General features: G+C 59.8%; 55 protein-coding genes. 31 read left to right on the top strand and 24 right to left on the bottom strand.

The genetic code is table 11. The features are described 5' to 3' along the window. Positions 1–39 precede the first annotated feature (39 nt). From AUK77_RS11270 to AUK77_RS11225, 10 genes are all read left to right on the top strand, one after another. Positions 40–201: a hypothetical protein gene (locus AUK77_RS11270; protein WP_296129644.1), complete on the top strand. Its 162-nt coding sequence runs from the start codon at positions 40–42 to the stop codon at positions 199–201. A gap of 379 nt (positions 202–580) precedes the next feature. Beyond that, a complete protein-coding gene (argS, locus tag AUK77_RS11265; protein WP_296129641.1) occupies positions 581–2,320 on the top strand; it encodes an arginine--tRNA ligase in 1,740 nt (579 codons plus the stop codon). Further along, the gene (locus tag AUK77_RS11260; protein ID WP_296129638.1) at positions 2,321–3,004 is read left to right on the top strand and encodes an SPOR domain-containing protein; all 684 of its coding nucleotides are present in this window, start codon (positions 2,321–2,323) and stop codon (positions 3,002–3,004) included. A 141-nt stretch (positions 3,005–3,145) separates the two neighbouring features. Further along, positions 3,146–3,676 (top strand): ATP-dependent protease subunit HslV, encoded by a 531-nt coding sequence (hslV, locus tag AUK77_RS11255; protein WP_233685389.1) that lies wholly within the window; start codon positions 3,146–3,148, stop codon positions 3,674–3,676. 27 nt (positions 3,677–3,703) lie between these two features. After that, positions 3,704–5,044: an HslU--HslV peptidase ATPase subunit gene (hslU, locus tag AUK77_RS11250; RefSeq protein WP_296129636.1), complete on the top strand. Its 1,341-nt coding sequence runs from the start codon at positions 3,704–3,706 to the stop codon at positions 5,042–5,044. Positions 5,045–5,127: 83 nt separating this feature from the next. After that, positions 5,128–5,502, top strand: a complete 375-nt coding sequence (locus tag AUK77_RS11245; RefSeq protein WP_296129634.1) for a DUF971 domain-containing protein — start codon at positions 5,128–5,130, stop codon at positions 5,500–5,502. A 515-nt stretch (positions 5,503–6,017) separates the two neighbouring features. Continuing rightward, positions 6,018–7,697, top strand: coding sequence for a class II poly(R)-hydroxyalkanoic acid synthase (phaC, locus tag AUK77_RS11240; RefSeq protein WP_296129631.1), 1,680 nt, complete (start codon positions 6,018–6,020; stop codon positions 7,695–7,697). Between the two features lie 155 nt (positions 7,698–7,852). Then, complete coding sequence (phaZ, locus tag AUK77_RS11235) at positions 7,853–8,713, top strand: poly(3-hydroxyalkanoate) depolymerase (protein WP_296129629.1); 861 nt, start codon at positions 7,853–7,855, stop codon at positions 8,711–8,713. A gap of 204 nt (positions 8,714–8,917) precedes the next feature. Next, a complete protein-coding gene (gene phaC, locus AUK77_RS11230; RefSeq protein ID WP_296129625.1) occupies positions 8,918–10,600 on the top strand; it encodes a class II poly(R)-hydroxyalkanoic acid synthase in 1,683 nt (560 codons plus the stop codon). Between the two features lie 74 nt (positions 10,601–10,674). After that, on the top strand, positions 10,675–11,289 hold the full coding sequence (locus AUK77_RS11225) for a TetR/AcrR family transcriptional regulator (RefSeq protein ID WP_296129623.1): 615 nt from the start codon (positions 10,675–10,677) through the stop codon (positions 11,287–11,289). A gap of 57 nt (positions 11,290–11,346) precedes the next feature. Here AUK77_RS11225 and AUK77_RS11220 read toward each other — a convergent pair whose 3' ends face one another. The 3 genes from AUK77_RS11220 to AUK77_RS11210 all read right to left on the bottom strand — a co-directional run bounded on the left by AUK77_RS11220 (position 11,347) and on the right by AUK77_RS11210 (position 13,078). Then, positions 11,347–12,066, bottom strand: coding sequence for a phasin family protein (locus AUK77_RS11220; protein WP_296129620.1), 720 nt, complete (start codon positions 12,064–12,066; stop codon positions 11,347–11,349). Between the two features lie 11 nt (positions 12,067–12,077). Beyond that, positions 12,078–12,518 carry a phasin family protein gene (locus AUK77_RS11215; RefSeq protein ID WP_296129617.1) on the bottom strand — a complete coding sequence of 147 codons (441 nt, stop codon included), beginning with the start codon at positions 12,516–12,518 and terminating at the stop codon, positions 12,078–12,080. A gap of 281 nt (positions 12,519–12,799) precedes the next feature. After that, a complete protein-coding gene (locus tag AUK77_RS11210; RefSeq protein WP_296129615.1) occupies positions 12,800–13,078 on the bottom strand; it encodes a polyhydroxyalkanoic acid system family protein in 279 nt (92 codons plus the stop codon). A gap of 175 nt (positions 13,079–13,253) precedes the next feature. Between AUK77_RS11210 and ubiE the strand changes: the two genes are divergently transcribed. The 9 genes from ubiE to AUK77_RS11165 all read left to right on the top strand — a co-directional run bounded on the left by ubiE (position 13,254) and on the right by AUK77_RS11165 (position 19,179). After that, positions 13,254–14,024 (top strand): bifunctional demethylmenaquinone methyltransferase/2-methoxy-6-polyprenyl-1,4-benzoquinol methylase UbiE, encoded by a 771-nt coding sequence (gene ubiE, locus AUK77_RS11205; RefSeq protein WP_296129612.1) that lies wholly within the window; start codon positions 13,254–13,256, stop codon positions 14,022–14,024. Continuing rightward, positions 14,024–14,641, top strand: a complete 618-nt coding sequence (locus AUK77_RS11200) for an SCP2 sterol-binding domain-containing protein (protein WP_296129609.1) — start codon at positions 14,024–14,026, stop codon at positions 14,639–14,641. The genes ubiE and AUK77_RS11200 overlap by 1 nt, the downstream gene beginning before the upstream one ends. Beyond that, the gene (gene ubiB, locus AUK77_RS11195) at positions 14,638–16,227 is read left to right on the top strand and encodes a ubiquinone biosynthesis regulatory protein kinase UbiB (RefSeq protein WP_296129606.1); all 1,590 of its coding nucleotides are present in this window, start codon (positions 14,638–14,640) and stop codon (positions 16,225–16,227) included. Before AUK77_RS11200 ends, ubiB begins: the two co-directional genes overlap by 4 nt. A gap of 67 nt (positions 16,228–16,294) precedes the next feature. Further along, complete coding sequence (gene hisI / locus AUK77_RS11190) at positions 16,295–16,696, top strand: phosphoribosyl-AMP cyclohydrolase (protein WP_296129603.1); 402 nt, start codon at positions 16,295–16,297, stop codon at positions 16,694–16,696. A gap of 7 nt (positions 16,697–16,703) precedes the next feature. Further along, positions 16,704–17,036, top strand: coding sequence for a phosphoribosyl-ATP diphosphatase (locus tag AUK77_RS11185; RefSeq protein ID WP_090255176.1), 333 nt, complete (start codon positions 16,704–16,706; stop codon positions 17,034–17,036). Positions 17,037–17,063: 27 nt separating this feature from the next. Continuing rightward, entirely contained in the window at positions 17,064–17,303 is a 240-nt protein-coding gene (gene tatA / locus AUK77_RS11180; RefSeq protein WP_296129601.1) for a twin-arginine translocase TatA/TatE family subunit, read from the top strand. A 3-nt stretch (positions 17,304–17,306) separates the two neighbouring features. Beyond that, positions 17,307–17,675: a Sec-independent protein translocase protein TatB gene (gene tatB, locus AUK77_RS11175; protein ID WP_296129598.1), complete on the top strand. Its 369-nt coding sequence runs from the start codon at positions 17,307–17,309 to the stop codon at positions 17,673–17,675. Next, the gene (gene tatC, locus AUK77_RS11170; protein WP_296129596.1) at positions 17,672–18,475 is read left to right on the top strand and encodes a twin-arginine translocase subunit TatC; all 804 of its coding nucleotides are present in this window, start codon (positions 17,672–17,674) and stop codon (positions 18,473–18,475) included. The genes tatB and tatC overlap by 4 nt, the downstream gene beginning before the upstream one ends. Further along, the gene (locus tag AUK77_RS11165; protein ID WP_296129593.1) at positions 18,472–19,179 is read left to right on the top strand and encodes a 16S rRNA (uracil(1498)-N(3))-methyltransferase; all 708 of its coding nucleotides are present in this window, start codon (positions 18,472–18,474) and stop codon (positions 19,177–19,179) included. The genes tatC and AUK77_RS11165 overlap by 4 nt, the downstream gene beginning before the upstream one ends. A 77-nt stretch (positions 19,180–19,256) precedes the next feature. Here AUK77_RS11165 and AUK77_RS11160 read toward each other — a convergent pair whose 3' ends face one another. Further along, entirely contained in the window at positions 19,257–19,751 is a 495-nt protein-coding gene (locus AUK77_RS11160) for a helix-turn-helix domain-containing protein (RefSeq protein WP_296129590.1), read from the bottom strand. A gap of 100 nt (positions 19,752–19,851) precedes the next feature. On the opposite strand from AUK77_RS11160, the gene AUK77_RS11155 reads away from it, so the two are divergent. Together AUK77_RS11155 and AUK77_RS11150 are read left to right on the top strand one after the other, a co-directional pair. After that, positions 19,852–20,580, top strand: coding sequence for an SDR family oxidoreductase (locus tag AUK77_RS11155; RefSeq protein WP_296129587.1), 729 nt, complete (start codon positions 19,852–19,854; stop codon positions 20,578–20,580). Between the two features lie 87 nt (positions 20,581–20,667). Next, complete coding sequence (locus AUK77_RS11150) at positions 20,668–21,255, top strand: 2-hydroxychromene-2-carboxylate isomerase (RefSeq protein WP_296129584.1); 588 nt, start codon at positions 20,668–20,670, stop codon at positions 21,253–21,255. On the opposite strand, the gene dtd is transcribed toward AUK77_RS11150, so the two are convergent. Together dtd and pip are read right to left on the bottom strand one after the other, a co-directional pair. Next, positions 21,252–21,689, bottom strand: a complete 438-nt coding sequence (gene dtd / locus AUK77_RS11145; RefSeq protein ID WP_296129581.1) for a D-aminoacyl-tRNA deacylase — start codon at positions 21,687–21,689, stop codon at positions 21,252–21,254. The two genes, AUK77_RS11150 and dtd, sit on opposite strands and share 4 nt — an antisense overlap. Further along, positions 21,686–22,657 carry a prolyl aminopeptidase gene (gene pip, locus AUK77_RS11140; RefSeq protein ID WP_296129578.1) on the bottom strand — a complete coding sequence of 324 codons (972 nt, stop codon included), beginning with the start codon at positions 22,655–22,657 and terminating at the stop codon, positions 21,686–21,688. The genes dtd and pip overlap by 4 nt, the downstream gene beginning before the upstream one ends. Positions 22,658–22,755: 98 nt before the next feature. Between pip and AUK77_RS11135 the strand changes: the two genes are divergently transcribed. Continuing rightward, complete coding sequence (locus AUK77_RS11135) at positions 22,756–23,190, top strand: hypothetical protein (protein ID WP_296129575.1); 435 nt, start codon at positions 22,756–22,758, stop codon at positions 23,188–23,190. Between the two features lie 48 nt (positions 23,191–23,238). On the opposite strand, the gene AUK77_RS11130 is transcribed toward AUK77_RS11135, so the two are convergent. The 7 genes from AUK77_RS11130 to AUK77_RS11100 all read right to left on the bottom strand — a co-directional run bounded on the left by AUK77_RS11130 (position 23,239) and on the right by AUK77_RS11100 (position 33,968). Then, the gene (locus AUK77_RS11130) at positions 23,239–23,787 is read right to left on the bottom strand and encodes a lipocalin family protein (RefSeq protein ID WP_296129572.1); all 549 of its coding nucleotides are present in this window, start codon (positions 23,785–23,787) and stop codon (positions 23,239–23,241) included. Beyond that, positions 23,787–24,038, bottom strand: a complete 252-nt coding sequence (bamE, locus tag AUK77_RS11125; RefSeq protein ID WP_296129570.1) for an outer membrane protein assembly factor BamE — start codon at positions 24,036–24,038, stop codon at positions 23,787–23,789. Before bamE ends, AUK77_RS11130 begins: the two co-directional genes overlap by 1 nt. A 63-nt stretch (positions 24,039–24,101) precedes the next feature. Then, entirely contained in the window at positions 24,102–26,024 is a 1,923-nt protein-coding gene (locus AUK77_RS11120; RefSeq protein ID WP_296129568.1) for an autotransporter domain-containing SGNH/GDSL hydrolase family protein, read from the bottom strand. 98 nt (positions 26,025–26,122) lie between these two features. Next, complete coding sequence (locus AUK77_RS11115) at positions 26,123–27,130, bottom strand: class 1 fructose-bisphosphatase (protein WP_296129566.1); 1,008 nt, start codon at positions 27,128–27,130, stop codon at positions 26,123–26,125. A 35-nt stretch (positions 27,131–27,165) separates the two neighbouring features. Further along, the gene (locus AUK77_RS11110; RefSeq protein WP_296129564.1) at positions 27,166–28,842 is read right to left on the bottom strand and encodes a histidine kinase N-terminal 7TM domain-containing protein; all 1,677 of its coding nucleotides are present in this window, start codon (positions 28,840–28,842) and stop codon (positions 27,166–27,168) included. A gap of 195 nt (positions 28,843–29,037) precedes the next feature. Then, positions 29,038–30,405: a DUF3999 domain-containing protein gene (locus tag AUK77_RS11105; protein ID WP_296129560.1), complete on the bottom strand. Its 1,368-nt coding sequence runs from the start codon at positions 30,403–30,405 to the stop codon at positions 29,038–29,040. Beyond that, positions 30,402–33,968 (bottom strand): DUF2339 domain-containing protein, encoded by a 3,567-nt coding sequence (locus AUK77_RS11100; RefSeq protein WP_296129558.1) that lies wholly within the window; start codon positions 33,966–33,968, stop codon positions 30,402–30,404. Before AUK77_RS11100 ends, AUK77_RS11105 begins: the two co-directional genes overlap by 4 nt. Before the next feature lie 305 nt (positions 33,969–34,273). Here AUK77_RS11100 and AUK77_RS11095 point away from each other — a divergent pair, with 305 nt between their 5' ends. From AUK77_RS11095 to AUK77_RS11085, 3 genes are all read left to right on the top strand, one after another. Then, positions 34,274–34,669, top strand: a complete 396-nt coding sequence (locus tag AUK77_RS11095) for a YkgJ family cysteine cluster protein (protein WP_296129555.1) — start codon at positions 34,274–34,276, stop codon at positions 34,667–34,669. Positions 34,670–34,732: 63 nt separating this feature from the next. Next, entirely contained in the window at positions 34,733–36,139 is a 1,407-nt protein-coding gene (locus tag AUK77_RS11090) for an FAD-binding oxidoreductase (protein ID WP_296129553.1), read from the top strand. 237 nt (positions 36,140–36,376) lie between these two features. Beyond that, the gene (locus tag AUK77_RS11085; protein ID WP_296129551.1) at positions 36,377–36,808 is read left to right on the top strand and encodes a BLUF domain-containing protein; all 432 of its coding nucleotides are present in this window, start codon (positions 36,377–36,379) and stop codon (positions 36,806–36,808) included. Between the two features lie 110 nt (positions 36,809–36,918). Here the strand turns inward: AUK77_RS11085 and AUK77_RS11080 are convergent, their stop codons facing one another. After that, a complete protein-coding gene (locus AUK77_RS11080; protein WP_296129549.1) occupies positions 36,919–37,833 on the bottom strand; it encodes a LysR family transcriptional regulator in 915 nt (304 codons plus the stop codon). A 90-nt stretch (positions 37,834–37,923) separates the two neighbouring features. Between AUK77_RS11080 and AUK77_RS11075 the strand changes: the two genes are divergently transcribed. Beyond that, positions 37,924–38,319, top strand: coding sequence for a nuclear transport factor 2 family protein (locus AUK77_RS11075; RefSeq protein WP_296129546.1), 396 nt, complete (start codon positions 37,924–37,926; stop codon positions 38,317–38,319). Positions 38,320–38,491: 172 nt separating this feature from the next. Here AUK77_RS11075 and typA read toward each other — a convergent pair whose 3' ends face one another. Next, positions 38,492–40,312: a translational GTPase TypA gene (gene typA, locus AUK77_RS11070; RefSeq protein ID WP_296129543.1), complete on the bottom strand. Its 1,821-nt coding sequence runs from the start codon at positions 40,310–40,312 to the stop codon at positions 38,492–38,494. A gap of 161 nt (positions 40,313–40,473) precedes the next feature. Beyond that, a complete protein-coding gene (thiI, locus tag AUK77_RS11065; RefSeq protein ID WP_296129540.1) occupies positions 40,474–41,928 on the bottom strand; it encodes a tRNA uracil 4-sulfurtransferase ThiI in 1,455 nt (484 codons plus the stop codon). Between the two features lie 327 nt (positions 41,929–42,255). Here thiI and glnA point away from each other — a divergent pair, with 327 nt between their 5' ends. The 5 genes from glnA to ntrC all read left to right on the top strand — a co-directional run bounded on the left by glnA (position 42,256) and on the right by ntrC (position 47,785). Next, the gene (gene glnA, locus AUK77_RS11060; RefSeq protein WP_296129537.1) at positions 42,256–43,662 is read left to right on the top strand and encodes a glutamate--ammonia ligase; all 1,407 of its coding nucleotides are present in this window, start codon (positions 42,256–42,258) and stop codon (positions 43,660–43,662) included. Between the two features lie 174 nt (positions 43,663–43,836). Beyond that, positions 43,837–44,406 carry a DUF4124 domain-containing protein gene (locus tag AUK77_RS11055; protein ID WP_296129534.1) on the top strand — a complete coding sequence of 190 codons (570 nt, stop codon included), beginning with the start codon at positions 43,837–43,839 and terminating at the stop codon, positions 44,404–44,406. A gap of 3 nt (positions 44,407–44,409) precedes the next feature. Further along, positions 44,410–45,030: a DUF4124 domain-containing protein gene (locus tag AUK77_RS11050; RefSeq protein ID WP_296129531.1), complete on the top strand. Its 621-nt coding sequence runs from the start codon at positions 44,410–44,412 to the stop codon at positions 45,028–45,030. A 242-nt stretch (positions 45,031–45,272) separates the two neighbouring features. Beyond that, positions 45,273–46,355 (top strand): nitrogen regulation protein NR(II), encoded by a 1,083-nt coding sequence (gene glnL, locus AUK77_RS11045; protein ID WP_296129646.1) that lies wholly within the window; start codon positions 45,273–45,275, stop codon positions 46,353–46,355. Beyond that, positions 46,352–47,785 (top strand): nitrogen regulation protein NR(I), encoded by a 1,434-nt coding sequence (gene ntrC / locus AUK77_RS11040; protein ID WP_296129529.1) that lies wholly within the window; start codon positions 46,352–46,354, stop codon positions 47,783–47,785. The genes glnL and ntrC overlap by 4 nt, the downstream gene beginning before the upstream one ends. Before the next feature lie 3 nt (positions 47,786–47,788). Here ntrC and AUK77_RS11035 read toward each other — a convergent pair whose 3' ends face one another. From AUK77_RS11035 to AUK77_RS11000, 8 genes are all read right to left on the bottom strand, one after another. Continuing rightward, entirely contained in the window at positions 47,789–51,604 is a 3,816-nt protein-coding gene (locus tag AUK77_RS11035; protein WP_296129527.1) for a DUF6701 domain-containing protein, read from the bottom strand. After that, complete coding sequence (locus tag AUK77_RS11030) at positions 51,601–52,017, bottom strand: hypothetical protein (protein WP_296129524.1); 417 nt, start codon at positions 52,015–52,017, stop codon at positions 51,601–51,603. Before AUK77_RS11030 ends, AUK77_RS11035 begins: the two co-directional genes overlap by 4 nt. Then, positions 52,007–52,867 carry a type II secretion system protein gene (locus AUK77_RS11025; RefSeq protein WP_296129520.1) on the bottom strand — a complete coding sequence of 287 codons (861 nt, stop codon included), beginning with the start codon at positions 52,865–52,867 and terminating at the stop codon, positions 52,007–52,009. The genes AUK77_RS11030 and AUK77_RS11025 overlap by 11 nt, the downstream gene beginning before the upstream one ends. Continuing rightward, positions 52,867–53,313, bottom strand: coding sequence for a prepilin-type N-terminal cleavage/methylation domain-containing protein (locus AUK77_RS11020; protein ID WP_296129518.1), 447 nt, complete (start codon positions 53,311–53,313; stop codon positions 52,867–52,869). Before AUK77_RS11020 ends, AUK77_RS11025 begins: the two co-directional genes overlap by 1 nt. Before the next feature lie 10 nt (positions 53,314–53,323). Continuing rightward, positions 53,324–53,761 (bottom strand): prepilin-type N-terminal cleavage/methylation domain-containing protein, encoded by a 438-nt coding sequence (locus tag AUK77_RS11015; RefSeq protein WP_296129515.1) that lies wholly within the window; start codon positions 53,759–53,761, stop codon positions 53,324–53,326. A 5-nt stretch (positions 53,762–53,766) separates the two neighbouring features. Beyond that, positions 53,767–54,204, bottom strand: coding sequence for a type II secretion system protein (locus AUK77_RS11010; RefSeq protein WP_296129513.1), 438 nt, complete (start codon positions 54,202–54,204; stop codon positions 53,767–53,769). 24 nt (positions 54,205–54,228) lie between these two features. Next, positions 54,229–54,759 carry a prepilin-type N-terminal cleavage/methylation domain-containing protein gene (locus AUK77_RS11005; protein WP_296129510.1) on the bottom strand — a complete coding sequence of 177 codons (531 nt, stop codon included), beginning with the start codon at positions 54,757–54,759 and terminating at the stop codon, positions 54,229–54,231. A gap of 120 nt (positions 54,760–54,879) precedes the next feature. Beyond that, positions 54,880–56,112 carry a type II secretion system F family protein gene (locus AUK77_RS11000; protein WP_296129507.1) on the bottom strand — a complete coding sequence of 411 codons (1,233 nt, stop codon included), beginning with the start codon at positions 56,110–56,112 and terminating at the stop codon, positions 54,880–54,882. Positions 56,113–56,323: the final 211 nt, after the last annotated feature.

The raw sequence follows: 56,323 nt of genomic DNA, 5'->3' as shown, positions 1-56,323 counted from the left end.
GCCCGATTGAAGTCATGACAGAGGTGGTAGGAATGCATCATGCTGCGCCTGCTTCAATTCAATAACCGTGTTGCACTCAGCCCCTGCAACCGCCCACCATCAAAGCAACGCCAAACTATCGATCGCACCTGCAAATCTCTTCAAAAAATGCCGCACCCTGATACAGGTAAGCCACTACAGGCACTGCGTCTTTTGCGCTAAGCGCTCAATCAAAATGACACTCTCATTACAGCGCACGCCTGCTTTGAAAGCACCCGCGCAGATTAAATCTTATCTTCCTCACATACAGTTATGAAACTTATGCTTAAGCCGGGATCAATTGTCGCTAGGCGCCTTACGACCCGTCGCGTTGCCATCAAGCCGCCAACAAAGAATCCACTCGACAATATCCAGCTCAAGCCTTTTACGCCGTGCGCGGAGCTAAAAGACATGGGTTGGACAGATGCGCAGAGGACTGACCCTAATCGTAAGCTGTTAAAACCACGCGCTGCTTGAAGCGGCGGGCGAAGGGCGTCGATAATGCGCAGTTTTCAACCAGCGCCATTGTGCGCCGCCGCCCCATCGGCCGACCGAGCAGACCATGAAAGACAGCATTCGCCACCTGATCCAGCAAGCCCTGACCCGCCTCACTGCCGACGGCGTGCTGCCGGAAGGCCTGAGCCCGGCCATTCAAGTGGAGAACACCAAGGACAAGACTCACGGCGATTTCGCCAGCAACATCGCCATGATGCTGGCCAAGCCGGCTGGCATGAAGCCGCGTGACCTGGCCGAAAAGCTGATTGCCGCACTGCCGACCGACGCCAGCATCAGCAAGGTCGAGATTGCCGGGCCGGGCTTCCTCAATTTCTATCAGAACACCCAAGCCTTGGCCGCGCGCCTCGACGCCCTGCTGGCCGATGCCACGCTCGGCGTGCGCAAAAATGGCCCGGCGCAGCGCGTGGTGGTCGATTTGTCGGCCCCCAACCTGGCCAAAGAGATGCACGTCGGCCACCTGCGCTCGACCATCATCGGTGACGGTGTCGCGCGCGTGCTGGAGTTCCTCGGCGACGAAGTAATCCGCCAGAACCACGTTGGCGACTGGGGCACCCAATTCGGCATGCTGCTGGCCTTTATGCAAGAAAACCCCGCCGCTGCCGAAAGCGAGTTGGCCGACCTAGAGGGTTTCTACCGCGCAGCGAAAAAACGCTTCGACGACTCCCCCGAGTTCGCCGAGCGCGCCCGCGAGTTGGTGGTGCAACTGCAAGCGGGTGATGCCGAATGCCTGCGCCTGTGGCATCGCTTTAACGATATTTCCCTGAGCCACTGCCAGGCACTGTATGACCGCCTGGGCGTGAAGCTGAGCATGGCCGACGTCAAAGGCGAAAGCGCCTACAACGACGACCTGGCCAACGTGGTCGCCGACCTCAAGGCCAAAGGCCTGCTGACGGAGAGCGACGGCGCGCAGTGCGTGTTCATGGACGCGTTCACAAACGCCGAAGGCAATCCGCTGCCGCTGATCGTGCAAAAGGCTGGCGGTGGCTACCTCTACGCCACCACCGACCTGGCCGCCACGCGCTACCGCGCCAATGTGCTGAAGGCCGACCGCGTGCTGTATTTCGTCGACCAGCGCCAGGCGCTGCACTTCCAGATGGTCTTTGCCGCTGCGCGCCTGGCCGGTTTCGTCCCCGCCGCAATGCAAATGGAACACATGGGCTTTGGCACCATGAACGGCGCTGACGGCCGCCCGTTCAAAACCCGCGACGGCGGCACAGTGAAGCTGGTCGACCTGCTCGATGAAGCCGAAGAGCGCGCTTATGCCTTGGTTAAAGGCAAGAACCCCGAACTGGACGATGCCGAACTACGCCAGATCGCCCGCGCGGTGGGCATTGGCGCGGTGAAATACGCCGACCTGTCCAAGCACCGCACCAGCGACTACCGCTTTAACTTCGAGCTGATGCTGAGCTTTGAGGGCAACACCGCGCCCTACCTGCTGTACGCCTACACCCGCGTGGCCAGCATCTTCCGCAAACTGGGCAAGGGTTTTGCCGAGGTTGAGGGCCAACTCGACCTGCAAGCCCCTCAGGAAATCGAACTGGCGGGCAAGCTCGCGCAATTCGGTGAAGTGCTGGCCGGCGTTGCCGACAAAGGCGAACCGCACCTGCTGTGCGCCTACCTGTACGACCTAGCCGGGCTGTTCTCCAGCTTCTACGAAAACTGCCCAATCCTCGCCAGCGAAGACGAAACCCTGCGCAACAGCCGCCTGCGCCTCGCCGCCCTGACCGGCCGCACGCTCAAGCAAGGCCTGGAGCTGCTGGGCCTGGAAACCCTGGAGCGCATGTAAGTGGCCGCCAAGAAGAAGCCAGCCCCCAAACGCGGTGCCAGCCGCTACCAAGCCCCGGCGAAAAAGCCGGTGCCGGGTTGGTTCTGGCTAATCTGCGGCTTGGTGGTTGGCGGCTTCATGGTATTTCTCTTTAGTCTGGAACCCGGCAGCGACGAAATTAAACGCGTAAAGGCCGAACAAGCCGCTGCGCAGGCCGCTAAAGCCAAGGCCAGCGCACCGGTCAGCCGCGAGCCGGAAAAACCCAAATACGACTTCTACACCCTGCTGCCGGAATCGGAAGTCATTCTGCCGCCGCAACCGATCGAGCCCACCCCGCCGCCGGTGGCCGAACAAAAACCGGTCACCCCGGAAGAAGCGGCGAAGATTGACGCGGCCCGCGCCGAAGCCGCGCTCAACGGCCAGGTGCCACCACCGCCACCCGTGGTCGCAAAGGCTCCAACCACCTCGCAGTTCTTCCTGCAGGCAGGCTCATTCCGCCGTAAAGACGATGCCGACAGCCTGCGTGCGCAGTTCATCCTGCTTGGGCAGAGCGTGCGCGTGGAGTCTGGCAAAGTACGTGAAGAAACCTGGCACCGTGTGCTGGTCGGCCCCTACGCCACGCGCGAACAACTCGGCCAAGCGCAGAAGTCCCTCGCCGCCAGCGGTTTCAGTAATCTGTTGTTACAGCAGCGGCAGGTGCCCTAAGCCCCGTCATTTCGAGCACTGAGGCGTGGCTGCAGGAATTTTTGTCTGACAGCAAGCGCCTCGGGGCTTGAACCCAGCCCGCCGCGCCCCCACTTCACTCAGCATTGGGCACTTTCGCCCCGCTGCGTGGAGACTCTCCCCTTGACCACCATCGTTTCAGTGCGCCGCAACGGCAAAGTCGTCATGGGCGGCGACGGCCAGGTGTCCCTCGGCAATACCGTGATGAAAGGCAACGCGAAAAAAGTCCGTCGCCTGTACCACGGCCAGGTGCTGGCCGGCTTTGCCGGTGCCACTGCCGACGCCTTTACCCTGTTCGAACGCTTCGAAGGCCAACTGGAAAAACACCAGGGTCATCTGATCCGCGCCGCCGTCGAGCTGGCCAAAGACTGGCGTACCGATCGTTCGCTGAGCCGCCTGGAAGCCATGCTGGCAGTCGCCAACAAGGACGCCTCGCTGATCATTACCGGCAACGGTGACGTGGTTGAGCCCGAACACGGCCTGATCGCCATGGGCTCCGGCGGCGGCTTCGCCCAGGCCGCAGCCATGGCTCTGTTGCAGAAAACCGATTTGAGCGCCCGTGAAATCACCGAAACCGCGCTGAACATTGCCGGCTCCATCTGCGTGTTCACCAACCAGAATCTGACTATCGAGGAAGAAGACTGCGCTGAATAAGCGCGCTCTCCTCTGGAGTACCCCCGCATGTCCATGACGCCCCGCGAGATCGTTTCCGAACTCAACCGCCACATCATCGGCCAGGACGACGCCAAGCGCGCCGTGGCCATTGCCCTGCGCAACCGCTGGCGGCGCATGCAACTGCCCGCCGAGCTGCGCCAGGAAGTGACGCCGAAGAACATCCTGATGATCGGCCCGACCGGTGTCGGCAAAACCGAAATCGCCCGTCGCTTGGCCAAGCTGGCCAACGCACCGTTTATCAAGGTGGAAGCAACCAAGTTCACCGAAGTCGGCTATGTCGGCCGCGATGTCGAGTCGATCATCCGCGATCTGGCCGATGCCGCGATCAAGATGCTGCGCGAGCAGGAGATGATCAAGGTTCGCCACCGTGCCGAGGACGCTGCCGAAGAGCGCATCCTCGATGCCCTGCTGCCGCCAGCCCGCACCGGTTTCAATGAAGAGGCCGCCCCGGCCAGCGATTCCAACACCCGCCAGCTGTTCCGCAAACGCCTGCGTGAGGGGCAGCTGGACGACAAGGACATCGAGATCGACGTGGCCGATGCGCCGGCCGGCATCGAAATCATGACCCCGCCGGGCATGGAAGAGATGACCAATCAGCTGCAAAGCCTGTTTTCCAACATGGGTAAGGGCAAGAAGAAGAGCCGCAAGCTCAAGGTCAAGGAAGCCCTGAAGATGGTGCGCGATGAAGAAGCCGCGCGCCTGGTCAACGAGGAAGAACTCAAGGCCCAGGCCCTGGAAGCCGTGGAGCAGAATGGCATCGTGTTTATCGACGAGATCGACAAGGTGGCCAAGCGCGGCAATGTCGGCGGTGCCGATGTGTCCCGTGAAGGCGTGCAGCGCGACCTGCTGCCGCTGATCGAAGGCTGTACGGTGAACACCAAGCTGGGCATGGTGAAAACCGACCACATCCTGTTTATCGCTTCCGGTGCCTTCCACCTCAGCAAGCCGAGCGACCTGGTGCCCGAGCTGCAAGGCCGCCTGCCGATTCGCGTGGAGCTGAAAGCCCTGACCCCGCAGGACTTTGAGCGCATCCTCAGCGAACCGCACGCCTCGCTCACCGAGCAATACGCCGCGCTGCTGCACACCGAAGGCTTGGGCATCCAGTTCGCCCAGGACGGCATCAAGCGCATCGCCGAGATCGCCTGGCAGGTCAACGAGAAGACCGAGAACATTGGCGCACGCCGCCTGCACACCCTGCTCGAACGCCTGCTGGAAGAAGTCTCCTTCAGCGCCGGCGACCTGGCCGGCCAGCAGAATGGCGCGCCCATCGTGATCGACGCCGCCTACGTCAACAGTCACCTCGGCGAGCTGGCGCAGGATGAAGATCTGTCGCGTTATATCCTCTAAAAGCAGTCTGTAGGAGCGAGCCTGTGCGCGATTTGGCATGATCGCGAGCAAGCTCGCTCCTACATTCCCTGCGGAACCCGTCCATGCGCATCCCAACCGCGATCAAACTGCACAAAGCCTCGAAAACCCTGGAGCTGCATTACGGGGCGGACGAGCGCTACACCCTGCCCGCCGAGTTCCTGCGTGTGCATTCGCCCTCGGCCGAGGTGCAGGGCCATGGCAAGCCCATTCTGCAAACCGGCAAGCTCGGCGTCGGCCTGAGCAAAATCGAACCCGCCGGCAATTACGCCCTCAAGCTGACCTTCGATGACGGCCACGACAGCGGTCTGTTCAGCTGGGACTATCTGGAACAGCTGGCCATCCGGCAAAACGAGCTGTGGAACGATTACCTGGCCGCCCTGGCCGCCGCCGGCAAATCCCGCGACCCCAGCGAGAGCGTGGTGCGCCTGCTGCTCTGACACTCCACGTGCGGCCTGTCAGGTACAGCCCCATGCAGCCTCGGTTTTTTCCCCAGGACAAACCTGCCGGGCGACAATCTGCCGCAGTGCAGCAACCCCTCTAGGCCGTTGTTCCTGGCCGGTTAGAGCGCATTTTCTAATCCTTCTCTGCATACTTGTCGCGCATTCGGCCAAGATCGCGGCCAGCTTGCAAAAATTCACAAACTCGGGTAACCAAGTAGTTGGAAATTTTCCTGTTTCTGGCCAGGCCAGTTGCAGGGAAGATTGCGGAGCGATCCGCCCTTGGTAATCCGGGCAATACCTGGTTCATGGAACCTGCTCAAAGTCTCGCGAGCTAGAGTCATGCAAGGCAAAAACAGGCGAGGAAGCGGAGTGTACGTTTGTACATGAGCATTCCGAGTCTGGTTTTAACGCAGCAAGACCGACGCGCAGCAGACTTGGAGCAGGTTTTAGCCCTGTGTCGCCGTGCACAGCCGTATGCCGGTATTTCGTCTCAGGACAATGGAGCGTTGTAGATGACAGATAAGAATAATGATGACCTGAAAAACCAGGCCTCCGAGAACACCTTGGGGCTTAACCCGGTAATCGGCATCCGTGGTAAAGACCTGCTCAGCTCCGCGCGCATCGTGCTCAAGCAAGCCCTCAAACAGCCGCTGCACAGCGCCAAACACCTTGCCCACTTCAGCCTGGAGCTGAAGAACGTGATGCTCGGCCAATCCGACCTCACCCCCGCCGAAGGCGACCGGCGCTTTGCCGATCCGGCCTGGAGCCAGAATCCGCTGTACCGCCGCTACCTGCAGACCTACCTGGCCTGGCGCAAAGAGCTGCATGACTGGGTTGAGCACAGCAACCTGTCCGAGCAGGACGCCAGCCGTGGTCACTTCGTGATCAACCTGATGACCGAAGCCATGGCCCCGACCAACAGCATGGCCAACCCGGCGGCCGTAAAACGCTTCTTCGAAACCGGTGGCAAGAGCCTGCTCGACGGCATGTCGCACCTGGCCAAGGATATCGTCCACAACGGCGGCATGCCCAGCCAGGTCAACATGAATGCCTTCGAGGTCGGCAAGAACCTCGCCACCAGCGACGGTGCGGTGATCTTCCGCAACGACCTGCTGGAACTGATCCAGTACAAGCCGATCACCGAGCAGGTGCACGAACGCCCGCTGCTGGTAGTGCCGCCACAGATCAACAAGTTCTACGTCTTCGACCTGTCGCCGGAAAAGAGCGTGGCGCGTTTCCTGCTGCGCAACGGCGTGCAGACCTTCGTGGTGAGCTGGCGCAACCCGACCAAGGCGCACCGCGAGTGGGGCCTGTCGACCTACATCGAAGCGCTGAAAGAAGCCATCGATGTGGTCATCGCCGTCACCGGCAGCAAAGACATCAACATGCTCGGCGCCTGCTCCGGCGGCCTGACCACCACCTCGCTGCTGGGCCACTACGCCGCGCTGGGTGAGAAGAAGGTGCATGCCCTGACCCTGCTGGTCAGCGTGCTGGATAACCGCCTGGAAACCGACGTGGCGCTGTTCGCCGACGAGAAGAGCCTGGAGCTGGCCAAACGCCGTTCCTACCAGGCCGGTGTGCTGGAAGGCAGCGACATGGCGAAAGTCTTCGCCTGGATGCGCCCCAACGACCTGATCTGGAACTACTGGGTCAACAACTACCTGCTCGGCAACGAGCCGCCGGTGTTCGACATTCTCTACTGGAACAACGACACCACCCGCCTGCCGGCTGCGCTGCATGGCGAGTTTATCGACATGTTCCAGTCCAACCCGCTGATCCGCGCCAATGCCTTGGAAGTCTGCGGCACGCCGATCGACCTCAAGCAGGTTACCAGCGACCTCTACTGCGTGGCCGGCACCACTGACCACATCACACCGTGGGAGTCGTGCTACAAGTCGGCCAAGCTGTTTGGCGGCAACGTCGAGTTCGTACTGTCCAACAGCGGGCATATCCAAAGCATTCTCAACCCGCCGGGCAACCCGAAAGCACGCTACATGACCAACACCGAGCTGCACGCGGACCCGAAAACCTGGCAAGCCAGCTCCACCAAGCACGCCGACTCCTGGTGGCTGCATTGGCAAACCTGGCTGGCCGAACGTTCCGGCGCCAACAAAAAGGCTCCGACCCAGCTCGGCAACAAGAAATACCCGGCCGGCGAAGCAGCGCCTGGCACCTACGTTCACGAACGTTGAGCCCTGCGCACTGCGCATCACTGCCCGCGACACTGGAGGTGTCGCTCGCCCGCCAGGTCATGTGACCCGGCGCGGCGAACCAGGCTCCGCCCTGGCGTTTCTGGAAAAGACCCGGAGGGTTTGATCCAGCGTTTTAACTGATAGGGCTTCTGCGCATGTCGATACCTTTCACATTCCGCACCATCGAACTGGACGGCCAGACCATCCGCACCGCCGTTCGCCCCGGCAACGGCAAGATGACCCCGCTGCTGATCTTCAACGGCATCGGGGCCAACCTGGAACTGGTCATGCCGTTCGTGCGTGCACTCGATCCGGGCCTGGAAGTCATCGCCTTCGACGTCCCTGGTGTCGGCGGCTCGTCCACACCCAGCACACCGTATCGCTTCCCGGGTCTGGCCAAGCTGGCGGCACGTATGCTCGATTACCTCGACTACGGTCAGGTCAACGCCATTGGCGTGTCCTGGGGTGGTGCATTGGCGCAGCAATTCGCCCATGACTACCCCGAACGCTGCAAAAAGCTGATCCTCGCCGCCACCTCGGCCGGTGCCGTTATGGTGCCGGGCAAGCCCAAGGTGCTCTGGTGCATGGCCAGCCCACGGCGCTATGTGCAGCCTTCATACGGTGTGCAGATTGCACCGGAAATTTACGGCGGAGCCTTTCGCCGCGACCCGAAACTAGCGCTGGCGCACGCCAGTAAAGTTCGCTCGGGCGGCAAGATGGGCTACTACTGGCAACTGTTCGCCGGCCTCGGCTGGACCAGCATTCACTGGCTGCACAAGATTCGCCAACCCACTCTGGTGATGGCCGGTGATGATGACCCGCTTATCCCGCTGGTCAACATGCGCTTGCTCGCTTGGCGCATCCCCAACTCTGAGTTGCATGTCATCGATGATGGTCACCTGTTCTTGGTAACGCGTGCCGAAGCGGTTGCACCGATCATCATGCGATTCCTCGAAGAGGAACGGCAGCGCGCCATCATGCACCCACAACCGGCGACCGTTCGTAGCCACAGCTGACAGCCCCATGCAGGGGCAACCCCCCACTCAATACGCACTGATGCAGCACGCCACGCACAGTGCTTGACCCATAATCGGGCACGTTGTATTACCTGAGAGTTAGTGCGCAGCGGTCTGGAATGCACTTGCGCCAACGTTGGTACACGCTTTGCTGCTGAGCTACCAACCTTGATGTCTCACGGTTTGACGACGGAGTGTTGCCCCATGCGAGACCAACCCGCCAAGCGCGCCCTGCCCGCGCGCAGCAGCGTGATGAACGCCCAGAACGCAGTTGTTGGTTTGCGTGGCCGCGACCTGCTCTCCACCTTGCGCAGCCTGGCACTGCAAGGGATCAAGCAACCCGTCCACAGCGCGCGTCATGCCCTGGCCCTGGGCAGTCAATTAAGCCGCGTTCTGCTGGGTGACACGCCCTTCAAGGTCAACCCACAAGATGCGCGCTTCGCTGACCCAACCTGGCGCGACAATCCGTTTTACAGCCGTAGCTTGCAGGCTTATCTGGCTTGCCAAAAACAACTCAACAGCTGGATCGACGAAAGCAGCCTGGATGCCGATGACCGCGCACGCGCGCGCTTTGTCACCACCTTGCTCGGCGATGCTCTGGCCCCCAGCAACACCGTGCTCAATCCGCAGGTCATCAAAGAACTGTTCAATACCGGCGGCAGCAGCCTGATCAAGGGTGTGACGCACCTCTTTGACGACTTGGTGAACAACGACGGGATGCCCAGCCAGGTCAGCAAACATGCCTTCGAAGTCGGCCGTAACCTGGCCGCCACCAGTGGCGCAGTGGTGTTTCGCAATGAGTTGCTGGAGCTGATCCAGTACAAACCGCTGAGCGAAAAGCAGTACGCCAAGCCACTGCTGATCGTGCCACCACAAATCAACAAGTTTTATATCTTCGACCTTTCCAGCGAAAAGAGCTTTGTTCAATACGCCCTCAAGAACGGCTTGCAGACCTTTGTCATCAGCTGGCGCAACCCCGACCCGCGCCACCGCGAGTGGGGCCTGTCGAGTTATGTGCAGGCCGTTGAAGCGGGCATCGACGCCTGCCGTGAAATCACCGGCAGCAAAGACGTTAACCTGCTCGGTGCCTGCGCCGGCGGGCTGACCATTGCCGCCCTGCAAGGCCACCTGCAGGCCAAACGGCAATTGCGCAAAGTGGCCAGCTCCACCTACATGGTCAGCCTGCTCGACAGTCAGATCGACAGCCCGGCCATGTTGTTTGCCGATGAGCTGACGCTGGAAGCCGCCAAGCGCCGCTCCTATCAGCAAGGTGTATTGGATGGGCGTGACATGGCGCGAGTATTTGCCTGGATGCGCCCCAATGACCTGATCTGGAATTACTGGATCAACAACTACTTGCTCGGCAAGCAACCGCCGGCCTTCGATATTCTTTACTGGAACAACGACAACACGCGCCTGCCTGCAGCTTTTCACAGCGACCTGATCGACTTCTTCAAGCACAACCCGCTGACCCGCCCGCGGGGCTTGGAAGTCTGCGGCTCGCCCGTGGATCTACAAAAGGTGACAGTCGATAGCTTCAGCGTTGCCGGCATCAATGACCACATCACACCTTGGGATGCTGTGTATCGCTCGACCTTGCTGCTGGGCGGTAACCGCCGCTTTATTCTGTCCAACAGCGGCCATATCCAGAGCATCCTTAACCCGTCGGGTAACCCTAAATCCAATTACCTGGAAAACCCGACACTCGGCCGCGATGCAAAAACTTGGTATGAGGACGCCGAACAGGTGCAAGGCAGCTGGTGGCCGGTTTGGCTGGAGTGGATTCAGCAGCGCTCGGGCGAACAGCGCCCAACGCTGATGGCCCTCGGCAATCAGCATTACCCCGCCATGGAAGCCGCCCCAGGCACCTATGTGCACGTACGCTAATTGAATTCAGAACGGCAGACCGCCTTACGGTCCGCCATGGATAACCGCTTAAGCGGACAAAATAAGAAGACCGGATGAAAACCCGCGACAGAATCCTTGAATGTGCCCTGCTCCTGTTCAATCAGAAGGGCGAGCCCAATGTATCCACATTGGAAATTGCCAACGAACTCGGCATTAGCCCTGGCAACCTCTACTACCACTTCCACGGCAAAGAGCCCTTGATCCTCGGGTTGTTCGAGCGCTTTCAGGGTGAACTCGCCCCGCTGCTATCACCACCCGATGATGCGCAACTGGGTGTGGAAGATTACTGGTTGTTCCTGCACCTGATTGTCGAGCGCTTGGCGCACTATCGTTTTCTGTTCCAGGACTTGTCCAACCTGACCAGCCGCCTGCCCAAGCTGGAACGCGGCATGCGTCACTGGCTTAACAACCTCAAACGCGCCTTGGCCGAACTGCTGGCGCAACTACAAATTGACGGTCAATTGCGCAGTGACACCCAATCGCTGGGCCAGCTGGTTGAGCAGATAACTCTCACGTTGCTGTTTTCTCTCGACTACCAACGCATCCTGGGGCGTGAAGGCGAAAGTCGCCTGGTGGTGTACCAAGTGATGATGCTGGTGGCTCCGCACCTGACAGACGAACCACGGCACGCTGCCGAGCATCTGGCCCGACGCTATCTGGAAGACTGATCGCAGAAACGCAAACGCCCAGCACTAGGCTGGGCGTTTGCGTTTCTGCTAAGCGTCTTAAGACTGGGTAGCAGGTGCAGCCGGAGCAACAGCGGCCGGAGCGGCAGCAGGTGCTGCTACTGGAGCAGCAGCGGCAGGCGCTGCTGCTTTGGCAGCTGGCTTAGCCGGTGCAGGCTTGGCAGCGGCTTTAACAGCAGGTTTTGCCGCTGGCTTGGCAGCAGGCTTAGCGGCTGGTTTGGCAACCGCTTTAACGGCTGGTTTGGCAGCGGGCTTAGCAGCCGCTTTAGCCGCTGGCTTAACAGCAGCAGGCTTAGCAGCTACCTTTTTGACAGCTGGCTTAACCGATTTAACCGATACACCGGTCAACTGCTCGATCTGCTTGGTCAGGCTTTCAACCTTGGCGTTGAGCGCTTTCACTTCGTTGCGGCTCGGTACACCGAGACGCGAAATGGCATTGTTCAGACGCTTGTCGAAGGCTTCTTCCAACTCGCCCCACTTGCCGATCGCCTTGTCTTTAACTTCATCCACTTTCGACTTGGCGGAGTCTACTTTCGACTCAACGGTGGACTTCACAGCGCCCACTTGTTTGTCGACTTCGGTCTTGGCCAGCTTCTCAGCTTTTTCGCCATCTTTAACCAGCGTGTCGAACAGCTTAGTGCCGTCCTTGCTGACTTTAGAGTAGGCACCCAAACCGGCCAGCCAGATCTGACGCGAGTATTTTTCTACTTCGCCAACCCAGGTAGTGGTTTGTTTTTCAGTTTTCTTTTTGACAGCCATTCCAGCTCTCCTTATTTGGTACGCGCGACGTGCTCGAGCAACGCGCTCAGCTCATCCAGCTTAGCAGACAGTACTTCAACGTCTTGCTTGGACGGGATGCCCAGACGGTTCAGCGCGCTGGCAACACGGTTATCGAAAGCCTTCTCGATTTTGTCGAGTTGCACTTCAACCTTGCCTTTCACGCTGTTGACGTTGCTGGTCACAGTGGTTTTAACGCTATCGATTTGGCTGTTAGCCGCTTCAACTTGTTCGTTGACCAGCTTTTTACCTTGCTTCTCGACGCCTTCACCGCTCTTAACCAGCGACTTGAAGTACTCGGAACCTTCCTGACCGGCTTTGGCGTATGCGCCCAGGCCAGCCAAGTAAATTTTGCGGGCGTAGATTTTGGCGTCGCTCAGCACGCTGCTGGTTTCTTCAACGACGACTTTCTTCTTAACGGCAACTTTCGACATGGTGCACCTCACTCTAAATGTTTCGAGGAAACGCCCACGGAATGCAGGCTTAGGTACACGGTATCGATGAAAATTAGAAACCGCATACTAAGCGTAAGAAAAAACTGCCTGGAGCAGTTTTTAACGTTGCGTAGCAACGGCCCGCAGGGAGGCCGCCAGGGATGGCAGGCCATCAAAAACTACCTGGAGCAGTTTTTAACATTGCGCAGCAACGGCCCGCAGGGTGGCCGCCAAGGATGGCAGGCCATAAAAAAACACCAGGAGCCGTTTTAAAAGTCGGCTCACGCCTGCAGGTTTTTATCCAGCACCTCTTCTATCTCGCGCTTGATGCTGCTGCTCATGGCCGACAGTAATAAGCCCAGGCTGAGCTGCACACGCACACTGTCGTCACGTACATCAATACGCCCGTCGGCACCGCTGCGCTTGAACTCAAGGGTGTCGCCATTCCAGCGGTAGCGCACGTCATACTCACGCGCCAAACGCTCGGCCAATTGCTCGGCTTTCTCCCGAGCTACTTCGCGACCGAGGTTATGTGGACGTTCGATGTTGATTTTGGCCATGGCCTTTCTCCTCGCCAGTTAACTGCGACCTTAAGTCGCGAGACTATAGCAAGCCCTGCGCATGCACAGTCTTAACGCGTGGACTTAGCACTTACGGTTTGCAGCCGCGAGCAGTTTTTAGGTTTAGAATGGCCGCCACTTTAGGCGCAGCCTCCGTGCTTCAGGAAAGGCCAAGATGAACGACCCGCGCAACAGCAACGACAGCGAACCCACCACGCACTTTGGCTTCCAGAGTGTGCCGGAAAGCCAGAAGGCGGAAAAAGTCGCCGAAGTGTTCCACTCGGTAGCGGCCAAATACGACCTGATGAATGATGTGTTGTCCGGCGGCATGCATCGCCTGTGGAAGCGCTTCACCATCGAGTTGTCGGGCGTGCGCGCGGGCAACCGGGTGCTGGACATTGCGGGGGGCACGGGCGATCTGACGCGCAAGTTTTCCAGCCTGGTTGGGCCGACCGGCGAAGTCATCCTCGCCGACATCAACGAGTCGATGCTCAAGGTCGGCCGCGACCGCCTGCTCGATAAGGGCGTCGCGGGCAACGTCAAATTCGTTCAAGCCGATGCGGAAAAGCTGCCGTTCCCGGACAACCATTTCGATGTGGTGACCATCGCGTTTGGTCTGCGTAACGTCACGCACAAGGAAGACGCCATCCGCTCGATGCTGCGCGTGCTCAAGCCCGGCGGTCGCTTGCTGATCCTGGAGTTTTCCAAACCCTCCAGCCCGCTGCTGTCGAAGTTCTACGATGCCTACTCGTTCAAGTTCATGCCACTGGCTGGCAAGCTGATCACCAATGATGCCGAAAGCTACCGCTACCTGGCTGAGTCGATCCGCATGCACCCGGATCAGAACACCCTCAAGGCCATGATGGTGGAAGCCGGTTTCGAGCGCGTGACCTTCCACAACATGACGGGCGGTATTGTTGCCCTGCACCGCGGCATCAAGCCCTGATGCTCCTCACTGGGCTGCTGGCCGGGGTCGAACTCGGCCTTAATCGCGTACTGGCGATGGACAGCACCGCGTTACCGCGCCTGGCCCGTTTGAGTGGCCAGGTGATTGCCGTGGAATGCCTCGCGCCAAATCTGCAGCTGTTTATTCTGCCCAGCGCCAGCGGTTTGCAACTGGCGGCCCAATGGGCAGGCGAAGCGGATTGCCACCTGCGCGCACCGGCCGCGAGCCTGCTACGACTGGCCACCAGCAAGGACAAAACCAGCATCCTGCACAGCCCCGAGGTCAGCCTGGACGGTGACAGCGCGGCACTCTTGGCACTTGCCGGCATTCTTCAGGACCTGGAACTGGACTGGGAATATGAACTGGCGCGCTGGCTTGGCCCCGTTGGCAGTCAACTGCTGAGTGGTCATCTGCGCAGCCGCGTGAGTTGGACCAGCCAGACCCTCGACAGCCTGCGCCTGAACCTGGCGGACTACCTCAGCGAAGAATCCCGCAGCCTGGTTGGCCAGCGCGAAGCCGATGCGCGCTTTGCCGAACTGGATCAGCTAAAACTGTCCCTTGACCGCCTCGACGCGCGCATCGAGCGCCTCGCCCAACGCCATAAGCCCACTGCATGAAGCTGCTTGCCGTTCGTCGTCTGCTGCGTATCCAGCGCGTGGTGATTCGCTACCAACTGGATGATTTGCTGTTCAACCTGCCGCTGCCGTTTTGGGCCAGCCTGCTGCGCTATGCCCTGCCTTGGCGCTGGCTGCCGCGTAAGGCGTCAACCTTGTCGCGTGGTGCGCGCCTGCGTTTGGCGCTGGAAGAACTGGGGCCGATTTTCATCAAATTCGGTCAGGTACTCTCCACCCGCCGCGACCTGCTGCCGCTGGATATCGCCGATGAGCTGGCCAAGCTGCAAGACCAAGTACCGCCCTTTGACCCGGCCAAAGCCCAGGCGCTGATCGAGGCGCAACTGGGAGCCAAGGTCGAAGAGGTGTTTGCCCGTTTTGATGCCCTGCCACTGGCGTCAGCCTCAGTGGCACAAGTGCATGCCGCGCAGCTGAAAAGCGGCGAAGAAGTGGTGGTCAAGGTCATCCGCCCCGGGCTTGAGCCGGTGATTGCACAGGACATCGCCTGGCTGTTCCTGCTGGCCAAACTGGCCGAGCGCGCCTCCGCCGACGCCCGTCGCCTGCACCCGGTGGAAGTGGTCAGCGACTACGAGAAAACCATTTACGACGAACTCGACCTGCTGCGCGAAGCGGCCAATGCCAGCCAGTTGCGCCGCAACTTCGACGGTTCGCCGCTGCTGTATGTGCCGCAAGTTTACTGGGACCTGTGCAGGCCGAAAGTGCTGGTGATGGAGCGCATCTATGGCATTCAGGTCACCGACCTGGCGACGCTGGCCGACCAACGCACGGATATGAAAAAACTGGCCGAACGCGGCGTGGAGATCTTCTTCACGCAGGTGTTCCGCGACAGTTTTTTCCATGCTGACATGCACCCCGGCAATATCTTTGTCAGCACCCGCACCCCCTGGGACCCGCAATACATCGCCATCGACTGCGGCATCATCGGCAGCCTCACTGCCGAAGATCAGGACTACCTGGCGCGCAACTTGATCGCCTTTTTCAAACGCGATTACCGCCGCGTGGCGCAACTGCACATCGACTCCGGTTGGGTGCCCGCAGAAACAAAGATCAATGATTTTGAGGCGGCCATCCGCACGGTGTGCGAACCGATCTTCGAAAAGCCGCTGAAAGATATCTCCTTCGGCCAAGTGCTGCTGCGCCTGTTCCAGACCGCGCGACGCTTCAACATGGAAGTGCAGCCGCAACTGGTACTGCTACAGAAAACCCTGCTGAATATCGAAGGCCTGGGCCGCCAGCTGTATCCGGACCTGGACCTGTGGAGCACCGCACAGCCTTTTCTTGAGCGCTGGATGCGTGAACGCATCAGCCCGCTGCACCTGCTGCGCAACCTGCAATTGCAAGCCGAACAAGTGCCACACCTGTCGCAAATCGCCCGCGAAACGCTGGAACGCCTCAACCAACAACCAACCAACAGCTCGCCAACGCCGACCGCCAGCCATCAGTGGCCCGCACGGCTACTTGGTGCAGCGCTGATTGGCGGTGCTGCCAGCCAAGGTTTGCTGCTCAGCCTGATCGCCTGGCCGAGCTGGCTGATGCTGGCCGGCGGGCTCTACTTGGTACTGCGCCGATAGCCACACTCGGTGCGCACTGGCACACTGGCTTTATGAATCAAACAGCCCGAGATGGGCGGACACTGCAATGACTGACTGGCTCGACGAAATCAACTGGAACGCGGACGGCTTGGTGCCGGCCATCGCCCAAGACTATAAAACCGGCCGCATCCTGATGATGGCCTGGATGAACAGCGAAGCCCTGGCACTGACCGCCAGCGAGCAGCGCGCCATCTACTGGTCGCGCTCACGCGGCAAACTCTGGCGCAAAGGTGAAGAATCCGGCCATGTGCAGAAGCTGCATGAAATGCGCTTGGACTGTGACGCCGACGTGATCATCCTGATCGTCGAACAAATAGGCGGCATCGCCTGCCACACCGGTCGCGAAAGTTGCTTCTACCGGGTGTTCGAGAACGGTGCGTGGAAAACTGTCGAGGCGGTGCTGAAAGATCCGCATGCCATCTACGCAGCAGGACATAACCATGAGTGATTCGGCCATGACTGATACCCTGAGCCGCCTGGCCGAAGTGCTGGAGTCGCGCAAAGGCGCGGCCGCCGACAGCTCCTATGTCGCCAGCCTTTACCACAAGGGTTTGAACAAGATTCTGGAAAAGGTCGGTGAGGAATCGGTAGAAACCATTCTCGCCGCCAAAGATGCTGCCGTCAGCGGTGACTGCAGCGATGTAATTTACGAAACCGCCGACCTGTGGTTCCACAGCCTGGTTATGCTTGCCGCCCTCGGCCAGCATCCACAGGCGGTATTGGACGAACTGGACCGGCGCTTTGGCCTCTCCGGGCATGCGGAAAAAGCCGCACGCTCACAAGACTGATCAACCCTTTACTACGGAGTACGCATTATGGGATTCGGTGGCATTAGCATCTGGCAACTCCTGATCATCCTGCTGATCGTGGTCATGCTGTTCGGCACCAAGCGCCTTAAAGGCCTGGGTTCTGACCTTGGCGATGCGATCAAGGGTTTCCGTAAGTCGATGGACAACGGCGAAGGTGAAAAACCAGCGGCGGCGGTCGAAGAGCCCAAAGGCCAGACCTTCGATGCCCAGGTCCGCAAGGTTGAAGAACCGGCGAAAAAAGACTAAGCCATGTTCGAGATCGGCTTTACCGAACTGCTGCTGGTCGGCATCGTTGCCCTGATTGTGCTCGGGCCCGATCGCCTGCCCGGTGCGGTGCGCACGGCAGGTTTATGGATTGGCCGGATCAAGCGCAGCTTCAGCGCCATCAAGGCCGAGGTTGAGCGTGAGATTGGTGCGGATGAAATCCGTCGCCAGCTGCATAACGAGCAGATTCTAGAGCTTGAGCGGGAAATGAACGCCATGAAGCAAAGCATCAATGCGCCGTTCGGCAGCCCCACTGAAACGCCATCCACAACCATCCCAGCCGCCGAGCCGGCTGTCCCTGCCAGCACCAGCACCAGCACCAGCACCAGCCAGGATAAAAGCCCGCTACCATGAGCCAACGACCGGACCATGATCAGGAAATGCCGCTGATCTCGCACCTGACGGAACTGCGCACGCGTCTGCTGCGTATTGTTGCAGCGGTGTTCCTACTGTTTGCCGGGCTGTTCTATTTCTCTCAGGACATTTACGCGCTCGTCGCCGCCCCGCTGCGCGCCTACTTGCCTGAAGGCGCGACGATGATTGCCACCGGCGTGGCCTCACCGTTTTTGACGCCCTTCAAACTGACATTGATGGTGTCGCTGTTTCTGGCCATCCCGATCATCCTGCATCAGATCTGGGGTTTTATCGCACCGGGGCTGTACAAGCATGAAAAGCGCATTGCCATCCCCTTGCTGATCTCCAGCATCCTGCTGTTCTATGCCGGCATGGCGTTCGCCTACTTTGTAGTCTTTCCGATCATGTTCGGCTTCTTCGCCAGCGTGACGCCGGAAGGTGTGGCGATGATGACCGATATCGGTCAGTACCTGGATTTCGTACTGACCCTGTTCTTCGCTTTCGGTGTGGCCTTTGAAATCCCGATCGCCACCTTTCTGCTGATCTGGGTCGGCATAGTCGATGTCGCCACCCTGCGCAGAAGTCGCCCCTATGTAATTGTTGGCTGTTTTGTTGTTGGCATGCTGCTGACGCCGCCGGACGTGTTTTCGCAAACGCTGCTCGCCGTGCCCATGTGGCTGCTGTTCGAGGCTGGATTGCTCTGTGGCAGCCTGGTCAAACGGCGCGATGAGCAAGAGTCGGTGGATGAAGCCGACAGCGATACGCCGGCAAACGACCAGCCACCCGCTGCGCAACCGTGAACCTGCTGCTCCTCGAAGACGGCGACTTTGTTGCCGAAGACCGTGTGCGGCTTAGCGGTCGCCGGCTCAAACACCTGCTTGAGGTGCACCGCGCTGAAGCCGGAGACAGCCTGCGCGTTGGCCGCCTGAATGGCCTGATGGGCAGCGGCCAGCTCATCAGCCTGGACAGCGAACACGCTGAGCTGTCTGTACAACTCGATCAACCGCCGCCAGCTAAATTGCCGCTGACCCTGCTGCTGGCCCTGCCCAGGCCGAAGATGCTGCGCCGTGTGCTGCAAACGGTAAGCAGCATGGGCGTACCTCGGCTGGTGCTGTTGAACAGCTATCGAGTAGAGAAAAGCTTTTGGCAGACGCCATTCCTTGAGCCCGCCGCGATTCACGAGCAGCTGATTCTCGGCCTGGAGCAGGCGCGCGATACCGTGTTGCCCGAGGTGATCATCGAGAAGCGCTTCAAGCCCTTTGTCGAAGACCAATTACCCGCCATAAGTGCCGGCACCCTAGGCCTGGTCGGCCATCCCGGCGACTACCCGGCCTGCCCACGCGCTGTCGAGCAGGCCGTGACGCTCGCCATCGGCCCGGAAGGCGGCTGGATTCCCTACGAAGTGGAAAAGCTACAAGAGGCTGGCCTGCAACCGGTGCAACTGGGCGCGCGCATTTTGCGCGTGGAAACAGCAGTCACCGCCTTGCTGGCGCGACTGTTCTGAACCACCATTCCTGACCCGAAGGGTGGATGACGCTGTCATCCATCCGCCAAATCGCGGTGGTGGATGAGAAAAGTCCCCTACACAACCTGCTTTTCGTGCCAGTGCGCTGGCAAGAGTTGCCCCTTAAACGCAGGCGCCTCCTCAAGCTGTACATCCTTCGGCACCAGTGGCTCGCCGCAATCCGAACACACCAGCACACCGTGCATCGGCTGGCCGCAGGCGCGGTGAATATGCCGAATCGGCGCGCCTTCCGGGCCACTCATATGGCGGTCGCCCCACTGCACCAGCGCCATGATGGCCGGGTACAAGTCGCGCCCCTTGGCGCTTAGGCAGTATTCCTCACGCAGTGGCCGCTGCTGGTAAGCCACCTTGTCCAGCACCCCAGCTTCCACCAGCTTTTTCAAGCGATCGGCTAGTACATGCCGGGTAATGCCTAAGCGCTTTTCGAATTCATCGAAGCGGCGAATACCGAGAAAGCTCTCGCGCAACACCAGCAGCGTCCAGCGATCCCCCACCACCGACAGGGTACGAGCCAAGGAACAAGGTTGCTGCTCCAATTCTTCCCAACGCATAAGCCAATCTCCTTCAGCGAGGGATCACGATAGCTTGACAGGATTCAGAATGAAACCGACCATCAGGCAAAGTTCCAAAACAGAACTTATGGAGACTGCAATGACCGAACGTAAAGCAATTTTGGTGGTGGGTGCGGGGGACGCCACCGGCGGTGCCATCGCCAAACGCTTCGCCCGCGAGGGTTACGTCGCCTGCGTGGCGCGGCGTAATGCCGAGAAGCTAGTCCCATTGGTGGCGCAGATCGAAGCAGCCGGTGGCAGCGCACGGGCCTTTGGCTGCGATGCACGGGTGGAAGAACAGGTGATCGCGCTGTTCGGCACCATCGAGCGTGAGGTCGGGCCGCTGCACGCGGTGGTGTTCAATATCGGCGCTAACGTGCAGTTCTCCATCACCGAAACCACCGAGCGGGTCTACCGCAAGGTCTGGGAAATGGCCGCGCTTGCAGGCTTTCTCACCGGTCGAGAAGCCGCCAAGGTAATGCTGCCTCGTAACGAGGGCACCATCATCTTTACCGGCGCCACCGCCTCTTTGCGCGGCCGAGCCAATTTCTCGGCCTTTGCCAGCGCCAAGTTTGCCCTGCGCGCCTTAGCGCAAAGCATGGCCCGCGAACTCGGCCCCAAGGGTATCCATGTTGCCCACCCGATCATCGATGGCGCCATCGACACTGCGTTTATCCGCGACACCTTTCCGCAGCTGTACCAGCTCAAAGAGCAGGACGGAATCCTCAACCCCGAACACATCGCCGACACCTACTGGCAGATTCACTGTCAGCCCCGCGACTGCTGGGTGCATGAAATGGATCTGCGGCCATGGAGCGAAACCTTCTAAACATCGCGCACCAATTCGTAGGATGGATCACGCGTCATCCACCCTACAGCCAGCCCAGCTATATCGAACCTGACAAAAGGACATACGATGAACAAGACAGTTGAGTTCTTTTTCGACTTCGGCAGCCCTGCCAGCTACCTGGCCTGGACCCAGTTGCCGCGCATTGCCAAGGCGCAGGGCGCACAAATCATCTGGCGGCCGATGCTGCTTGGTGGCGTATTCAAAGCCACCGGCAACCAGTCGCCTGTGTTGATCCCGAGCAAGGGCCGCTGGATGCTGCAAGACCTAGCCCGCTTCGCCGCGCGCTACGACGTGCCGATGCAGTTCAACCCGCATTTTCCAATCAACACCCTAACACTGATGCGCGGTGCGGCTGGCTACGAAAACAGCGAGCAATTCACGCGTTACGTGCAGGTGATATTTGAGGCGCTGTGGACGCAGCAGAAAAACCTGGGCAAGCCTGAGGTGGTTGCGCAAGTGCTGAGCGCGGCCGGGTTTGACCCTGCCGAGTTTGAGCAGTTGGTCAACGATGAAGCCGTCAAGGAGCGTCTCAAGGCCACCACCGAAGAAGCGATCAAGCGCGGCGTATTTGGCGCGCCGACATTCTTCATCGGTACTGAAATGCACTTCGGTCAGGATCGCCTGGATTTCGTCGCCGACGCCTTGGCGCGCTAGCTCTCCAGCAGAAAAGTCACCGGCCCGTCATTGATCAGGTGCACCTGCATGTCGGCACCGAACTGGCCGGTGGCGACCTGAGGGTGCCGGGCGCGGGCTTGCGCCACCAGCAAGTCGAACAACTCGGCACCCAGCGCTGGGGGTGCGGCGCGGGTAAAGCTGGGGCGCAAGCCGCTTTTGGTATCGGCGGCCAAGGTGAATTGCGACACCAGTAAAAGCCCGCCAGCAACGTCGCCCAGCGAGAGGTTCATCTTGCCGGCGGCATCGCTGAACACACGGTAATTGAGCAGCTTGTGCAGGGCTTTCTCGACGCTGGCCGGGGTGTCTTGCGGCTCAATACCGACCAGCGCCAGCAGGCCTTGGTCAATCGCCCCCACCACTTCACCCGCCACCTCGACTCGGGCGCTACGCACCCGCTGAATCAGTGTCTTCATGCTTCGTCCGGTGCCAGATTGAGCAGGCGTCGCGCCAGTTCGTCCGCCGCACGCACCAGGGCGTCAGTGATGCCGTTTTCGGCTGCCGAGTGGCCAGCATCGCGGATGATCTGCAGTTCACTGTTCGGCCAGGCTTGATGCAACGCCCAGGCGTTGTCCAACGGGCAGATCACGTCGTAACGGCCATGCACAATCACCCCCGGCAGATGGGCAATTTTCGGCATGTCACGCAGCAGTTGATCCGGCTCAAGGAAGGCGTTGTTGACGAAGTAGTGGCATTCGATACGCGCAATCGACAGCGCGCGGTGGCTGTCGCTGAAGCGGTCAACCACTTGCGGGTTAGGACGCAGGGTCGCCGTGCGGCCTTCCCAGGTCGACCAGGCTTTGGCCGCGTGCATTTGGGCAATCTGGTCCGGGCCGGTCAGGCGCTTGTAAAAAGCCTGCATCAGGTTACCGCGCTCATCCTGTGGAATCGGTGCCAGGTAGTCTTCCCAGTAATCAGGAAATAGGCGGCTCGCACCTTCCTGATAGAACCAGTCGAACTCCTGCGGTCGACACAGGAAAATGCCCCGCAGAATAAGACCATGTACGCGCTGCGGATGCGCCTGAGCGTAGGCCAGCGCCAAGGTCGAACCCCACGAACCACCGAACAGCACCCATTTATCGATGCCCAGCTGCTCGCGGATTACTTCCATATCGGCGATCAACGCTTGAGTGGTGTTGTTCTCCAGACTGGCGTGGGGCGTGGAGCGGCCGCAACCGCGCTGATCGAAGGTGACGATGCGGTAAAGATTGGGGTCGAAATAGCGGCGACTGGCGGCATCACACCCAGCACCCGGGCCACCATGGATAAACACCACAGGCAGGCCGTCCGGCGAACCACTTTCGTCCACATACAGCACGTGCGGGGCTTGCACGGCCAACTCATGACGGGCGTAGGGTTTTAGTTCCGGATACAAGGTCTGCATGGCATGCTCCTGAAGGTGAACCAAGCATTGGCTGGCCTTATGCGCAGGGCAGCGGCTCGGTGCGTTGCCGCATCATAACCATGAAAAGGGAGTTCAGCATGCACACACGGGTATTTGCCTTAGCTTTTGTAATGATTTGCAGCCTACTCACTGGCTGCGGCGACAAGGATGATCCACAGGCCGCCCTGGAAGCCGCCGTGGAGCAATTGCAGAGCAACCTTGAGGGCAAGAAGAACAGCGCAGTACTTGAACAATTGCACCCGCAATTCTCTGCGCAGAACGAGTTCGACCGCGAGTGGGCACAGCGCACCATGCTGCTGCTATTTATGCGCCACAAAAACATCAAGGTGCTGGCCCTGAGTAAGAACAGCTACCTCGACACGACCTACCGCGAAAAAGGCCATACCGAAGCCCAGGTCACGCTGGCCGGCGCTGAAAGCCTGATCCCCGACAGTGCCCGGCACTACAGCGTAAAACTGGAATGGTGGCTGGACGGTGATCAATGGCGGCTTGCACGACTGAATTGGCAATAGCCCTAAGGCGACTCAAACGTCGCGCAACATGCGCAGCCACCCGGCTGCTTAATCCGAGTCAGCGCTGCGCCAAATCAGTTGTTGCGTGTCATAGCCACGCTTACGCGCTTCATCGAGCAAAATGGCCCGTGTTTGCGCACTGGCCACTTCATCTCGGGTTAGCAGCCACAGGTACTGGCGATCGGGGTGACCGACCAATGCGCTCTGGTAGTCGGCATCCAGGTAGAGCACCCAGTACTCACCCTTGGTTAAACCCGGCAACAAGCGGCTAACCCAATTATCGAAACTGACCCACAGCTTGTTGGTTTGCCCCGGTACTTGCGCCACAGCCTGACCGCTGACAGCCTGCCACTCACCCTCGTGGGTTCGGCAGCGGTTGGTCACGCCAATACTGGCGTCACCACGCAATTCATACTGCGCCTCGGACTGCGCGCAGTGGCGCTGAAAGAACATCGGCAAGCGCGCCTGCTCGTACCAGGTGCCCTGATAGCGCTGCAGATCAACCTGCGCAACAGTGGCCGGTGGCGCAACATCCTTAGCCGAGTTGGCGCACCCAGAGAGCAGCAGTGCAGCGGCACACAGCGTTAGCAGACGCATCACTTAAGCCCCTTGGCTGAGAACATCAGCACCTTATCGCCAGCATATTGCACGCTGATAAAACGCTGCTCATCACCCCAAGTGCAACTGGCAACGCCCAATGCCGCCGAACACTCATCCGGCCCACCTAACAGGCGCTCGACCTCAGCCTTGCTCATGCCCGGCTGGAGTTGTGCGTAGTTTTCTTGATTGAGAGGGCTGCAGCCTGTCAGCAGAAGCAGGAAGGTGAAAACAGCGAGAGGACGGCACATGGTTAATCCTGATCTGGGCAAACGGGGTAAGCCAAGCCTACCCCGTTTTTCACCTCAAGACTGCTACCAATCCCAGGACAGAGAAAGGTTCAGGCCATGCTGACGATCCTCGGTGCCGCGAAAGTTGTAGCTGGCAGATAAACCAAGCTCACTACCCACGCGATGGTTCACGCCAAAGGTCGCCAAAGTCTGGCCACTCTGAGGGGTGTAGCCCTGCAGTTCGAAGCTGTTGTTGGCCACACTGTTCAGGCCCATGCGCAGTTGCTGCGGGTCATCCTTGAACTCGCGCTCACGGGACACTTCAGCGAACAGCTGAGTGCTTGGCGTCAACTGATGGCTGAGCTGCACGCCGACACCCAGGCGTTGGCTATCACGCTGCTGATCGGCAAAGTTCAGCGCGGTAGAACGATTGCCACTTTCGCGATAACCATCAACATCAACACGCGCGTAATTGGCGCTGATAAACGGACTGACTTGCCAATCTGTACCGGCATTGGCCAAGTCGTAGCCAATACGCGCTGACAACGCATACAACTGACCCTCGCTGTCACCCTTCTCGGCACGTTCAGCTATACCCAGCGCGAACTGACGCTCGAGATTCTGATAGTCCAGATGCCCCACGCTGACGCTGCCGTTAGCCCACAGACGATCCTGCTGAAACTGAGCAAAGCCGCTGAGCAAGTAGCTGCTCAGGTCGTATTCGGAATCGGTCTGCGTATCCAGTTGCTGCGATTGCAGGCCAAGGGCAAGACCGGCACGCCACTGGTCATTCAGGCGATAGCTACCGCCCAACGTCAGCCCTAGACCATCGCTGTCGCCCTCGGCAACCGCCGCATTACGCGCGAACTCACGGCGCATGCCGTTGGCACTCACGAAACTGCGCCATTGCCCATTGGCCTGCCACTGGCCCTGCAACTGACTTTGCAGTTGCTGCTGATGACCGATCAGGCTGGACAGCGCCATCTCTGGCAGCAGGCTGACTTCCCAAGGGGCGGAGATAAGGGAATAGATGTAATCCGCGCTGATCTGCTGCACAGCACCGGTCGGGTGTACACCATCGTTGAACATAAGACGGTTGGGGTTAGGCGTTGTACCACCAATTCCCCACGTGGGGTCAGCCAAGCAACTGGAACCGCTGAAGCAAACATTCGTTTGTGCGACAAGAGGATCAAAGCCAAACGTGGCCAAATCACCTTGCACCTCGGACAACAGCCCACGGAAGTTTAGGCGGATGACATTGCCGCCCAATGCAGCCAATTGAGTGCCCAACTCATCGTTAAGCAACCCCGATGCAGATGACCAAGCCGCCCTGAAGCCGCTGGCAAAGCCTGCCGGAGTCATGCCCACGTCAGGCAGGTCAGACACGATAATGGTGCGCGCACCGGCCGCCTGCAGCGCGGCGACACCAGCAACCAAGTTGGCGGCAGCAGTGGCAGCCGTGGCCTGATCAGTGACGACAAACTGCAGCACATCGTTGCCACCACCATTGACGTAGAACAGGGCGTTGGGATCGGCAGCGCCAAATTGCGCCAAGTACCCCGGCCTTGCACGCAGCACCGTACCTGCTCCCGCCTGACCTACCGGAACCACCGTTTGCGATGTTGTCGTAATGGACGCAAGCACCTGCTCCGTTCGGTAACCACCTACCGCATAGTTAGTACCATCCGGATTGCCCGTCAGCACTTGAGGAAGCACAGGCGTAGATGCCAGAGCTTGCAACCCCAGCTGTGCGGCCAAGCGCTGCGTAACCACCAGATCAAAAAATTCGGTGTTATTGCTTAGGTAGTTGGGGCCAGTACGGTTGGTGAAGCGCGTACCCCCGGTCGGGTTACCACCGAGCAGAGGACTGCCCAAATCAGGAAACTGCCCGCTATCACTCAGCGAGTCACCAAATACGATGAACTGCGAGTAGGGCATTGCTGAGCTGGTGAGAGGCAGGCTGGCCAGGGCGATGGCGGCTGCTAGGGCTTTGTACGGCTTGAACATAAAGACTCCGAGCTCTTTGTTTTTATAAGAGCTGTGGAGCCTAAAGAAGTCAGGTAGAAAGCGCGCTCTCCCATTCGGGTGAACGCGGCCTTGGCTGATCAGTGGCGATGATAAGCGCTGATACGCAGCACTTCTTCTTTGGAGCCGAGGAATACCGGCACACGCTGGTGCAGGCTTTGCGGCTGGATATCGAGAATGCGCTGTGTGCCGTTAGTGGCTACACCGCCTGCCTGCTCAATGATCATGGCCATTGGGTTGGCTTCATACATCAAGCGCAGCTTGCCCGGCATGGACGGATCGCGGTTGTCACGCGGGTACATAAAAACGCCGCCACGGGTGAGGATGCGGTGCACGTCAGCCACCATCGAGGCGATCCAGCGCATGTTGTAGTTCTTGCCCAGCGGGCCTTCTTCGCCCGCCAGCAGTTCAGACACATAACGCTGCACCGGCGCATCCCAATGGCGCTGGTTGGACATGTTGATGGCGAATTCTTTAGTGGATTCCGGGACCTTGATGTCGTCATGGGTCAAAACAAAGCTGCCCAACTCACGATCCAGCGTGAAGCCCTTAACGCCTTCACCCAAGGTCAGCATCAGCATGGTCTGTGGGCCATAAATGGCGTAGCCAGCACACACTTGCTCAGTACCCGGCTGCAGGAATGCCTCTTCACCGAGGTCACCTTCTTCACCATTTCGCTCGGGGCAGCGCAACACCGAGAAGATGGTACCGACCGAGACATTGACGTCGATATTGCTGGAGCCATCGAGCGGATCAAAAACCAGCAGGTAGGCACCTTTGGGGTATTTGCCCGGAATTTGGTAGGCGTTGTCCATTTCTTCAGACGCCATACCCGCCAGGTGACCACCCCACTCGTTGGCTTCCAGCAGAATCTCGTTGGAGATCACGTCGAGTTTCTTCTGCACTTCGCCTTGCACGTTTTCGGTGCCCATGCTGCCCAACACACCACCCAGCGCACCTTTAGAGACCTGATGGCTGATCTCCTTACAGGCCCGCGCGACTACTTCAATAAGAAAACGCAGGTCGGCCGGAGTGTTGTGGCTGCGAGTCTGCTCGATCAGGTAGCGGCTGAGGGTAACGCGGGACATGGATGGCTCCGGAAGGAAGAAAAATCGCGCGCAGTTTACCCCTTTAAGGGCAAAAGCGCTTCAGCACTGGATCGAAGGCTGCACACCCGATTACGCCCCTCATGCTTGGCTTGATACAACGCGCCATCGGCCACCTGCATCAACTCATCAAGCCCGGGACCCTGTTCGGGCCAGATGGCAAGGCCTGCGGAAAGCGTGACATAGCGCGCACCACCCCGGGTTGGCAGTGGATGAGCCGCTAGGTCACGGCAGATGGTCTCCAGACGTGCACGCGCTTCAACGGCATCAGCGCGCGGCATGATCAGCAGAAACTCCTCGCCGCCAATACGGAATACCGCATCGGAGCTGCGCAAATTCTCCAACAAATGCAGGGCGACGCCTTTGAGCACGTCGTCGCCCTCTAAGTGGCCATGTTCATCGTTCAGCCGTTTGAAGTGATCAAGGTCGATCAACGCCAGTGAAATAGGCAGGTGCTCACGCTGCGCCAATGAAAGCTCTCGGGCAAAAAACTCATCCAGGTAGCGGCGGTTGTACAACCCCGTGAGTGGGTCGCAGAGCGCTTGCTCCTGCAATTGCTCATGCAGATCGGTGATGGTGCGTAACTGCTCTTCGCTGAGCGCCAGCGCCTCCGCCAATTTCAACTCACCGAGATGACGCTGCGTCACGTCACGCAGATAAAGCATCTGCCCCAACACCTGACTGCCGCGCCGTGTCAGACGTTCAATGGCACGGATACGCACCTCAAAATAACGGGCCGAATTCGCCAGTGTCAGTAAGCGCTCATGATCACCAGGGGTGTTTTCCGCCAGAAGCGCCTGTAAGTCAGCCCCCAGAATCGGCCAATCGTTCAACGCCCGCCCCTGCCAACTGCTGCGCAACCCGGCGAGTTTCAGTGCTGCCGGGTTGGCCTCAATCACGCGCAATTGCGCATCAACTACCAACACGGGGTCGAGCAAGGCATCCAGCAATAAATGCCGGGCCACGGGCAGCAAGTCAAACAAGCGCACGCCGACGATCAGCCAGGCGAACGCCACGAGGGTAAGGGCGAAGCTGAATGGGGTGGGATCAAAGCCAAACAACGTCCAGCCGAACACCACATAGCTGATATTGGCGACCCAGGGCACAGCCGTGACGACCACGAACGCGACATAGTGGCGGCGATGAACGCCGTAGCTGACCAACGCCGCGCGCAATACCACGCCCATGCAAAAGGCCATAAACAGGTACACATAGACCGCCGCCGCAAAGAACAGCGGGCCATGATCATAGCGAATGGGCGAACCTGGCTCGGTACTCAATGGTCCGGTGCCTGCAGCGTAAAACAGGCCATGCCAAGGGTTGGTGAGCGCCATCAGCCAGATCAACAGCGGCATGATCATCAAGCTGAGCGTGCTTTGCAGCGGCAGGGGCTGACGCACGCTGTTGACGTACTGCCAGAGGAATACAGCCCAGAAGGTGGGCATCAGCAAAATGCCCGGCCAGGCCATCGTCGCCCAGAACACTTTGCAAGACGCCCCTTGCGCCGCCATTTCCAGACTGGCCGCGGCCATCCACCACAGGCTGGCCATGTGCAGCACGATAAAACTCTCGCGCCCAGGGAAATAGCGCTGCCGCACCACCCAACGGGCGAGAAAAATCACCCCGAAGCAGACCATAGTCGTCAGGACTACTGGCGTATCAAGCGCCCAGCCAGAACTGCCGCAGGCATTCATGCTGGGAGCACCGCAGGATTAAACGCAGACAGGCACGAGCCAACCACCCGGGCAAATACACACAATGGGGGGCGCAGCAGGGGGGGATTAGAGATACGCAAGGGCCTTCCTGACCTCAAACGTTAATCAAACAAGTCGCCAACGATACTGCAAAAACCGTTAGGTAGCTGGCCTTTATTCGCCAGCCAGCGGCCGTTAAGCGCTAGGACGACGCAGCAGACTTGCAGCCATTAACCCGAGCAGACCGACGCCCAACAGCAACACCAACCACAGCCCCCAGCGCTTCCAATCGGTCTGGCTAACGTCTGCCGATGCCCGCGCGTTGAGATCAGTTGTTTGCCGCCCCGCTTCGGCCTTGCCCAATTGCTGAAGGCGCAAAGGCTCATACCCCGGAATCAATGTGCTCAATGGCAACGCCGCAGACTGCGCGCCCGTGCGCCCCAACGCCAGGGTGTATGGTGGATTACCACGCTGCAGAAACACCAACTGGGTTGCACGCACCGCCACTTTGATCGACGGCGCTTCAGCGCCCAGACCGCCGCCGCGCTCGTCGACCTGCAGACGTAACTGCTGAACCGGCCAACCGGGCAATGACAACTCGTCCTGGCGAATCTCTGCAGCCTTTTCCGGCAAGCGGTAGAGCAAACCCTGCGCCATTGCTTGCCAACTGCCCGTGTTCTCTCGGCGACCACTTACCCGAATCGGGGCCAGACTGTTGGGCTCAGTCAACTCGACCTGAAGCCGCTCCAACGGCAGGGCCAGCGGCAGCTGCCATTGATAGTCGCCATCCGCCGTGTGCGCTGCCGTCAACGGCTGCGACCATACCAACGCCGCCGGCATGCTGTCACTGCGCTGGCTCCGCAGGCTGGCGGCTGTCAGTTGCGGTGCTTGTTGCGGGCTTTGCCAGAGCAGACGCAAATAGCGCGCTTTACGCCCCGGCAACTCCACCTGGCGCTGTTCAATCTGCTCACCATCGAACGCCAGACGCGCTAACTGACCACTGCCCCAAGGCTGCCAGCGTTGTAAATCGTCACTGGCCTCAATGCTGAAGCGCTGAAAGCCGTCCTGATCCGCCGCCCAATCCAGCTGCAGCCCCACCAGCGCATCGGGCACCGCGCTGGCATCCAGCAACCAGCCACGCAGCAAGGCCGGTTTGGCGGCGCCATCGGCCTCATCACGCAGTTCGATCAGCGTACCTGTGGTACTGCGCTGCACTCGCAAGCTGGGCTCGGCGCTGCTGTCGCCCGGCTCGGCATACAGCGGGAACCACTTCACCGCCTGTTCTTGCAGGCTGTCACGTGACTCCCCCTGCCCCGCCACCAGGGCGTAAGCCAAGGGCTGCCCCTGCGCATTGAACACCCGCAGGTCGCGCAGATCGCCATAACGCGCGGCAAAATGCAGCGCCATTGGCACATCCAAGCGGTACCAAGGGCCATCTCCGCTCAGCGTGAGTGGCAGTTGCACGGCATAGTCGCCGGGCTGCTCCTGCGCCAGCGTGGCCGCACTGCACAGCAGGCCGAGGCAGACAGCGGCGCTCACGCCAAGAATAGAACGACTGATCATGCTGACTCCGGCGGCTTTTCCGCCTCTTCCTGACGGGCCGGCAGCGGGGCGAAATACCCCACCACCAACAGCAATACGCCGACCCCGATAAACGACACGATGCGCTCCAGGCCACCGCGATTTCCCAGCTCGACAAAAAATAGTTTGGCCACCACCAGCGCAATCAATGCAGCACCGATCAGCCAAAGTTCGCGCCGACCAAGGCGATTGCCGAGCACCATCAGCGGCAGCGCAATCAGCGTCCAGACGATCGACAGGCCGGCCTGCACCAACATCGAATCGAGCAGCGCATCCAGCTGATAAGGCACTCCACCCCAATGATGCGCGGTGCGCATGACCATGGCCGTCAGCAGGGCAAACAGCGACGCCCCGGCAACCGCTTGCGTCAGCCATTGGCTGCGTACGGCGTCCGCACCCAATTCGGCCAAGCCCATACGCGCCCACGCGAACACCGCACCCAGCGCAAACAACAGGCCCAACTCCAGCGGGTTAAGCAGTGGCAGGTAGGCCAACGGTTCGGCATCCCCGGCGCTGGCAACGTTGGCCAGCCAGAACCAGCCGAGCATCAGCAACGCCAGCGGAGCTGCCGCCAACACGCGGTACTCGCGCGGATAGGCCGAAAGCGGCCAAGGCAAGCGACGCGGCAATGCCATCAACCACAGATAAGCACTGGGCAGCAGCGCCCAACCCAGCCAACGCCAAGCGTTGTAGTGCTCCGACAGGGCTAACAACAGGTAGCGCAACTCCAGCGCCAGTACGCCCAGCAGCAGCCACGCACCCAACACATGGGCCGCACTGCGCGCGCCGGAAGGTAACTGCTCAGCCACACGCCGTAATGCCCAAACGTGCACGGCAAACAGCAGTGTCCAGGCCAGCCAGCCAAACTGCGCGGCCGGGTGATAGTGCAGATGCCAGGCGTGCAGCACCACCACGCCCGCCAGCGGTGTCAGCAGGCAGCAAAGCAGCGCCAACTCAGCCCAGCGCGTGCGCGGGGCAAGAAACGCCGCCAAGGCCATGCTGGCGGCCAGTACCAGCAGCAAAGCGCTGCTCTGCCACTGCGGCCCGACAAAACGCAGCACTTCGCTAACGAGGGCCAACGCCCACCAGGCCGCGCCCCAGACCAACAGCAACTGTGCGAGGCCAAGCAGGCTGAGATTGCCCAGGGCGCTAGGCGTTTCGCGGCGCGCTAATTGCTGCAAGCGCCAGGCACCGACCAAGGCCGCCAGGCCAAGCACCAATGGCGTCCAGAAGTCGATATGCGCCAACGGGCGCAGGCCTTCGCTCGGCAGAGCGCTAAACAACAACGGGCTAACGGCGAGAAACACCACGCCAGCCAACACCTGCAACAACAGACCGAAAACAAAGCTGGCGCGTTGTTGCAAGTGCAGGCTGAGCCAGACAATCAGCAAGCCGCTGCCCGCCCATACGGCACTGGCCGTGGCCCACGGCAGGACGAACAGCACAGCCAGATTGAGGAACACCAGCCCCACCAGCAACACCACCGACAGACCGCGCAGCAGGCGGCGATCCGCGCCAATTTGCGGATCCCGCGCTGCCAGCAGCATGCCGGCGATCAGGCCGAAACCGATCAACGACGAGGTCAACAGCCCCGACCAACCGGCCGAAAACCCACCCATGCCGGCGGCCGCATCGCCGGCCATGTCCAGCATAAACACCGCACCACCGAGCAACTGCACGGCAAAGGCACTGAACAGAAAGCTGCGCGCCTGCAGGCGTAAACCGAGGCATAACGTCAGCAGACCCGCCAGCGCCCAACTGATCGCCGTGCCTTGGGCGGCAAATAGCAGGGGCGCTATCAAGTAAAAAGATGCCAGCCCGGCGCAGGCCAGCACCGGCAAGCCGCGCACCTCCCAATTGCTGGCCAGCGCCTTGTGCTGCCGCAGTTGCCAGAAGCTGAACAACAGAGCCACGGCCAGCATCAATGCGCCCAGCGGCGCGCCGTCTAGCAAGGTGCTTTCGCCACCGCGCAGGCCGATCACGAAGGCCAACGCTGCACCGAACTGCAACAACAGCGCAAACGCCCGCGCCAATGGACGCTGCTGACGCAAACCGAGCCAGAAGATACCGGCGCCCTCGACCGCCCAGGCCGCTGAGGTCCAGCGCGCATCCAGCCCGAGGGGAATCGCCAAGCTGGCAAACACCACGCCCAGCGCCAAACAGGTTTCCACCAGCAACACCGCGCGATCACCAGTGCGGCCGACCAATAACCGCGCCAACAGCAGGTAGAACAGCCCCATCGCCAGAGCACTGAAAGCGGCGGCGAACTCGATGTGCTGCACCAATGCGAACTGCAGACCAAAACCCACCAGTGGCGGGCCGAACAGCACGGTGGCATCAATGTAATCGCCCTTGCGCGCCGCCCAGCGCAGCAAGCCATCACGATCATCGGGCGCATCCAGTGCCTCGCGCAGCTTGCGGCGGGCAAACAACAGACCGATGGCCACATACATCAGGAAGAACAGGATCAGGAACGGCTGAGTGCTCCACAGCAACTCCGGCGTGTAGGCGCGAATACCCCAGGCGAAGCCGATGCCGAAGGTGCCGACAAAGCCGATCAGGTTGAGCAGCCGCCACGCCTTGAACCAGGCAATGGCAAAGATGCCGGCGTTCAGCAGGGCAAAGTAGCTGAACAACGCGACATGATCGCCGCTGCCGGTGCTGGTCAAAATCGGCGCAGCAAAACCACCCAGCGCCGCAACAGCCGCCAATGCCAGTGCATTTTGCTTGACCGCCAGAACCGCCGAAAACAGCGTCACCAGCACCAACAGGGCCAAGGCCGCGCTGGCGTCGAGCAACGGATGCAAACGCATCGCGGCAAAGACTGTCAGGTACAACACGGCAACCCCGGTGCCTTGCAACATTAAGGCGTAACTGGGATTACGCAGGCGCAGCCACCAACCCAGCGCCAACAGCGCCACCGCACTGGCCGCGACGCTGGCATAGCGAAACTCCACCGGCACCACCACGCCTTCGGTGGCGTAGCGCAGCAGAAAAGCCAGGCCGAGAAACAGCAGCACCACGCCGACGCGCAGCACGGTGTTGCCGCCCAGCAGCCAGTTCTTCGCGGCTTTGAAACCCTGCGCAAACACGCCCGGCGCACGCGGCTCGCTGGGCACCCAAGGCGATGCTGTCGGCGTTACGCGCTCAGGTTCAGGGCTAAGTGCTGGCTGCGCAGTCGGTACAATTGGCTCGGCCGGCGGGTCCGGCAGGACAAAATCCAGCGTCCAATCCAGCTCGACCGGCGCGGCCTGCTCAGGCGCCATCGCGGGTATTGGCGTAGTTTCTAACTCAGGCTCAGCCTGCGTGACGTCACCTTGCTCAAGCAGGCGCACGCGCTCATCAACGGCAGCAGCACGCTCAGCAAAGCGTTTCGAGACCTCGTTGAGCTGGGTCATCAGGGCGGCATTCTCACGCGATAACCCTTGCAACCGCAGAGCCTGAGCCAGCCCCAAACCGAACAACGCGCCTATTAATGAAGCCGTCAGCGTTTCATCGGCCAACGCCCCGAGCACCAAGCCCACCAGCATGAAAATCCATTGCATGCAGCGCCTTCCTATTTAGCCAAACCCAACCATCCCCAACACCCGGTGCAAACTGCGCGGCAGTATAGAAGGCTGCTCTGCGCATACCCAGGGAGACGAATGCTGCACACATCACAGCACAGCAAAAATCACCAAGAGCCGCGTTTAACGCTGCGCGCGGCAGCCCACAGGCTGTTCACCCTAAACAACCGCCATCAAGCATCTGCCCCAACTGGCTGCACAGTCCATGACCAACCGGCAGATTGTCGTTCACAAATGCGCCAAGCTCGCTATCATCGCGCGCCGCACACCTGACGCATGCCCCAATGAAAAACAACCTGATTGCCGCCGCCGAACTCGATCGCCTGGAAACCTGGGCCAAATACACCGCCGACATGTGCCACAGCTGCATGTCCAGTTGCTGCACGCTGCCGGTCGAAGCGCGCCTGAATGACCTGATCCGTATCGGCGTGGTCGATGAGTTCGAACGCAGCGAGCCGCTGAAGAACATCGCCAAGCGCCTGCAGAAAGACGGCATCGTTGAACGCTTCCATCAAAAATCAGGCATTTTCACCCTGACCCGCATGAGCAATAACGACTGCTACTACCTCGATCGCAAAACCCGCCTGTGCACCATCTACGACAAGCGCCCGGATACCTGCCGTAACCACCCGAAGATCGGCCCGCGCCCAGGCTATTGTGCGTATAAGCCCAAAGCCTGAGTTTCAGCCGCGCCTGGCTGGTTTATCCTAGGTTCAACGCCATTGCGACCGAGGTAAACCTGTATGCAACCCTGGCACACCCTCAGCCTGTGGATGGATCAACTGGGTAAATCACTAAGCCCACGCCCCGCGCTGACCGAAGACCTGCACGCCGATGTGGCAATTATCGGCGCAGGCTACACCGGCCTGTGGACCGCCTATTACCTCAAACGTCAGGCACCCCAGCTGCGCATCGTTATTCTCGAAGGCGAGACGGCTGGCTTCGGCGCCTCCGGGCGCAACGGCGGCTGGCTGATGGGCAACCTGCTCGGCCAGGATCGCCTGCTCGACGGCCTGCCCAACGCGGCACGGTACAGCGCCCACGCCCTGTTGCACGGCATCCCCGATGAGGTTGCCGGGGTACTGGAGCGCGAACAAATCGCCTGCGATTACCGCAAAGGCGGCGTGTTGTATTGCGCCGCACGCTACCCTGAACAACTCAGCAGCCTGCAACGCCAACTGGCCGACCTGCGCGCCCAGGGCTTCGATGAGCACGACTACCGCTGGTTGACGCCCTTCGACCTGGGCAAGCAGCTGCAATTGGCCAATGCTTACGGCGCGATTTACACCCCGCATTGCGCCACCATCCAACCGGCCAAACTGGTGCGCAGCCTGGCGCAAAGCGTGGTCGCTATGGGCGTCGAGCTGTATGAACAAAGCCGCGTAGTCGAGTGGCAAACTGGCTTGCTGCGCACCGCCACCGGCAGCGTACGCGCCGACTGGATCGTCCCCGCCGTAGAAGGCTACGCCGCCAGCCTGCCCCCACTGGGCAAGCATCAGCTACCTGTGCAAAGCCTGATGGTCGCCACCGAACCGCTGCCCAAGGACGTTTGGGCCGATATCGGCCTGGCGCGCGGCCAAGCTTTCAGCGAGAACAGCCGCCAAGTCACCTATGGCCAACGCAGTGCTGACAACCGCTTGGTATTCGGCGCGCGCGGCGGCTACCGCTTTGGTGGCCAGTTGCGCCACGACTTCAACCTCAGCGAAAACGAGCGCGACTTGCGCCGCTACCTGTTCGGCGAACTGTTTCCGCAACTTAAGCAGGTGCGCATCACTCACGCCTGGGGCGGCAATCTGGGCATGGCGCGACGCTTTCGCCCGCACATGCTGGTCGATCGACGCAACGGCATCGCCCTGTCCGGCGGTTACGGCGGTGAAGGGGTGGGCGCCAGCAACCTCGGCGGTCGCACCTTGGCTGATCTGATTCTGGAAAAACAGAGCGAACTGACGACCCAACCTTGGGTGCTCGGCGACCAAGCTCTGAGCCAACTACCACGCTGGGAGCCAGAACCCCTGCGCTGGCTCGGCTACAACGCCATCATCCAGAGCTTCACCCATGAAGACCGCGTACTGGCCAACCCAAACAGCGCCCCCTGGCGGCGCAAAATGGCCTGCACTGTGGCGGCCAACCTGGAAAAGCTAATGCGTTAGGCTCGACAGACCGCCTCAACGCCTATACGCGTGGTGACCACCCACTTTCGTCAACGCCAGGAAGTGAGCATCGTCGCGCGCAAAAATCGATGCAGAGTCATTACTCACTCGCCACTGAGCGATAACGCGCGGCAGACAAGCCCACTACTCTGAATCTACGCAAACACATCGCCCACCTCGGCACGAATCGCTATCACCAACTATGTTTGCTTAATCAACAAATAGAGGAGCGTAACTATGTACTTGGTGAGGCTGCTCTATGTGAGCAAAGTGGTGAAGGGATTTAGCACGCACGACATTGACGCGCTGCTGCACACCGCGCGCCAACACAATGCGCAGGTGGGCATCACTGGAATACTGGCGTTTAACGGCGAGTACTTCATGCAAATACTCGAAGGCGACCGACGAGCGGTCAACAAGCTTTACCACCATATCTCCACCGACCCACGGCATGAGCAGCTGCTTCTGCTGCAAATGCGCGAGATTGATGAACGCCTCTTTGCTGAGTGGAGCATGGCTTATGTGCCCATCAGCAAGCTGACCCGCGACCTGCTGCTGCGCTACGGCATCAACGAAGACTTCCATCCACTGCAAATGAGCAGCATGAACTGTTTGGGGCTGCTCAAAGCGCTCAGCGAGCGTTTTCAAGCCCCCAAGCAGCTGACCTGAAGGCATCAACAACATCTGCCTGGCTTATCGTGAGCCCGTGCTTACTGACAGGCGAACAGAACCCGAGTGATCACTCTGGCCATTAAGCTTAAGACTGCACAGACGCCCGGTCAGGGTCGTTGAGCCGCTGGTAATGAGCGGATCCTGACTCGAAGAAGATCCGTGCAGGATCTGATCACTGGCGGCAGCCTATCTTTGTAACCGTGCACACCATAGACAGGCGCTTGCCCACCATGCCAATCGGGCAATACGTGTATCAAGCGCCCAGCGGATAACTCCTGCGCCACTGCAGCCGCAGAGAGCAGCGCAACCCCCAGCCCTTCGCCAACACAGCCAATGGCGGCCGTCATGGTATTGACCTTGAGATCACGTGCGCCCTGTAACGGCCGAGTCTCAGCCTCGCGGTGCAAGAGTGCGTTTTCCTGCCAAGGAAGCCTAACCACGCTGCATCCCAAAAGATCATCTGATCGCTCAAGCCGATGCTGCTGAAGATAAGACGGTGCTGCGACCAAGATAAACGACAACCACCCCAGCGACACAGCGTGGTAACGGCTATCTGCCAGCGCGCCTACCGAAACAGCGAGGTCGATATGGTGGGTCAGTAAATCCAAGCGCTCATCGGTGAAGATAAGCTCCGGCGTCAATGCCGGGTGACGCGTACACAACTCAGCTATGACCGCCGGCAGCAGCGTACTCGCGAATAAATGTGGCGCAGTGATCGCCAAGCGCCCGGCAGGCTCCGTCGCTAACGCATCCAGCTCTAACAATGCCTGCTGCTGTTGTATCGCCATCGCGGCACAGCGACGTGCAAACACCTCGCCTGCCTCGGTCAAACTCAACCGCCGCGTGGAGCGCTTAAGCAAACGCACGCCCAGCAATGCCTCAAGCTGACTGACATACACGCTGACAGCTGACTTGGTATGCCCGAGCCGCTCAGCCGCCGCCGTAAAAGAGCCGAGCGTGACGACCTCATGGAAAACCATCATGCGATAGGGAAGCTGCTTTTGTTCACTCTGACTGAACATTCAATTCACTTTCGAGGTGATTATTTTCCATAACAGCTTAAATAACATACCGCTCAACATACACAACGCACATTTAAAGAGGCACTCCACATGAGTCGGCAAAACCCTGTATTGAGCGCAAGCAACGCGTGGATCGAACACTTCAACCAAGGCAACGCCAGTGCATGCGCAGCAGGCTACAGCGAAGACGCCAGCTTGGCCGCCGCCCCTTTTGGACGATTTTCCGGGCGAGAAGCCATCCACGGCTTTTGGCAAAGCATGCTGGATTTAGGACTCAGCAACCTGACTTATCACGACGTGCGATTACACGTGATTGATGAAGACAGCGCCCTGCTGTCTGCCAACTGGTCGATGAACAAAGCCTCTGGCGTCATAAGCAAGGAGCTCTGGGTACGCGGGGCAGACAACATCTGGCGCCTGGCCGAGGATGACTTCACCGTACTGGCTCAATTTGCCGAACCGCCCGCAGAAAACCAATATCCCTGAGGCGGGACTGACTCACAAGCTGACAGCCAAACCAGCCTATTAGGCTTCGCTGCGCTCAACACCCGCCTAGGTTTTAAGTTCAGTTTAACTAGCGCCACACAAAACTTGGCCATAGAAAAAGCCCCCGCAAGGCTCGCGCCGGCGGGGGCTTTTTAATCAGCTAGAACGGGGATCAGTTCTTGGCTTTCTTGGCAGCGCGGGTGCGCTCGCCTTCGTCGAGGATCTTCTTACGCAGACGGATCGACTTCGGCGTAACTTCGCACAGTTCGTCGTCCTGGATGAATTCCAGAGCCTGTTCCAGGGTGAAGCGAACAGGTGGAACCAGGGCGATGGTTTCGTCTTTACCGGAAGCACGCATGTTGTCGAGCTTCTTGCCTTTGGTTGGGTTTACGCCCATGTCGTTGTCGCGGCTGTTCAGGCCGACGATCTGACCGTTGTAGATCTCCTGACCGTGCTCGACGAACAGCTTGCCGCGCGCCTGCAGGGTTTCCAGGGAGTAGGTCAGTGCCTTACCGGTTTCTACCGATACCAGAACACCGTTCTGACGGCCGGACATGTCGCCGGACTTCATGGTGTCGTAGCGATCGAAGATCGAGGTCAGGATGCCAGCACCGTTGGTCAGGGTCAGGAACTGGTTACGGAAACCGATCAGACCACGAGCCGGGATGTTGTATTCCAGACGCACACGGCCTTTGCCATCCGGCACCATGTTGGTCAGGTCGCCCTTACGCAGGCCCATCTCTTCCATGACCTTGCCCTGGGATTCTTCCGGGGTGTCGATGGTGACGTTCTCGAAGGGTTCTTGCTTCACGCCGTCGACGGTACGGATGATTACTTCCGGACGGCCTACACCCATTTCGAAGCCTTCGCGACGCATGGTTTCGATCAGTACCGAGAGGTGCAGCTCACCACGACCAGAAACCTTGAACTTGTCAGCGCTGTCGCCTTCTTCAACACGCAGGGCCACGTTGTACAGCAGCTCTTTGTCCAGACGCTCTTTGATGTTGCGGCTGGTGACGAACTTGCCTTCTTTACCGCAGAACGGCGAATCGTTGACCTGGAAGGTCATGGATACGGTCGGCTCGTCGACGGTCAGCGGCTTCATCGCTTCAACGTGGTTGATGTCGCACAGGGTATCGGAGATGAACAGCGAGTCCATGCCGCTGACGCAGACGATGTCACCAGCGGTGGCTTCTTCAACGTCAACGCGGTGCAGACCGTGGTGGCCCATCAGCTTGAGGATACGGCCGTTGCGCTTTTTGCCGTCGGCGTCGATGGCGACAACCGGGGTGTTCGGCTTGACGCGACCACGGGCGATACGGCCAACGCCGATAATGCCGAGGAAGCTGTTGTAGTCCAGTGCGGAGATTTGCATCTGGAACGGACCGTCAACGTCAACAGCCGGGGACGGCACGTTGTCGACGATGGACTGGTACAGCGGGGTCATGTCTTCAGCCATGTCGGTGTGGTCCAGACCGGCAATGCCGTTCAGGGCCGAGGCGTAGACGACTTTAAAGTCCAGCTGTTCTTCGGTGGCACCGAGGTTGTCGAACAGGTCGAATATCTGGTCCAGAACCCAGTCCGGACGCGCGCCTGGACGGTCAACCTTGTTGATGACCACGATTGGACGCAGGCCGGCTTCGAAAGCCTTTTTGGTCACAAAACGGGTTTGCGGCATCGGGCCGTCTTGGGCGTCGACCAGCAGCAGCACGGAGTCAACCATCGACATTACGCGCTCAACTTCACCGCCGAAGTCGGCGTGGCCGGGGGTATCCACGATGTTGATGTGGTAGCCATTCCAGTTGATCGCGGTGTTCTTGGCGAGAATGGTAATGCCGCGCTCTTTTTCCTGGTCATTGCTGTCCATCACGCGCTCGTCGTTGAGCTCGTTGCGCTCAAGGGTGCCGGACTGGCGCAGGAGTTTGTCTACCAGGGTGGTCTTACCATGGTCAACGTGGGCAATGATGGCGATGTTGCGTAGATTTTCGATCACGTGTGTATCTCGATCAGAGGATTCGGTGTGCCACTTAGTTTAGGCGGCGAGTATTAAGTAATTGCGATTTCTGCCAGGCGGCGTAAGAGCACTAGGGCTGCTACGACGCCTGTGGGTCGGGAGGGCGATGGCGGATACTGCCGCCATTCAACCCGGGCGTTTTATGCCGGACGATAAACGCGCACATTGGCATGCCCCTCACTCAGCAAATGGTGGGCATGCAAACGGCTCATCACACCTTTATCGCAATACAACAGGTACTGGCGCGCCTCATCCAGCTCCTTGAACTTGCTGTTAAGGGCATAGAAAGGCAGCGCCTGCACCTCAATACCGGGCAGCTCTAAGGGCTGCTCTTCGGCGCTATCGGGGTGGCGGATGTCAATGATGACATGTCCAGCCAAGGCTTCGTTGATTTCCTCAACCTTGATGTCCTTGCCCAGCTCGTCGATGACTTTGTCGATCGGCAGCAAGGTGGCACGCGACAAGGCGCGCTCGAAGACGGCCATGTCTATCTGGCGCTCTTCGTGTTCGATACGGTCTTTCTTGGCGCGCGTGGTCGGGTTTACCGAAATCACGCCGCAGTATTCTGGCATGTGCTTGGCAAATTCGGCGGTGCCGATCTGCGTGGCGGTGTCGATGATGTCCTGCTTGTGGCTGGCGATCAGCGGGCGCAACACCAGCATGTCGGTGGCCGAATCAATCACCGAGAGATTGGGCAGCGTCTGGCTGGAGACTTGGGAAATCGCCTCACCGGTAACCAACGCATTGATCTGCAGTTGCTCGGCCATGCGGGTCGCAGCGCGCAGCATCATGCGTTTTAAGATCACGCCCATCTGGCTGTTGTCGACCTTGCCGAGAATCTCGCCCAGCACTTCCTCAAACGGCACGCTAATAAACAGAACGCGCTGCGAGCTACCGAACTTCTCCCACAAATAGTGCGCCACTTCCATCACGCCCAACTCGTGGGCACGACCGCCGAGGTTGAAGAAGCAGAAGTGGGTGACCAGACCGCGACGCATCATCTGGTAGGCCGCCACGGTGGAATCGAAACCACCGCTCATCAGCACCAGCGTTTGCTCCAGCGAGCCCAGCGGATAACCGCCTAAGCCGTCGTGCTGATGGTGAATAACGAACAGGCGTTGGTCGCGAATTTCCATGCGTACCACCACGTCCGGGTCTTTCAGCGATATACCGGCCGCGCCGCACTGTTGGCGCAACTGGCTACCGACATAACGCTCGATGTCCATGGAACTGAAGGCATGCTTGCCAGCGCGTTTGCAGCGCACGGCGAAGATCTTGCCCGGCAACTGGTCGGCGAAATGCAGCTTGCACTTTTCCAGCACGTCATCGAAATCGCCCAACGGGTATTCATCGACTTGCAGGAAGTGAGTGATGCCGGGTGTGCAGCTCAGGCGCTCAATCATCGCCTGCAGGGTTTTCGGATCACTGATCTGCGTTTCGACTTCCAGGTTGTCCCACACACCGCTGACCTGCAGCTGTGGATCGAACTCACGCAAAACCGAGCGAATATTCTTCGCCAGCTGCCGGATAAAGTGCTTACGCACCGGCCGACTTTTAATGGTGATTTCCGGGAAGACTTTAACGATCAGTTTCATGAAAACGCTGCGTGCCGAGACGGCCAAAAAACAGGGGCGCGGATTATAGCGGAAATTGCTCACGCTTTGATCAAAAATCCTCACACAGCCAAACTGCGCACCATAAAAGAGCGCGCCACAAATATAGCGCTCTTAATTGGTGCAATTAATTCGTCGCTATTCACGCACAGCCCCCGCCAGCCCTGAGTTTCAGGGCTTACACCCATTCCTGTGCACTGGCATGCAATTTGCTCTCTTGTGAGGCAGGATGCTCTGACGGACTATCCCGTCAGCCGTACCGAACTATTAAGGGCTCAGCGTTCGAGCCTTATCCACCTGGAGGACAGCATGTCGAAGTCGATTCAACTTATTAAAGAACACGACGTGAAGTGGGTTGACCTGCGCTTCACCGACACCAAAGGCAAACAGCATCACGTGACCATGCCGGCACGCGACGCCCTGGACGACGAGTTCTTCGAAGTCGGCAAAATGTTCGACGGCTCCTCCATTCATGGCTGGAAAGGCATCGAAGCCTCCGACATGATCCTGCTGCCGGTTGACGAAACCGCTGTGCTGGATCCATTCACCGAAGAGCCGACCCTGATCATCGTTTGCGACATCATCGAGCCGAGCACCATGCAAGGCTACGATCGTGACCCGCGCTCGATCGCCAAGCGCGCTGAAGAGTTCCTGAAAACCACCGGCATCGGCGACACCGTATTTGTCGGCCCAGAGCCTGAGTTCTTCATCTTCGATCAGGTCAAGTTCAAGTCGGACATCTCCGGCTCCATGTTCAAGATCTACTCCGAGCAAGGTTCCTGGATGACTGACCAGGACGTCGAGGGCGGCAACAAGGGCCACCGCCCAGCCGTCAAAGGCGGTTACTTCCCAGTTCCGCCGTGCGACCACGACCACGAAATCCGTACTGCCATGTGTAATGCCATGGAAGAAATGGGCCTGGTCATCGAAGTTCACCACCACGAAGTGGCGACTGCCGGCCAGAACGAAATCGGTGTGAAGTTCAACACCCTGGTTGCCAAGGCTGACGAAGTTCAGACCCTGAAGTACTGCGTGCACAACGTCGCTGACGCCTACGGCAAAACCGCTACCTTCATGCCGAAGCCACTGTACGGCGACAACGGTTCGGGCATGCACGTACACATGTCCATCTCCAAAGATGGCAAGAACACCTTCTCCGGCGAAGGCTATGCCGGCCTGTCCGATACCGCCCTGTACTTCATCGGCGGCATCATCAAACACGGTAAGGCCCTGAACGGCTTCACCAACCCGGCAACCAACTCCTACAAGCGTCTGGTTCCAGGTTTCGAAGCCCCAGTAATGCTGGCTTACTCGGCGCGTAACCGTTCGGCTTCGATCCGTATTCCTTACGTTTCCAGCCCGAAAGCCCGCCGCATCGAAGCACGCTTCCCGGATCCGGCTGCCAACCCATACCTGTGCTTCGCTGCACTGCTGATGGCTGGCCTGGACGGCATCCAGAACAAGATCCACCCTGGCGATGCTGCCGACAAGAACCTGTACGACCTGCCACCAGAAGAAGGCAAGCTGATCCCGCAAGTGTGCGGCAGCCTGAAAGAAGCCCTGGAAGAGCTGGACAAAGGCCGTGCGTTCCTGACCAAAGGCGGCGTGTTCTCCGACGATTTCATCGATGCCTACATCGAACTGAAGTCTGAAGAAGAAATCAAAGTACGCACCTTCGTACACCCGCTGGAATACGACCTGTACTACAGCGTCTAATCCGGCACGCAAGACAAGAGGCCACCTTCGGGTGGCCTTTTTGCGTTTAACGGTAAGCCACCGCCACCTTTAAACCTGATGATTTCTGCACAGGTACACGTTCAGCCATCAACGCGCTTGCCAGAGTGCGCTGGCGGTGCAAGGCTTGGCGTACCTCATACGGGAGAGACAGGTATGCGTCCTCTACTTTTTTGCCTGCTGCTGGGACTGGCATTGCCCGCCAGCGCGCAGATCTATACCTACACCGACGCCAATGGCAACACGGTCTTCACCGACCAACCACCAGAAGGTCAGGCGGCGCAGAGCATTGAGCTTAAGCAGACCAATAGCGTGCCGATGCCAGCGCCCAGCGCACCTGCTGCTAGCGCATCAGCTGATCCCGCCAACGCCAGCGCCCCTTACAGCACCCTGCAATTAACCGAAATCCCAACCGATGAAGCGCTGCGGGCCAACAATGGCACTTTTGCCGTTGGCGTAAGCATTGAGCCACGCCTGGCCAGCAACCATCGCCTGCGCTTGCTGCTTGACGGCAAACCCCACGGCCAACCGAGCAATGTGCCGCGCTTGCAGGTCAGTAATGCCGACCGCGGCGAGCACAGCCTGGCCGTTGAGGTCCTTAGCGACGGCAAGTCGATCCAGCAGAGCGCCACCACCACATTTACCGTGCAGCGGGTTAATACCAAAAGCCCAGCCCTACGCCCGCCTCCCCCACCACCCAAGCCTCAACCCAAGCCAGCCAACTGACCTATGCGTACTTTGTTGTTATGCGGCCTGATGCTGCTCGCCCTGCCTGCCTTGGCGCAGGTTTACACCTATATAGATGCAGACGGGAATCGCGTTTTCACTGACAAGCCTCGCTCTGGCAATGCAGAGCGCGTGCAACTGGCACCCAGCAATTCGATGAGTGCCACCCCGCGCGCGCCTGTCGCCCCAGTTGTCGTGACGCCGCCAGAACCTGGCCTGCGTTACAGCCTGCTACGCATTCTGGTGCCGCAGCCCGATGCGACCATCCGCGACAGCGCGGGCAATCTGATTGTCAGCGTTAACAGCGAACCGAAGCTCTTCCCCGGTCACAACTACCGCCTACTGCTCAATGGCGAGCCGGTTGGCGAAGTGGGCACCAGCCCAGTGTTCCCCATGGAGAACATTGACCGCGGCAGCCATCAATTGGCGGTGGAAATCATCGACGCGCAGGGCCGCATCATCGAGCGCACGCCCAGCCAACCGTTTCACATGCTGCGTATCTCACTGGCGCAAAAACGCATGGTCAATCCGTGCAAGAAAGCTGATTACGGTGTGCGGCCGGAATGCCCGCTCAAAGACAAGCCGCCCGAGAAGAAAGACATTCCCTTCGTGCCCTTCCTTTAAATCAGCGTGGCAATGCCTCTTGGCAGGCACCGCGCCAGCATGGCGCACCATTAAGGTGCGCTTATAGCACTGCGTTTCTATACTCTCCCTGTTTTGGGTCGCCTCAAAACTCCCGGCTGCGCTGCAAAGCAGCCTATTCGTGGCATTCCATGCTTAACCACGCTTCTTTTCGGGGCTTTGGTTTGCTTCTTGCATTTTCCAGCTGCACTGCTGGAACCCAAGGGTCTGCGACATTCAATATGATCATTAACGACGCACTGCACCGCCTGCTGCTGGACAACTTGACCACGGCCACGTTGTTGCTCAATGACAACCTGCGTCTTGAATACATGAACCCGGCAGCGGAGATGCTCCTGGCCGTCAGCGGCCAACGCAGCCACGGGCAATTCATCAGCGAACTGTTCACTGAATCCAGCGAAGCCCTCAGCGCGTTGCGTCAGGCGGTGGAACACGCCCACCCGTTCAACAAACGTGAAGCGGTACTGACCTCCGTCAGCGGCCAGACCCTGACCGTCGATTACGCGGTAACGCCTGTGCTCAATCGCGGTGAAACCCTGCTGCTGCTGGAAGTCCACCCGCGTGATCGCCTGCTGCGCATCACCAAGGAAGAGGCCCAGTTGTCCAAGCAGGAAACCACCAAAATGCTGGTGCGCGGCCTGGCCCATGAGATCAAAAACCCGCTGGGCGGCATTCGTGGTGCAGCGCAGTTGTTGGCGCGTGAACTGCCCGAGGAGAGCCTCAAGGATTACACCAACGTGATCATTGAAGAGGCCGACCGCCTGCGTAACCTGGTCGATCGCATGCTCGGCTCGAACAAGCTGCCGTCACTGTCGATGACCAACGTGCATGAAGTGTTGGAGCGCGTTGGCAGCTTGGTGGAAGCGGAAAGCCAGGGCAGCATCATTTTGGTGCGCGACTATGATCCGAGTATTCCCGATGTTCTGATCGACCGTGAACAAATGATTCAGGCCGTGCTGAATATCGTGCGCAACGCCATGCAAGCGCTCGCCGCGCAAAGCGATCTGCGCTTGGGCCGCATCACCTTGCGCACCCGCACCCTGCGTCAATTCACCATCGGTCATTGCCGTCATCGCCTGGTGACCAAGATTGAAATCATCGACAACGGCCCCGGCATTCCACCCGAACTGCAAGAAACCATCTTCTACCCCATGGTCAGCGGGCGTGCCGACGGCACCGGCCTGGGCTTAGCCATTACCCAGAACATTATTAGTCAGCACCAAGGCCTGATCGAATGCGAGAGCCATCCAGGCCATACCGTGTTCTCGATCTTCCTGCCGCTGGAACAAGGAGTATCACCGTCATGAGTCGCAGTGAAACCGTCTGGATTGTCGATGACGACCGCTCTATCCGCTGGGTGCTGGAAAAAGCCCTGCAACAAGAAGGCATGACCACCCAGAGCTTTGACAGCGCCGATGGCGTGCTCAGCCGGCTAACCCGCCAGCAGCCGGACGTGATTATTTCCGACATCCGCATGCCGGGTTCCAGCGGCCTCGACCTGCTGGCACGCATCCGCGAGCTGTATCCGCGCTTGCCTGTGATCATCATGACCGCCCATTCCGACCTGGACAGCGCCGTGGCGTCTTACCAGGGTGGCGCGTTCGAATACCTGCCCAAGCCGTTTGACGTCGATGAGGCCGTGTCGCTGGTCAAGCGCGCCAACCTGCACGCGCAAGAACAGCAAAGCCTGGCCGTGCCGGTCGAGCAGCCACGCACACCGGAAATCATCGGTGAAGCACCGGCCATGCAGGAGGTGTTTCGCGCCATCGGCCGCCTGTCGCACTCCAACATCACCGTATTGATCAACGGCGAGTCCGGCACCGGCAAAGAGCTGGTCGCCCATGCACTGCACCGCCACAGCCCGCGCGCGGCCTCGCCGTTTATCGCGCTGAACATGGCGGCGATTCCGAAAGATTTGATGGAATCCGAGCTGTTCGGCCATGAAAAAGGCGCGTTTACCGGCGCAGCCAACCAGCGGCGCGGGCGCTTCGAACAGGCCGATGGCGGCACCCTGTTTCTTGATGAAATCGGCGACATGCCCGCCGATACCCAGACCCGCCTGCTGCGCGTGCTGGCTGACGGTGAGTTTTACCGCGTGGGTGGCCACACCCCGGTGAAGGTCGATGTACGCATCATCGCCGCCACCCACCAGAATCTGGAAAGCCTGGTGCAGGCTGGCAAGTTCCGCGAAGACTTGTTCCATCGCCTCAACGTCATCCGCATTCACATTCCGCGCCTGTCGGATCGTCGCGAAGACATCCCCACCCTCGCCCGCCACTTCCTCAGCCGCGCCGCATTGGAACTGGCGGTCGAACCCAAGCTGCTGAAAAGCGAAACCGAAGACTACCTCAAACACCTGCCGTGGCCGGGCAACGTGCGCCAGTTGGAAAACACCTGCCGCTGGATCACCGTCATGGCCTCCGGGCGTGAAGTGCATGTCGACGACCTGCCGCCCGAACTGCTCAGCCAACCGCAAGAAAGCGCCCCGGCCAGCAACTGGGAACAAGCACTGCGTCAATGGGCCGATCAGGCCTTGGGCCGTGGCCAATCCAGCTTGCTCGACACCGCCGTACCGGCCTTCGAGCGGATCATGATCGAAACCGCCCTCAAACACACCGCAGGCCGCCGCCGCGACGCCGCCGTGCTGCTGGGCTGGGGCCGCAACACCTTGACCCGCAAGATCAAGGAGCTGGGCATGAACATCGACAGCGCCGATGACGAGGACGGCGACGACTGACGCCTACTGTGTTCGGTACAGCTCACGCCGGTAGATCAGCGGCGGACTGCCGGCATGAATACCGAAGGTTGCCAGTCCACTGGCAGCTTCACGGCCATTACCGCTCCAGTTGAACCACAGCCAGGCCGGCGTATTACGCAAGCGTGCTAACACTGACCCTTGATTACCGCTGCCCGGTGCGCTCAATAAGACATTACCCCGACTGCTGGACGACCAACTGATGCCGGGGGTGGTGTGGCCATTCAGATTGCCGCTGTATGGCCCCAAATCTACGTTTTGCAGCAGGGCATTGCTGCATGAGTCTGTTGTATTCATCGCAAACAGATTCTGCCCAGCCACGCTCTGCCAGCTCTGCACCTGCAGCGGCAGGCTCAAACTTTGCAGTTCGCTGCCATGGGCATTGCCCATCAGCAGACGGCCCAAACGCACCTCACTGCCAGCAAAGCTGAAGTTATAACCGGCGCAGCTTGTCTCACTGCCATAGCAAATACCGTCGCTGTCGCGCAGTGCTGCCGCCTCGAATCCCATCTGCACCTGCGCCTCAAACGGCAAGTCTTCGGTTTGAGGTGAAGCAGCCGGCGCATAGACCAGGTTTTCTCCACTCCACGTGAAACGCCGCTGGCCATCCCCCGGCGTGGCATTAAGTGTTGCGGCCGAGGTCGTACCTTGCACCGTCAAGCGCGTATTCAGGTCGGCACCGGCCTGGCTACTAGCAAACGCATTCCGCCCACTTGCACTGACCACAGAGAGATAAGGCAAACCCGAGGCCTGGGTCGCCCGGCTGGGCGACGCTAAGCGCCAGAAGTCCGGGTGATCGTAATTAGCTGTGATGGCGTTCTGCCGGTTGCGCGCGGTGATGTCCACCTGCGGCACTTGAGCGAAGCCCATCGGCTGGCCCTGATAACTGAATACGCCGCACGCCGCTTGCAAGGTCGCACTGCCTTGCGCCTCCAGACGGGCCGGTGCCAGCCGCCCGACCGGTGCACTGCTGCCGCCGTTGATAGGTTGCCCCAGGTAGCTGGGCGGCGTGGCGCTCAGGCGGAAAACACCGACCTCACTGATTGCGGGCCTGACCCGCGTCGCAGCACCCAAATTGTGGCTGTAGCGATCAAGGTTCAAGCTGCCCGGCACGCCGCCCGCTGGGGCCAACACCTGATGGCTGAGCCCGATATTGCTCAGGCGGAAGTTGGGCGTTGTTGAGTTACTGCACAGTTCATTAGCCGTTAGCGGCTGACCATCGCGCTGCCAGGCCACGGCACGCAGATCGAGATCAAAGGCATCACCGGCACGCACGCCGCCCGGCATCAGGCTGCAACTGGGCCAACTGCTGCCTTCGCCGCAGGTGCTTGGGGTTTGCAGACACAGACCATAGGGGCGACTGATAAAACTGTCCTCACCGACCATTACCAGCCCACTTTCATTGCCACTGGTGGGCGCATAGCGCGCTTGCAGACGGATCTGCCCGGCATCGTCATAGCGCAGCGGCACAGTGGCGCTGGCATTGCTGTCGAACGTCACAATAACCGGAGTAAACGTACTACCAACCGCGGTGCCATTGAGCAGAACGGACTGCGTCCCAGTGGTCGGTTCAAGATAGCTGGAGCGCCACTGCACCTCGCGGCTGCCCCCTGCAAAACCCGGTACACAGGCCTGCGGATTGGCGGGGTCGGCACGCACCGCCCGGATCGTCGCACTGGCCGGTTTGGCCGCGAGCACATCCGGGGTGTCGACGATAAACCCGCTCTCGACAAAGCTGACCCGGCAATCGGCGGTGCTGCAAAGGTTGGTGCCAAAGGCCCTGGCTGGCGGCGTTGAACTGTTCACCCCGAGCGTCACCGTACCGGGCGTGTTTCCGCGCAACTGCAAGGTGGTCACGCCGCCCGAGAAGGTCAGCGGATTGCCTCCCACCCATAAGGCAGAGGGGCTGAGTTCGACCGTCACAGGGTCGGTATAGAGCTGACTGCAACTGGCATTCAGACAGGCCCGCAACGTCACTTCCAGCGGGTTACAGGTCAGGCTGCTGCTGACGTGGGTGAAGCGGAAATGATCAATTTGCGGCCCAACCGGACGGTAGCGTGCCGCACACACTTGCACCGCATCCAATTCATGGATGTTGACGCGGCCACCCGTCGAGCCGGTGAAACTCAACAGAAAATCAGTCGGAATAGTGCCCTGCCCGGCACTGGCCAATGCATTGAATGGCGCAACCAGCGTTTGAAAACTGCCGCCGCTGGTGGTGCGCCGCGCCACACTGACCATCGCCTGCCCCGCTGCACGCGAGTCAACCACAATACGGTAACGATGCCCTGGGCTGGCGCTGCTGGTAGCGGCACTGGCATCAGTGCCCGGATTGAGACTGCTGGTGCCGGCCAGGTAACGATACGCACCGGCGGCTGAGCCACGAATAGTAAGTGCATCGCCAATAAAACCCGGCCCGCCATTGCGCCCCTCATTGGGATTGGCAAAGTTACCAAACTCATCCAGACCAATTCCCAGCCAGCCACCGGCAAAACCAGCGTCACCGTTATCACGCTGGGCATACCCCAGCGATCCGCCAAAACTGCCGGGTTGCGGCGTCACACTGGCGTCGGAAAGAATCACCGCAATGCCGTCCGCGCCCCGGTTATTGCGCGTGGAGTAGGCGAAATAGTCGAACTCGATGGTCACCAGATTATTCGCCGCCGGCAGCAACCATTGCAAGGTCGCAGCCGTCGCCACCTCACTGGTGTCATCCGTCAGGCGCATGCGGCGCCCGCTGTTATTGGCGATGCCAATGTTAAAGCTGCCACTGCGCCGGGTCGTGACCCAGGCATCGCCCAGCGTCGTACGCTCAAAGTTGTCGTCAAAAAAACAGGTGGCCACCAGAGGCGGCTGGCAGGCGTTGGCAGGCGTTGAGTTGGGCAGGCAGGTGCCCGTCACGCTACTGGGGCTATTCACAACAATGGTCGAGTTACTGGGCGCAGTGAAATTACCGAATGCCTGGGTGTTATTGAGGGTTACCTCATTGAATAGGGTCGTCACCGTCACCGGTGTGGCTGCCGACCCCAGCAGGCTGTTGGTAAAAGTGGCGCGGCTACCTGTCACCGAACCTGAAGTGAGCGTTACTCCAGTGAAATTGGCGGGGTTACTGTTGCCCGTAAAGTTACCCGACAAGGTACCGCCGGTGATGCTCAGCCCGGCATTGGCGTTGGCACCGCCCAGCAGATTGGTGCCGTTGCTGGTCAACGTGCAGCAGTTACTGGTGACCAGACCATTGACCTGACCGCCGGTGAGGTTGATGACCCCATTGCTGGAACTCAGACTGCCATTCACCTGAGTGCCATTGGTGGTGATTGCACCTTGCCCGGTGACATTACCGTTGACCTGACCGGCGTTTAAGCTAATGACGCCGCTGCCACTGGTCACGGAAAAAACCGACGTACCACTAAGATTGACCGTACCAGATGCCGACACCACCGCCCCTTGAATGGTGTTAGTGCCGATGGCGTCGATGCTGCCGACGCTCGACTCCAGCGAAATATTTTTCGCTGCTGTCCCTACTACGTTGTTGTTCAGCGCAAAACCGTTTGACGCAATAACGCGAATATTGCCTAAGCCTTCACCCAAAACCGTGGATACACGCAGGTCATCGCCAGAAGCCAGAATGACCCGCCCCGTGCAGGTGAACACGTTGCCGAAACGTGCCTGCCACGCCCCGCCCGAACAGGGCGGCGGTGAGTGCGGATTGAAAAAACCACCGCTGCTGAAGGTATAAGTCGCCGCGAACACCGGCAGACTGAACAGCCCGAGCACGCTCAGCAAAAGCACTCGCAGCATCATGGCTGACTGACCTCTATTTGCGCCTGCACACGGCGGAAGGCGTAATCAAAACGCGCGCCAGGCAGACCATTACTGGCTTCGGCTGTAAGCAGCACGATCTGCAGCGTGCGCGCGCCTTCGCTGTAAGGCCCACGGGCCTGGCAAGTGACGGTCACGGCGAACTCCGCCAGATTAGCGCCCGCCAGCGACGGCGTGCCGCTGGCACAGCCGCCGCTGTTCAGGCTGCGCGCAATGCCCCACTCAAGTCCGGCACGGGCGGCCTGATAGGCCCGTGCCTGCTGAATACTTAGGCTGCTGCCGCTGTGTTGATCAGTCGATAAACGGCTCATTGCCGCCACCAGCAAAGCGATGACGATCATCAGAAACAGGGCTGCCACCAGGGCAAAGCCGCCTTGGTGCTGTTCAGGGCGCATTGTCCACCTGCACTTGCTGCAACAACTCGACGCTTTCTCCGTCACGGCTAAGGCCCAAACTCAAGCTGACCAGACCGGCGCGTTGCTGACTACCGGGTTGATAACTGAAGGCGCAGCGTGTCACGTCACTGGCCAGCACCTCACTTTGCGCCGCACTGAAGGCCGGTGCCAGCGTGATGCGCGTGTAACGCAGCAAACGCCGATTGGCCAGATCGCAGCTCAGCCCCACCACTTCATCCGCCAAGTAAAAGCGTCGCTGCGGTGAGGCAAAACTAAAGGCAAAACTGCCCCCCGGCGGCACCAGACGCAACACACCTTGCCCTGTCCCAGCGGTAAAGCTCAGGCTGCTGCCGCTGGGGCTGATCACGTGCCGGCCATCTGCGGCTGCCGCCGCCCACAGGTTACTGCCCACCACTGGCACGCCGCCGCTTTCAGCGCCCACGTTGTACAGCACCAGCCAGCGCGCCGAGGCCACCGGCAGCGCGGGGTCAAGCACGGCAAAGCTCTGGCAGTCATTACCCGGCACCGTGCAGTCACTGGCGTTACCGGGGGCAAAGCGCAGCCCCTCAGCACCCGCCCGATTAGGCAGGTAGCGGCCTGCGGCATGAATACGCAACAACTCCAGATCGCCACCCTGCACGCGCACCGAGTTAGGCACCGCCAGGCGAATATCACGGGCCATGCGGCTCAGCGCGAGGCTGGTCTGGTCGACCAATTCAGCGCGACGGCTTTGGTCGATCAGGCCCTGCATGGGACGCACCAGCACCGTGCTGATCATCACGGCCACGATGCCGGCCAAGGCGATCACCATCACCAGTTCGACCAAGGTGAAGCCGGCCTGACGGCGCATCAGTAATCCCCCCGATAGCCGCCGAGACGCAATTCGGCACCGGTCGGATCGCTGACCCGCACCTCGACATAGCGCGCCGCCACACTGGCCGCCCCTGCGCCCAGACTGCCGGTGCTCACACTCACCCGCACCCGGTAACCGGCCAACTGATTGAGCACACCGCCGCGCGCATCCTGTGGCGGTTGGTCGTCCAGGTTGTGGTAGTCGAGCACGTCATCGAAACACAGGCGCTGATTGCACGCGGCTGCACCCGGGTCGGCATAGGCTTGGGCGAGGATTTCTTCAAGGTAGGCTTCAGCCAACAGCACACTTTGCTGGCGCAACATCGGGTCGGCACTGCGCCCGGCGAGGCTGGCCATGGCACTGTAGAGTGCGGCCGCGGCAATGCCGATGATGACGATAGCCATCACCAGTTCGACCAGGGTCATGCCGCGCTGACGCATCATGGCGTGGTGTTCATGGTGTGGTTTCAATCCAGCCGGCAGGCGCATGCACCCGCACGCCATGCCCTCCCAGGCTGACGGCGACGCTGCGATCGGGCTGCCCGAGGGCATTGAAGGTCACCGGAAAACTGTTGTCGGTCAGCGTTACACCCGCAGGCAAGGCCATGTCGGCATACACCCCGTCCGCCGCCTGAAGGTTGGCGCTGTAGGCACCGCTGACACAATCGGCCGCGCGGCGTAGGCGCAAACCGCTGCTGTCCAATTGCGCCTGCACCAAGCAACCACTGGCCAAGGCCTGTTTTTGCGCATATCGCACAGCACTGGCCAGTTGTTCGTGGAACAGGCGCTCATCAAACACCTGCCGATCAAAAAAGCGCGGCCCTACCACGGCGGCTAGAGTGCCGATGATCACGATGACCATCAGCAACTCGACCAAGGTAAAGCCGCGCACAGGGATTAGCAGCCGTCGGTGGTTGCTACAATGGTCGGCGGTGCAGATGCTGTCGCCGCTGTGTACACAACACTGCAGTTTGTACCGGTATAACCTGTCACTGTGTAGGTGATCGCTCCGGTACCGGGAGTCGCTGTGACGCCACCAACCTGAGCGGCAGCGGTAATGCCAGCAGCCGTAGCCGCCGGATAACCATTAGCCAAGGCAATGTCTACGCCTTCGATTTCCACTGTGGTTGCTGCACTGTCGCCCTCCGCCAAAAATGCCGCGCGAGAAATGGCTGATGCTGAGCGCACAGAGCCGGCAATACCGTTCATGGACGCGGCACGAGCCTCGTTACTGAAATCCGCAAATCTCGGCAACGCAAAGGCCGCCAGCACGCCGAGGATCACAATCACCATGATCAGTTCGATCAGGGTAAAGCCGCTTTGTTGTTTGTTCATGGGTATCACTCCGGGTTGAAAGCCTTATTGAAAGGTATAGGTCACGCTGCCGGTATTGGCGTTGTACTGGATGCTGTCGTTGCCGCCTTCAGCCTGGTAAGTGAAGGTGCACAGGGTGCCTGAAGCACTGGTTACATAGTCGTTGCCGGTCGCGGTGCCGACGCTTGGGGCCGCGCCTTGCAGCACGGCACCGAACACCTGGTTGCAGGTGGCGGCGCTCATGCTCGAGGCGGCGTTGGGTAGGCCCACCCGCGCAGTGCCAATCGGCCAGCCACTGGCGTTGACGTCTACCGTGCCGTCGCTAAAGCCCTGCACGTTGATCTGGCAGTTACCGTCGGCACAGCCATTACGGCCACCATTGCGGTTCAGTTCCCACTGCGCGCGCACCAGCAGCACGGCGGAGGCCAGTGCGCTGGCGGTGCTTTTGACCGCCACTTCGTGGGCGTCTCTGGCCGGGTTGATCAGCCGGGGCAATGCCAGCGCCGCCAGCACGCCGATGATGGCAATCACCACCACCAACTCGATCAGGGTAAAGCCGCGCTCAATAGCCCGCATACGCACCTCGTGGGGCACACAACAGACCGAGCGACGGTGCATCAGCCGTGCGTACCACACCCGCTAAAACTGTGATGTAGTTTGCATTTTCTCGGCCGAGCCTGGCAATTAATGTTTGCATCAACGCCCCTTCGCCGCCGAGCCAAGTTCCCACATGGGCAGGAAGACACCCAGTGCCAACACCAGCACCATGATGCCCATGGCGACAATCAGAATGGGCTCGATGGCATCGGCCAGTTGCTTGAGGTCGTAGTCCACTTCCTGCTCGTAAAAATCCGCCACTTCAACAAACAAATCGTCCAGCGCGCCGGTTTCTTCACCCACGGCCATCATCTGCAGCACCAGCGGGGTGAACAGGCCGCTGGCAGACGCTGTGCGGGTCAGCGCTTCACCGCGTTCAATGCCTTCGCGCATGGCCAGAATCGCCTGACCGATATAGCGATTGCCGACGCTGGCACTGTTGATCGACAGGGTTTGCAACAGCGGCACGCCGGCGCGATACATCATGGCGAAGGTGCGGGTGAAGCGAGCCAGAGCGATGCGCTCGAAGATGCCGCCGACAATCGGCAGGCGCAGTTTGATCTGGTCCCATTTCAGCGCGCCGGCATCGGTCTCGATCCATTTGAAAAAGCCATACAGGCTGGCCCCGAACAGCAGCGCCAGCAACCACCAGAAATCCTGAAAAAACTGCGAGGTGCCGATCAGCACCTGTGTCGCCCAGGGCAGTTCGGCCTTGAACTGGGCGAAAACCTTGGAAAACGCCGGGATCACAAACAGGTTGATCACCACCAGCGCCACCGCCATCGCCGAGAGCACAAACAACGGGTAACGGGTGGCTTGCTTGATGCGTTTACGGGTTTCGCGCTCCAACTCCAGGTACACCGAGAGCTGGCGAAACGCCTGATCCAACTGGCCGGTGTTCTCACCGACGCTGATCATGCTGACAAACAGGGTGTTGAACACCTTGGGGTGGCCATTGAGGGCCACGGCCATGCCCTGCCCGCCCTCCAGATCGCTGCGCACGTCCTGCAGCACTTCGCGGAAATACGGGTTGCGATGAGACTCGGCCAAACCGCCAATGGCGCGGATGATCGGCACCCCGGCTTTGCTCAGGCTGTACATCTGTCGGCAGAAGATAATCAGTTCTTCCAGGTCAACGCGCTTGCGCCGCAGACGCTCCTTGAGTTGAGCCCAGGCATCGTTGTCCGCCACCGGAGCCTGCTCATCGATGGTCAGGGGCGTGATGCGCTCGGCTAGCAGTTCACTGGCCAGGCTGTCGGCCGACGCGCTTTCGCGGCTGCCACTGACCTTCGTGCCCTGCGCGTCGCGCCCGGTAAACTTAAACTGGCTCATGGGCAGTACCTGCCAGGTACGTCCGCACGCTCGCCGCCACACCCGTAGCCCGGATGCAATCCGGGATGAGCATTGCCCCCAGCGCACAGGCGCGCACGACCGCACACCGCAGGCCTAGCAGCCTGTCGGACTTGAATTCATAAATGGACAGAGCGCGACAAAGACAAAGCGAATTGCCCACTATTTGAGCGTTTTTAACCGGTTGTTGCCC

This window comes from Pseudomonas sp. Ga0074129 (assembly GCA_001465025.1).
In the GTDB taxonomy this organism is placed as follows: domain Bacteria; phylum Pseudomonadota; class Gammaproteobacteria; order Pseudomonadales; family Pseudomonadaceae; genus Aquipseudomonas.
This window is presented reverse-complemented; position numbering and strand designations above follow the sequence as displayed.

Coding starts and splice junctions, on each gene's coding strand:
- AUK77_RS11075 (WP_296129546.1), top strand. CDS start 37,924: ATGAGTCGGCAAAACCCTGTATTGAGCGCAAGCAACGCGTGGATCGAA.
- AUK77_RS11160 (WP_296129590.1), bottom strand. CDS start 19,751: ATGCGTTGGGAAGAATTGGAGCAGCAACCTTGTTCCTTGGCTCGTACC.
- AUK77_RS11000 (WP_296129507.1), bottom strand. CDS start 56,112: ATGAGCCAGTTTAAGTTTACCGGGCGCGACGCGCAGGGCACGAAGGTC.
- phaC (WP_296129625.1), top strand. CDS start 8,918: ATGCGAGACCAACCCGCCAAGCGCGCCCTGCCCGCGCGCAGCAGCGTG.
- AUK77_RS11095 (WP_296129555.1), top strand. CDS start 34,274: ATGAAAAACAACCTGATTGCCGCCGCCGAACTCGATCGCCTGGAAACC.
- AUK77_RS11120 (WP_296129568.1), bottom strand. CDS start 26,024: ATGTTCAAGCCGTACAAAGCCCTAGCAGCCGCCATCGCCCTGGCCAGC.
- AUK77_RS11210 (WP_296129615.1), bottom strand. CDS start 13,078: ATGGCCAAAATCAACATCGAACGTCCACATAACCTCGGTCGCGAAGTA.
- dtd (WP_296129581.1), bottom strand. CDS start 21,689: ATGAAGACACTGATTCAGCGGGTGCGTAGCGCCCGAGTCGAGGTGGCG.
- AUK77_RS11080 (WP_296129549.1), bottom strand. CDS start 37,833: ATGTTCAGTCAGAGTGAACAAAAGCAGCTTCCCTATCGCATGATGGTT.
- AUK77_RS11085 (WP_296129551.1), top strand. CDS start 36,377: ATGTACTTGGTGAGGCTGCTCTATGTGAGCAAAGTGGTGAAGGGATTT.
- tatC (WP_296129596.1), top strand. CDS start 17,672: ATGAGCCAACGACCGGACCATGATCAGGAAATGCCGCTGATCTCGCAC.
- AUK77_RS11025 (WP_296129520.1), bottom strand. CDS start 52,867: ATGCGCCGTCAGGCCGGCTTCACCTTGGTCGAACTGGTGATGGTGATC.
- hslU (WP_296129636.1), top strand. CDS start 3,704: ATGTCCATGACGCCCCGCGAGATCGTTTCCGAACTCAACCGCCACATC.
- phaC (WP_296129631.1), top strand. CDS start 6,018: ATGACAGATAAGAATAATGATGACCTGAAAAACCAGGCCTCCGAGAAC.
- AUK77_RS11030 (WP_296129524.1), bottom strand. CDS start 52,017: ATGCGCCCTGAACAGCACCAAGGCGGCTTTGCCCTGGTGGCAGCCCTG.
- AUK77_RS11135 (WP_296129575.1), top strand. CDS start 22,756: ATGCACACACGGGTATTTGCCTTAGCTTTTGTAATGATTTGCAGCCTA.
- AUK77_RS11200 (WP_296129609.1), top strand. CDS start 14,024: ATGCTCCTCACTGGGCTGCTGGCCGGGGTCGAACTCGGCCTTAATCGC.
- bamE (WP_296129570.1), bottom strand. CDS start 24,038: ATGTGCCGTCCTCTCGCTGTTTTCACCTTCCTGCTTCTGCTGACAGGC.
- ubiB (WP_296129606.1), top strand. CDS start 14,638: ATGAAGCTGCTTGCCGTTCGTCGTCTGCTGCGTATCCAGCGCGTGGTG.
- AUK77_RS11155 (WP_296129587.1), top strand. CDS start 19,852: ATGACCGAACGTAAAGCAATTTTGGTGGTGGGTGCGGGGGACGCCACC.
- hisI (WP_296129603.1), top strand. CDS start 16,295: ATGACTGACTGGCTCGACGAAATCAACTGGAACGCGGACGGCTTGGTG.
- pip (WP_296129578.1), bottom strand. CDS start 22,657: ATGCAGACCTTGTATCCGGAACTAAAACCCTACGCCCGTCATGAGTTG.
- AUK77_RS11130 (WP_296129572.1), bottom strand. CDS start 23,787: ATGCGTCTGCTAACGCTGTGTGCCGCTGCACTGCTGCTCTCTGGGTGC.
- AUK77_RS11150 (WP_296129584.1), top strand. CDS start 20,668: ATGAACAAGACAGTTGAGTTCTTTTTCGACTTCGGCAGCCCTGCCAGC.
- tatA (WP_296129601.1), top strand. CDS start 17,064: ATGGGATTCGGTGGCATTAGCATCTGGCAACTCCTGATCATCCTGCTG.
- AUK77_RS11035 (WP_296129527.1), bottom strand. CDS start 51,604: ATGATGCTGCGAGTGCTTTTGCTGAGCGTGCTCGGGCTGTTCAGTCTG.
- AUK77_RS11245 (WP_296129634.1), top strand. CDS start 5,128: ATGCGCATCCCAACCGCGATCAAACTGCACAAAGCCTCGAAAACCCTG.
- ubiE (WP_296129612.1), top strand. CDS start 13,254: ATGAACGACCCGCGCAACAGCAACGACAGCGAACCCACCACGCACTTT.
- glnA (WP_296129537.1), top strand. CDS start 42,256: ATGTCGAAGTCGATTCAACTTATTAAAGAACACGACGTGAAGTGGGTT.
- AUK77_RS11010 (WP_296129513.1), bottom strand. CDS start 54,204: ATGAACAAACAACAAAGCGGCTTTACCCTGATCGAACTGATCATGGTG.
- AUK77_RS11105 (WP_296129560.1), bottom strand. CDS start 30,405: ATGATCAGTCGTTCTATTCTTGGCGTGAGCGCCGCTGTCTGCCTCGGC.
- AUK77_RS11220 (WP_296129620.1), bottom strand. CDS start 12,066: ATGGCTGTCAAAAAGAAAACTGAAAAACAAACCACTACCTGGGTTGGC.
- AUK77_RS11005 (WP_296129510.1), bottom strand. CDS start 54,759: ATGCGGGCTATTGAGCGCGGCTTTACCCTGATCGAGTTGGTGGTGGTG.
- phaZ (WP_296129629.1), top strand. CDS start 7,853: ATGTCGATACCTTTCACATTCCGCACCATCGAACTGGACGGCCAGACC.
- argS (WP_296129641.1), top strand. CDS start 581: ATGAAAGACAGCATTCGCCACCTGATCCAGCAAGCCCTGACCCGCCTC.
- AUK77_RS11090 (WP_296129553.1), top strand. CDS start 34,733: ATGCAACCCTGGCACACCCTCAGCCTGTGGATGGATCAACTGGGTAAA.
- AUK77_RS11215 (WP_296129617.1), bottom strand. CDS start 12,518: ATGTCGAAAGTTGCCGTTAAGAAGAAAGTCGTCGTTGAAGAAACCAGC.
- AUK77_RS11020 (WP_296129518.1), bottom strand. CDS start 53,313: ATGATGCGTCAGCGCGGCATGACCCTGGTCGAACTGGTGATGGCTATC.
- tatB (WP_296129598.1), top strand. CDS start 17,307: ATGTTCGAGATCGGCTTTACCGAACTGCTGCTGGTCGGCATCGTTGCC.
- AUK77_RS11055 (WP_296129534.1), top strand. CDS start 43,837: ATGCGTCCTCTACTTTTTTGCCTGCTGCTGGGACTGGCATTGCCCGCC.
- thiI (WP_296129540.1), bottom strand. CDS start 41,928: ATGAAACTGATCGTTAAAGTCTTCCCGGAAATCACCATTAAAAGTCGG.
- AUK77_RS11185 (WP_090255176.1), top strand. CDS start 16,704: ATGACTGATACCCTGAGCCGCCTGGCCGAAGTGCTGGAGTCGCGCAAA.
- AUK77_RS11115 (WP_296129566.1), bottom strand. CDS start 27,130: ATGTCCCGCGTTACCCTCAGCCGCTACCTGATCGAGCAGACTCGCAGC.
- AUK77_RS11050 (WP_296129531.1), top strand. CDS start 44,410: ATGCGTACTTTGTTGTTATGCGGCCTGATGCTGCTCGCCCTGCCTGCC.
- AUK77_RS11270 (WP_296129644.1), top strand. CDS start 40: ATGCTGCGCCTGCTTCAATTCAATAACCGTGTTGCACTCAGCCCCTGC.
- AUK77_RS11100 (WP_296129558.1), bottom strand. CDS start 33,968: ATGCAATGGATTTTCATGCTGGTGGGCTTGGTGCTCGGGGCGTTGGCC.
- AUK77_RS11225 (WP_296129623.1), top strand. CDS start 10,675: ATGAAAACCCGCGACAGAATCCTTGAATGTGCCCTGCTCCTGTTCAAT.
- AUK77_RS11110 (WP_296129564.1), bottom strand. CDS start 28,842: ATGAATGCCTGCGGCAGTTCTGGCTGGGCGCTTGATACGCCAGTAGTC.
- ntrC (WP_296129529.1), top strand. CDS start 46,352: ATGAGTCGCAGTGAAACCGTCTGGATTGTCGATGACGACCGCTCTATC.